The 57671-nt window shown below is 75.9% G+C and carries 55 protein-coding genes (2 of these 55 only partly in view); 18 read left to right on the forward strand and 37 right to left on the reverse strand.

Translation table 11 applies throughout. The features are described from left to right. Positions 1–468, reverse strand: partial view of a LysM peptidoglycan-binding domain-containing protein gene (locus WA616_RS16155; RefSeq protein WP_336031393.1) — the 5' portion only. The gene continues 174 nt to the left of window position 1, outside the view; the window shows 468 of its 642 coding nt (coding positions 1–468); the start codon lies at positions 466–468; the stop codon falls past the left edge of the window. Between the two features lie 292 nt (positions 469–760). Here WA616_RS16155 and lexA point away from each other — a divergent pair, with 292 nt between their 5' ends. Further along, a complete protein-coding gene (gene lexA / locus WA616_RS16160; RefSeq protein ID WP_073420576.1) occupies positions 761–1564 on the forward strand; it encodes a transcriptional repressor LexA in 804 nt (267 codons plus the stop codon). A 70-nt stretch (positions 1565–1634) separates the two neighbouring features. Here lexA and WA616_RS16165 read toward each other — a convergent pair whose 3' ends face one another. The 3 genes from WA616_RS16165 to hflX form a co-directional block, all read right to left on the reverse strand. Then, on the reverse strand, positions 1635–2723 hold the full coding sequence (locus WA616_RS16165; protein WP_336031395.1) for a hypothetical protein: 1089 nt from the start codon (positions 2721–2723) through the stop codon (positions 1635–1637). After that, a complete protein-coding gene (locus WA616_RS16170; protein WP_336031397.1) occupies positions 2695–3444 on the reverse strand; it encodes a phosphatase PAP2 family protein in 750 nt (249 codons plus the stop codon). The genes WA616_RS16165 and WA616_RS16170 overlap by 29 nt, the downstream gene beginning before the upstream one ends. A 123-nt stretch (positions 3445–3567) precedes the next feature. Then, positions 3568–5064 (reverse strand): GTPase HflX, encoded by a 1497-nt coding sequence (gene hflX, locus WA616_RS16175; protein WP_336031399.1) that lies wholly within the window; start codon positions 5062–5064, stop codon positions 3568–3570. Positions 5065–5226: 162 nt separating this feature from the next. On the opposite strand from hflX, the gene WA616_RS16180 reads away from it, so the two are divergent. Then, complete coding sequence (locus tag WA616_RS16180; protein ID WP_073420579.1) at positions 5227–5442, forward strand: hypothetical protein; 216 nt, start codon at positions 5227–5229, stop codon at positions 5440–5442. Positions 5443–5479: 37 nt separating this feature from the next. Here WA616_RS16180 and WA616_RS16185 read toward each other — a convergent pair whose 3' ends face one another. After that, entirely contained in the window at positions 5480–6094 is a 615-nt protein-coding gene (locus WA616_RS16185) for a TetR-like C-terminal domain-containing protein (RefSeq protein WP_336031401.1), read from the reverse strand. Positions 6095–6170: 76 nt separating this feature from the next. On the opposite strand from WA616_RS16185, the gene WA616_RS16190 reads away from it, so the two are divergent. Continuing rightward, positions 6171–6860, forward strand: coding sequence for a hypothetical protein (locus tag WA616_RS16190; protein WP_336031403.1), 690 nt, complete (start codon positions 6171–6173; stop codon positions 6858–6860). Then, the gene (locus WA616_RS16195; RefSeq protein ID WP_175562866.1) at positions 6857–7231 is read left to right on the forward strand and encodes a nuclear transport factor 2 family protein; all 375 of its coding nucleotides are present in this window, start codon (positions 6857–6859) and stop codon (positions 7229–7231) included. Before WA616_RS16190 ends, WA616_RS16195 begins: the two co-directional genes overlap by 4 nt. Positions 7232–7237: 6 nt before the next feature. On the opposite strand, the gene dapF is transcribed toward WA616_RS16195, so the two are convergent. The 3 genes from dapF to WA616_RS16210 are packed head-to-tail and all read right to left on the reverse strand — an operon-like array spanning position 7238 to position 9767. Further along, positions 7238–8134 carry a diaminopimelate epimerase gene (dapF, locus tag WA616_RS16200; RefSeq protein ID WP_336031405.1) on the reverse strand — a complete coding sequence of 299 codons (897 nt, stop codon included), beginning with the start codon at positions 8132–8134 and terminating at the stop codon, positions 7238–7240. Next, positions 8131–9063, reverse strand: a complete 933-nt coding sequence (miaA, locus tag WA616_RS16205; RefSeq protein ID WP_336031407.1) for a tRNA (adenosine(37)-N6)-dimethylallyltransferase MiaA — start codon at positions 9061–9063, stop codon at positions 8131–8133. The genes dapF and miaA overlap by 4 nt, the downstream gene beginning before the upstream one ends. Then, on the reverse strand, positions 9060–9767 hold the full coding sequence (locus tag WA616_RS16210; RefSeq protein ID WP_336031409.1) for a hypothetical protein: 708 nt from the start codon (positions 9765–9767) through the stop codon (positions 9060–9062). Before WA616_RS16210 ends, miaA begins: the two co-directional genes overlap by 4 nt. Before the next feature lie 40 nt (positions 9768–9807). Between WA616_RS16210 and WA616_RS16215 the strand changes: the two genes are divergently transcribed. Then, a complete protein-coding gene (locus tag WA616_RS16215) occupies positions 9808–11316 on the forward strand; it encodes a DUF349 domain-containing protein (protein WP_336031410.1) in 1509 nt (502 codons plus the stop codon). Further along, positions 11313–11816, forward strand: coding sequence for a GNAT family N-acetyltransferase (locus tag WA616_RS16220; RefSeq protein ID WP_336031411.1), 504 nt, complete (start codon positions 11313–11315; stop codon positions 11814–11816). Before WA616_RS16215 ends, WA616_RS16220 begins: the two co-directional genes overlap by 4 nt. A 13-nt stretch (positions 11817–11829) precedes the next feature. Here WA616_RS16220 and miaB read toward each other — a convergent pair whose 3' ends face one another. Then, complete coding sequence (gene miaB / locus WA616_RS16225; RefSeq protein WP_073420584.1) at positions 11830–13305, reverse strand: tRNA (N6-isopentenyl adenosine(37)-C2)-methylthiotransferase MiaB; 1476 nt, start codon at positions 13303–13305, stop codon at positions 11830–11832. Positions 13306–13417: 112 nt separating this feature from the next. Here miaB and WA616_RS16230 point away from each other — a divergent pair, with 112 nt between their 5' ends. The 5 genes from WA616_RS16230 (at position 13418) to WA616_RS16250 (ending at position 17507) form a co-directional block, all read left to right on the forward strand. Then, positions 13418–14173 carry an amino acid ABC transporter ATP-binding protein gene (locus WA616_RS16230; RefSeq protein WP_073420585.1) on the forward strand — a complete coding sequence of 252 codons (756 nt, stop codon included), beginning with the start codon at positions 13418–13420 and terminating at the stop codon, positions 14171–14173. A gap of 20 nt (positions 14174–14193) precedes the next feature. After that, entirely contained in the window at positions 14194–15087 is an 894-nt protein-coding gene (locus WA616_RS16235; RefSeq protein WP_336031414.1) for a glutamate ABC transporter substrate-binding protein, read from the forward strand. A gap of 141 nt (positions 15088–15228) precedes the next feature. Next, entirely contained in the window at positions 15229–15879 is a 651-nt protein-coding gene (locus WA616_RS16240; RefSeq protein ID WP_073420587.1) for an amino acid ABC transporter permease, read from the forward strand. Then, positions 15876–16778 carry an amino acid ABC transporter permease gene (locus tag WA616_RS16245; RefSeq protein WP_073420588.1) on the forward strand — a complete coding sequence of 301 codons (903 nt, stop codon included), beginning with the start codon at positions 15876–15878 and terminating at the stop codon, positions 16776–16778. The genes WA616_RS16240 and WA616_RS16245 overlap by 4 nt, the downstream gene beginning before the upstream one ends. A gap of 165 nt (positions 16779–16943) precedes the next feature. Further along, a complete protein-coding gene (locus tag WA616_RS16250) occupies positions 16944–17507 on the forward strand; it encodes a hypothetical protein (protein ID WP_336031416.1) in 564 nt (187 codons plus the stop codon). 9 nt (positions 17508–17516) lie between these two features. On the opposite strand, the gene WA616_RS16255 is transcribed toward WA616_RS16250, so the two are convergent. From WA616_RS16255 to WA616_RS16310, 12 genes are all read right to left on the reverse strand, one after another. Continuing rightward, a complete protein-coding gene (locus WA616_RS16255; RefSeq protein ID WP_336031417.1) occupies positions 17517–18206 on the reverse strand; it encodes an MBL fold metallo-hydrolase in 690 nt (229 codons plus the stop codon). 114 nt (positions 18207–18320) lie between these two features. Next, positions 18321–18863, reverse strand: a complete 543-nt coding sequence (locus WA616_RS16260) for a regulatory protein RecX (protein ID WP_336031418.1) — start codon at positions 18861–18863, stop codon at positions 18321–18323. A 212-nt stretch (positions 18864–19075) separates the two neighbouring features. After that, positions 19076–20107, reverse strand: a complete 1032-nt coding sequence (gene recA, locus WA616_RS16265) for a recombinase RecA (protein WP_073420591.1) — start codon at positions 20105–20107, stop codon at positions 19076–19078. 187 nt (positions 20108–20294) lie between these two features. Then, positions 20295–20942, reverse strand: coding sequence for a response regulator (locus tag WA616_RS16270; RefSeq protein WP_073420592.1), 648 nt, complete (start codon positions 20940–20942; stop codon positions 20295–20297). Then, positions 20939–22114: a sensor histidine kinase gene (locus WA616_RS16275; RefSeq protein ID WP_336031421.1), complete on the reverse strand. Its 1176-nt coding sequence runs from the start codon at positions 22112–22114 to the stop codon at positions 20939–20941. Before WA616_RS16275 ends, WA616_RS16270 begins: the two co-directional genes overlap by 4 nt. A 29-nt stretch (positions 22115–22143) precedes the next feature. After that, positions 22144–22980, reverse strand: coding sequence for an ABC transporter permease (locus WA616_RS16280; RefSeq protein WP_336031422.1), 837 nt, complete (start codon positions 22978–22980; stop codon positions 22144–22146). After that, complete coding sequence (locus tag WA616_RS16285; RefSeq protein WP_336031424.1) at positions 22977–23900, reverse strand: ATP-binding cassette domain-containing protein; 924 nt, start codon at positions 23898–23900, stop codon at positions 22977–22979. Before WA616_RS16285 ends, WA616_RS16280 begins: the two co-directional genes overlap by 4 nt. A 108-nt stretch (positions 23901–24008) precedes the next feature. Then, positions 24009–24203 (reverse strand): DUF3046 domain-containing protein, encoded by a 195-nt coding sequence (locus tag WA616_RS16290; protein WP_336031425.1) that lies wholly within the window; start codon positions 24201–24203, stop codon positions 24009–24011. 9 nt (positions 24204–24212) lie between these two features. Continuing rightward, on the reverse strand, positions 24213–24854 hold the full coding sequence (locus WA616_RS16295; protein WP_336031426.1) for a hypothetical protein: 642 nt from the start codon (positions 24852–24854) through the stop codon (positions 24213–24215). Further along, on the reverse strand, positions 24851–25312 hold the full coding sequence (locus tag WA616_RS16300) for a MarR family winged helix-turn-helix transcriptional regulator (RefSeq protein ID WP_073420597.1): 462 nt from the start codon (positions 25310–25312) through the stop codon (positions 24851–24853). Before WA616_RS16300 ends, WA616_RS16295 begins: the two co-directional genes overlap by 4 nt. A gap of 201 nt (positions 25313–25513) precedes the next feature. Further along, positions 25514–26770: an MFS transporter gene (locus WA616_RS16305; protein ID WP_073420598.1), complete on the reverse strand. Its 1257-nt coding sequence runs from the start codon at positions 26768–26770 to the stop codon at positions 25514–25516. 7 nt (positions 26771–26777) lie between these two features. Further along, entirely contained in the window at positions 26778–27923 is a 1146-nt protein-coding gene (locus WA616_RS16310) for an acyl-CoA dehydrogenase family protein (RefSeq protein ID WP_336031428.1), read from the reverse strand. Between the two features lie 101 nt (positions 27924–28024). Here WA616_RS16310 and WA616_RS16315 point away from each other — a divergent pair, with 101 nt between their 5' ends. Continuing rightward, entirely contained in the window at positions 28025–32629 is a 4605-nt protein-coding gene (locus WA616_RS16315; protein ID WP_336031431.1) for an ATP-dependent helicase, read from the forward strand. A gap of 69 nt (positions 32630–32698) precedes the next feature. Then, a complete protein-coding gene (locus WA616_RS24520; protein ID WP_442902005.1) occupies positions 32699–33550 on the forward strand; it encodes a cold shock domain-containing protein in 852 nt (283 codons plus the stop codon). A gap of 40 nt (positions 33551–33590) precedes the next feature. Here WA616_RS24520 and WA616_RS16335 read toward each other — a convergent pair whose 3' ends face one another. Beyond that, positions 33591–34181 (reverse strand): antibiotic biosynthesis monooxygenase, encoded by a 591-nt coding sequence (locus WA616_RS16335; RefSeq protein WP_336031433.1) that lies wholly within the window; start codon positions 34179–34181, stop codon positions 33591–33593. A gap of 98 nt (positions 34182–34279) precedes the next feature. On the opposite strand from WA616_RS16335, the gene WA616_RS16340 reads away from it, so the two are divergent. Further along, complete coding sequence (locus WA616_RS16340; RefSeq protein WP_336031435.1) at positions 34280–35134, forward strand: DNA-formamidopyrimidine glycosylase family protein; 855 nt, start codon at positions 34280–34282, stop codon at positions 35132–35134. Between the two features lie 64 nt (positions 35135–35198). Here WA616_RS16340 and WA616_RS16345 read toward each other — a convergent pair whose 3' ends face one another. Further along, a complete protein-coding gene (locus WA616_RS16345) occupies positions 35199–36035 on the reverse strand; it encodes a PspA/IM30 family protein (protein WP_336031437.1) in 837 nt (278 codons plus the stop codon). 205 nt (positions 36036–36240) lie between these two features. On the opposite strand from WA616_RS16345, the gene WA616_RS16350 reads away from it, so the two are divergent. After that, positions 36241–37263, forward strand: a complete 1023-nt coding sequence (locus WA616_RS16350; RefSeq protein WP_336031439.1) for a PfkB family carbohydrate kinase — start codon at positions 36241–36243, stop codon at positions 37261–37263. Here the strand turns inward: WA616_RS16350 and WA616_RS16355 are convergent. The 10 genes from WA616_RS16355 to WA616_RS16400 all read right to left on the reverse strand — a co-directional run bounded on the left by WA616_RS16355 (position 37260) and on the right by WA616_RS16400 (position 50187). After that, a complete protein-coding gene (locus WA616_RS16355) occupies positions 37260–38888 on the reverse strand; it encodes a glycoside hydrolase family 13 protein (RefSeq protein WP_336031441.1) in 1629 nt (542 codons plus the stop codon). The two genes, WA616_RS16350 and WA616_RS16355, sit on opposite strands and share 4 nt — an antisense overlap. 8 nt (positions 38889–38896) lie before the next feature. Beyond that, the gene (locus WA616_RS16360; protein ID WP_073420605.1) at positions 38897–40189 is read right to left on the reverse strand and encodes an ABC transporter ATP-binding protein; all 1293 of its coding nucleotides are present in this window, start codon (positions 40187–40189) and stop codon (positions 38897–38899) included. Positions 40190–40236: 47 nt separating this feature from the next. After that, on the reverse strand, positions 40237–41070 hold the full coding sequence (locus tag WA616_RS16365; RefSeq protein ID WP_336031446.1) for a carbohydrate ABC transporter permease: 834 nt from the start codon (positions 41068–41070) through the stop codon (positions 40237–40239). Then, entirely contained in the window at positions 41070–42008 is a 939-nt protein-coding gene (locus WA616_RS16370; protein ID WP_336031448.1) for a carbohydrate ABC transporter permease, read from the reverse strand. Before WA616_RS16370 ends, WA616_RS16365 begins: the two co-directional genes overlap by 1 nt. Positions 42009–42028: 20 nt before the next feature. Then, on the reverse strand, positions 42029–43387 hold the full coding sequence (locus tag WA616_RS16375; protein WP_442902006.1) for an extracellular solute-binding protein: 1359 nt from the start codon (positions 43385–43387) through the stop codon (positions 42029–42031). 120 nt (positions 43388–43507) lie between these two features. After that, entirely contained in the window at positions 43508–44737 is a 1230-nt protein-coding gene (locus WA616_RS16380) for a DUF4032 domain-containing protein (RefSeq protein WP_336031450.1), read from the reverse strand. Positions 44738–44871: 134 nt separating this feature from the next. Continuing rightward, a complete protein-coding gene (locus tag WA616_RS16385) occupies positions 44872–45303 on the reverse strand; it encodes a helix-turn-helix domain-containing protein (RefSeq protein WP_336031452.1) in 432 nt (143 codons plus the stop codon). Positions 45304–45456: 153 nt separating this feature from the next. Next, positions 45457–46119, reverse strand: a complete 663-nt coding sequence (pgsA, locus tag WA616_RS16390) for a CDP-diacylglycerol--glycerol-3-phosphate 3-phosphatidyltransferase (RefSeq protein WP_336031454.1) — start codon at positions 46117–46119, stop codon at positions 45457–45459. 7 nt (positions 46120–46126) lie between these two features. Next, on the reverse strand, positions 46127–47551 hold the full coding sequence (gene rimO, locus WA616_RS16395) for a 30S ribosomal protein S12 methylthiotransferase RimO (protein ID WP_336031456.1): 1425 nt from the start codon (positions 47549–47551) through the stop codon (positions 46127–46129). A gap of 68 nt (positions 47552–47619) precedes the next feature. Continuing rightward, positions 47620–50187: a DNA translocase FtsK gene (locus WA616_RS16400; protein WP_336031458.1), complete on the reverse strand. Its 2568-nt coding sequence runs from the start codon at positions 50185–50187 to the stop codon at positions 47620–47622. Positions 50188–50262: 75 nt separating this feature from the next. On the opposite strand from WA616_RS16400, the gene WA616_RS16405 reads away from it, so the two are divergent. The 3 genes from WA616_RS16405 (at position 50263) to WA616_RS16415 (ending at position 53492) form a co-directional block, all read left to right on the forward strand. Next, positions 50263–52206: a S9 family peptidase gene (locus WA616_RS16405; protein ID WP_336031459.1), complete on the forward strand. Its 1944-nt coding sequence runs from the start codon at positions 50263–50265 to the stop codon at positions 52204–52206. Positions 52207–52278: 72 nt separating this feature from the next. Continuing rightward, on the forward strand, positions 52279–52812 hold the full coding sequence (locus WA616_RS16410; protein ID WP_073420614.1) for a sigma-70 family RNA polymerase sigma factor: 534 nt from the start codon (positions 52279–52281) through the stop codon (positions 52810–52812). Next, complete coding sequence (locus WA616_RS16415) at positions 52809–53492, forward strand: anti-sigma factor family protein (protein ID WP_336031462.1); 684 nt, start codon at positions 52809–52811, stop codon at positions 53490–53492. The genes WA616_RS16410 and WA616_RS16415 overlap by 4 nt, the downstream gene beginning before the upstream one ends. Positions 53493–53551: 59 nt before the next feature. Here the strand turns inward: WA616_RS16415 and WA616_RS16420 are convergent, their stop codons facing one another. The 4 genes from WA616_RS16420 to WA616_RS16435 all read right to left on the reverse strand — a co-directional run. Next, complete coding sequence (locus WA616_RS16420; RefSeq protein ID WP_336031464.1) at positions 53552–54820, reverse strand: right-handed parallel beta-helix repeat-containing protein; 1269 nt, start codon at positions 54818–54820, stop codon at positions 53552–53554. A 97-nt stretch (positions 54821–54917) separates the two neighbouring features. After that, positions 54918–56630, reverse strand: a complete 1713-nt coding sequence (locus WA616_RS16425; protein ID WP_336031466.1) for a ribonuclease J — start codon at positions 56628–56630, stop codon at positions 54918–54920. After that, complete coding sequence (dapA, locus tag WA616_RS16430; RefSeq protein ID WP_073420618.1) at positions 56627–57523, reverse strand: 4-hydroxy-tetrahydrodipicolinate synthase; 897 nt, start codon at positions 57521–57523, stop codon at positions 56627–56629. The genes WA616_RS16425 and dapA overlap by 4 nt, the downstream gene beginning before the upstream one ends. A 10-nt stretch (positions 57524–57533) precedes the next feature. Beyond that, positions 57534–57671, reverse strand: the 3' end of a protein-coding gene (locus tag WA616_RS16435) for a dihydrofolate reductase (protein WP_336031469.1). It continues 387 nt past the right edge of the window; the window shows 138 of its 525 coding nt (coding positions 388–525); its start codon lies off the right edge, out of view; its stop codon occupies positions 57534–57536.

Genomic DNA, 57671 nt, shown 5'->3' on the forward strand with positions numbered 1-57671 from the left:
CAGCCCCTCGTCGGGCGCGAGGACCTCCCGGCCCAGCACCGCGCCGCCCACCCCGGCGGCGAGCACGAGGACAGCGACGAGCCGCCGCCCGCGGCCGGTCAGCCGGACCGGCACCGGGGCGGGCGCGGCCGGACGGCGGCCGGACCCCCGCGCGGGCTCGGCGCGCAACGGGCGGCCGCCGGGCCGCGCCGGGTCGCGCCGGGTGCGCGGCGCCTCGGCGGCCGGACCGGCGGAGGGACCCGTGGCCCGCGGCGCCGCGGCGGCCGGCCGGTCGGGCACCGGGCGCAGGTGACCGGCCACGCGCGGACCGGAGCCCGGCAGCGCGCCCGCCTCCCCCACGGCGCCGGCGGGCCGGCGCGGCGGCGTCCGGCGGGCCGCGGGCGCCGGTGCCCGCTCGTCGAGGAGCGGCCGCCACGGCACCCGCACCGCCGCGTCGAACTCGAGCACTGCCTGCCGCACGCCGCCCATGACCCGCTCCTCCTCGTCGACCGCCCTCGAACACGCGTTCGATTCGAACGTCTGTGCGATGTCTACCGCATGCCCCCGACGAGGTCGACACGACACCGCGGGTGTTTCGAACACACGTTTGAAGTGGCGGCCCCGAGGCGCTACGGTCCGACCAGCACCCCGTCCGTCCGGTGTCCCCCGCGGGACGTCCGTCCGCTCCCTCCCGGTCCACCCGGGAGCCGGGCGGCCGCCCGGGCGGCACGGCACCCGGGCAGGAGACCAGGTCGCGGCACGCGGCCGGCGAGGAGGAGACGTGGCGGGCACGAGCGGGACCGGCCGGCGCACGGACGGCGAGACGGCGCGAGGCACCACGGCCTCCCGCCGCCCGGCCGCCCGGCGGGGAGCGGACGCCGGGGGCGCCGCCACCGCCACGGGCACCGCCGCGGTGCGCACCTTCCCCGACCGGGCCGAGGCCGGCGACGGGCTCACCCAGCGCCAGCGCCGGGTCCTCGAGGTCATCCGCGACTCGATCGAGCGCCGCGGCTACCCGCCCTCGGTCCGGGAGATCGGCGAGGCGGTCGGCCTGTCGTCGGCGTCGTCGGTCGCCCACCAGCTGTCGGTGCTGCAGAAGAAGGGCTGGCTGCGGCGCGATCCGAACCGCCCCCGCGCGCTGGACGTCCGGCTGCCCGGCGACACCGCCGCCGAGTCGGCGCCGGCCGCCCCGGCCGCCGACGGCACGGCCGCCCCCACCTACGTCCCGCTGGTCGGCCGGATCGCCGCCGGTGGCCCGGTGCTGGCCGAGCAGGCGGTCGAGGACGTCTTCCCGCTGCCGCGCGAGCTCGTCGGCGACGGCACGCTGTTCATGCTCAAGGTCGCCGGTGACTCGATGGTCGACGCGGCCATCTGCGACGGCGACTGGGTCGTCGTGCGCCAGCAGCCGACCGCGGAGAACGGCGAGATCGTGGCCGCGATGCTCGACGGCGAGGCCACGGTGAAGACCTACAAGCGGCGCGACGGGCACGTGTGGCTGCTGCCGCACAACCCGGCGTACGAGCCCATCCCGGGCGACGAGGCGACCATCCTCGGCCGGGTGGTCACCGTCCTGCGCCGGGTCTGACGACAGCTCCCGGGGTCCGGCCCGCGCGCCGGACCCCGGGCGGGTCCGGGACGACCCGCGGGCGGTCGCGTCAGGCGGCGGGCGGCTGGCCGGCCGAGCGCCGCCGGCGCAGCCGCCCGGCGAGCCACACGAGCAGGGTGGCCACCGTGGCGGCGAGCAGCCCCGCGGCCAGCGGGGGCGTGCCGTCGTCGCCGCCGTCGAGCAGGCCCGACGGCCCGGCAGCGGTCGACGCGGGCGTCGCGGGTGCCGCCGTCCCCGCGGGGACGGGCACGAGCGTGACGTCCCCGGGCAGGCCCTCTCCCGCCACCAGCAGCGCGCCGCCGTCGGCGGTGAAGGACACCGCCTCCCCCTGCGGCGCGTCGGGGAGCGCCACCCGCACCGGCTCGCCGGCGAGCGCGGCCGGGACGTCGGAGCCGGCGAGCGGCCAGACGTAGGCGTCGGTGTAGGTGCGCAGCGCGATGCGGCTGCCGTCGCGCGCCACCGCGCCACCGGTCACCAGCAGCTGTCCCGCGCGGCCGACCGGCCCGCCCGGCGTGCCGGTCAGGGTGAAGGTCACCGTCCCGACGTCGGCCAGCGCGACCGTGCCGCCGTCGACCAGCGGCGCCGCGGGGCGGTAGACGTGGCTCGCGCCCAGCACCTCCTTGGTCACGATGTACGGCGTCCCGTCGGGGGCCACGAGCAGCGCCTCGGCGTCGTGCGGCCCGTCGGGGTAGGTGAGCCGGTACAGCGCCGTGCCGCCGTCGGGGCGCAGCGCGATGAGCGCGACGGTCGCCCGGGTGGCGTTGTTGTCGCCGGTGTCGGCGAGCCACACGGTGCCGTCGGCGCCGACGCCGAGGTCCTCGGGGTCGTAGGGGTCCAGCGGCGCGGTGGTCACGTCGACGACCTGGCACCCGCCGTCGAGGACGGCGACGCTCACCTGGTCCCCGCCGTCGGGGATGGCCAGCATCCGCTCGCCGACGTCGACGAGCCCGGACAGCTCGGCCAGCCGCGGATCGGTCACCTGACAGCGCACCGACGGCGCGGCCGTCTCCTCCGCGCGGGCCGGAGCCGCGAGCAGCGCGGGCAGCAGGGCGAGCGCGAGGGCCGGCGCGAGGACAGCGGCCGATGCCCGTCCCGCGCGCGCGGTCGCGCTAGGCGGGAGGACGGCCGGCTCGGGCACTCGCCCAGCGTGACAGGACGGATGCGTCGAGTGCGTGCACCACGCCCAGCAGGAGCAGCCCGACGGCCGCGCCGACGACCGCGTCGGTGACCCAGTGGAAGTCCAGCGACACCATCGCGATCCCGGTGGCGACCGGGCCGACGACGGCGAGCCACCACAGCAGCGTCTGCACGCGCGGGGGCAGGGCGTACTCGGCGGCCTGCCAGCGCGCGACGCCCCACATGAGCACGGCGTTGGCCACGTGCCCGGAGGGGTAGCTGGCGCCGTCGCGGTGGAAGAAGGACCCCGGGTAGGCGGGGGCGGTCCGGCCGGTGCCGAACTTGAAGGCGTAGACCACGACGGTGAGCAGGACCAGCGCGGTGAGCACCCGGACCAGGGGCAGCAGGGTGCGCCCGCGCACGCACAGCCAGGCCACCAGCCCGGCGAAGACGATGAGGATGGTGCCGCGGCCGCCGACCTGGGTGACCACCCAGACCGGCCAGTAGGCCGGCGAGTCCCGCAGGTCCCAACTGCTCACGACCTCCGAGACCTGCAGGTCCAGCCGCTCGAGGACGCCGCGGCTGAGCAGGTCGGCGGTGACCGCGACCGTCACGGCGAACGCGACCAGCAGCAGCCACCACGGCGGCCGGCCCGCGCGCACGGCGGGCGGCGGCACGGACGCGTCGCCGTCGGCCGGCGTCCCGCCCCGCACGGCGCCGCTCATGACACGGCCGCTGGTCACGTCGTCACGGTACCGGCCCGTGACCCGCCCGTGACCTCCCGAACGGGGGACGGCGAGCCGCCCGGGTGACCGGCGGGGGCCGGACACCCGGGCGGACGCCGGGAGGGGACGCGGGAGGAGCGGTCAGGCGACGGGGACGGCGAACCGCTCGAGCGCCGCGGCCAGGCCCCCGTCGACGCGGGCGGTCAGCCGGGTGCCGGCCGCCTCGTGCAGCTCGCTGAGCACCTCGCCGTCGCGGTGCACCCGGGCCACCAGGTCGCCCCGGTCGTAGGGCACCAGCACCTCGACCTCGACGTCGGGGTGCGGCAGCCGCGCCGACACGATCTCGCGGAGCTTCTCGATGCCCTCGCCGGTGCGCGCGGAGACCCACACCGCGCCGGGCAGCGCCTGACGGAGGGTGAGCACGTCGTCCTCGGTCATGGCGTCGACCTTGTTGACGACGATCAACTCCGGCACCGCGGCGGCGTCGATCTCGCGCAGCACCACGTGCACCGCGTCGATCTGGCCGAGCGGGTCGGGGTCGGAGCCGTCGACCACGTGCAGCAGCAGGTCGGCGCCGGCCACCTCCTCCAGCGTCGACCGGAACGCGTCGACGAGCTGGTGGGGCAGGTGCCGCACGAACCCGACGGTGTCGGTGAGCGTGTACTCGCGGCCGTCGGGCGACTGGGCCCGGCGCACCGTCGGGTCGAGGGTGGCGAACAGCGCGTCCTCCACCAGCACGCCCGCCCCGGTCAGCCGGTTGAGCAGGCTCGACTTGCCGGCGTTGGTGTAGCCGGCGATCGCCACGCTCGGGACGGCGTTGCGGCCGCGGGCCGAGCGCTGGGTGGCGCGCGCGGTGGCCATGCCGGCGATCTCGCGGCGCAGCTTGCTCACCCGCGCGCGGATCCGCCGGCGGTCGGTCTCGATCTTCGTCTCACCGGGACCGCGGGTACCGATGCCGCCACCACCGGCGACGCGGCCACCGGCCTGGCGGGACAGCGACTCACCCCAGCCGCGCAGGCGCGGCAGCATGTACTGCATCTGCGCCAGCTCGACCTGGGCCTTGCCCTCCCGGCTGGTGGCGTGCTGGGCGAAGATGTCGAGGATCAGCGCGGTCCGGTCGACCACCTTCACCTTGAGGATCTTCTCCAGCGCGTTGAGCTGGCCGGGGGTCAGCTCGCCGTCGGCGATGACGGTGTCGGCGCCGGTCGCGGCCACGATGTCGCGGATCTCGGCGGCCTTGCCCGAGCCCACGTAGGTGCCGGCGTCGGGCTTGTCGCGCCGCTGGCTCACGGCCTCGAGCACCTCCGAGCCCGCCGTCTCGGCGAGCGCGGCCAGCTCGGCCAGCGAGCGGTCGGCGTCGGCCTGGGTGCCCTCGGTCCAGACGCCCACGAGCACCACGCGCTCGAGGCGCAGCTGCCGGTACTCGACCTCGCTGACGTCGGCGAGCTCGGTGGACAGGCCCGCCACGCGGCGCAGCGCGCCACGCGCCTCGAGGTCGTAGGAGCCGGTGGTCCCGTCGACGTCGTCGGCGGTGTCCCACTGCCCGGCCGGGGCGGGGCGGACGTCGGCCGGCGGGGCGGCGCGGTCGGCCCGGTCCTGTGCGTCGTCGAGCACGGCGCGGTTCTGTGCGGTCGTCATCACGTCCAATGTGACACGGGCGGGAGCGGCGGTCACCTGGGTTGTCTTCTCTGCAGTCGTCATACGCCGGGTACAACACCGGAACGGGTCAGGTGCATCCCGCGGGGAGCCGGGTAGGGCGCGACGAGGACCACGACGACGACGCCGACCCAGGAGGCACCCGTGAGCACCAGCAGCAGCGAGGGCATCGAGGACCCGGGCCGCGACCCCGCCGGCCTCGAGGTGCCCCGCAACCCCTTCGGCGGCGCCGACCAGGACACCGGTCGCGGCGAGCCGCGCGGCACCGGCAACGTGGGCCCCGGCGACAAGCCGGAGGCGCCGACCGACGAGCCGGAGACCCGCGCCGACACCCCGGACGACCCCGCGGCCGACCGCTAGCGGCAGCCGGCCGGGTCCCGCTGCGGGCCCGGCCGGGTCACAGTCCCGACTCGACCATGTCGAGGGTGCGCTCGAGCACGCGCTCCCGGCGGTCGGGCGGCAGCCGGCGCAGCGGGCCCTCGGTCAGCAGCACCGCCAGCCCGTGCACGGCGGCCCAGGCCGCGGCCGCGGCGTCGGTCCGCCGGTCCTCGTCGAGGACGCCCGTGTCGACCAGGTCCGTGATGCATGCCTCCAGGACGCCGAACGGGTCGGCGCCGGGCAGGCGGCCGCGGTCGTGCCGGTTGGCCACCTGGAACAGCCCGGGCTCGTCGAGGACGAACTCGACGTAGGCACGGCCGGAGGCGCGGAACCGGCGCCGCGCCGCCGTCGCGGTGCCCGGCGCCGTGTCGGCGTCGGCGTCGGCGTCGGCGTCGGCGATCCGTGCCGCCAGCCGCTCGGCCAGCCGCCGGCGTCCCACGTCCCCCACGGCCACGAGCAGGTCCTCCCGCCCCTCGGGGAAGTGCCGGTAGGCGGCGGAGGCCGAGACCCCCAGGCCGGCGGCCAGCCGGTTGAGCCCCACCGCCGCCTCGCCGCCCTCCCGCGCGGCGGCGACCGCGGCCTCGACCAGCGCCGCCTTGAGGTCGCCGTGGTGGTAGGTCGCCCGCGCCGTCACGACCGCATCCTGCCACCGATGTTGACGCCGTTCACACCTCGGCCTATGTTCATGCCGTTCACACAGGAGGTGTGCGGTGTACGTGTCGTGGACGGCCCTGGAGCTGGAGGCCCCGGCCGCGGTGTGCCCCTGGCGGCCCGCCGGCGCCGCGTCCAGCCAGGCCGGCATCGCCGGTGCCGGACGGGCCGAGCTGCCCGAGGACCCCGGCACCTGGTGGTCGGTCCTCGGGACGTGGGACGACCCGGTGGAGGCGCTGCGCGCGGCACCGGCGCCCGGCGGCCCGGTGCGCGCCGCCTGGCACGTCGTCCTCCAGCCGGTGTCCTACCGGGGCGACGCGGTGCTCGCCGGCGGCGCCCGCCCCTTCGACCGGCTCCCCCGCCGGGGGAAGGTGGCCGGCGCCGCCGCCGTGATCACCCTGGCCGGGCTGGGGGACGACGCCGCGCGCACCGGGGAGTTCCTCGAGCGCTTCGGGGTCCTGGGCCGGCAGGTGCGCGACGCCCCCGGCTCCCTGGCCGCGCTCGTCCAGGCGCCGGACGACGGCGCCGTCCTCACCTTCTCCGCGTGGCGCACCCTGCGCGACGCCGTCACGTGGGCCTACCACCGGCCGGAGCACGCCGCCGCGGTCGCGCGGCACGAGGCCCACCGGCTGCTGCCGAGCACCGGCTTCCTCCGCTGTGCCGTCCTGGGCAGCTCCGGCACGCTCGGCGGCACCGACCCCCTCGCCGGCCTCACCGGCACCCCCGTCCTCCCGGAGGAGACCCCGTGACCACTGCCGACCACCTCGACCCCGTGGACGCCTACGGGGCGGCCTGGCTCGCCACCGACGCCGCCGAGCGGCTGTCCCTGCTCGAGCGGGCCTGGGCGCCCGACGGCGTCTACTGCGACCCGCTCGCCCACGTCACCGGGCGCCAGGCGCTCTCCGACCACATCGCCGGGACGCAGGAGCAGCTCGCCGGCGGCCGCGTGGAGGTGACCAGCCGCCCCGTGCGCCACCACGACAGCGCGCTGTTCCACTGGCGCATCACCGACGCCGCCGGCACGACGGTGCTCACCGGCCTCGACGTGGTCCAGGTCGACGACGAGGGCCGCATCCGCCGGCTGACCGGCTTCTTCGACGACGCCCCGGCCCCATCCTGACCGGCGTCAGGCCCCGAGCCACTCCGGGGTGAGGTCCCCGGTCGCGACGACGACCGCGGGGCCGCGCAGCACCGTCGTCGCCGGGGAGACGTCGACCGTCAGCCGCCCACCCGGGACGTCGACGACGACCGTGCCGTGCTGCGGCCCCTCGGGTTCCGGCGACCGGGCGGCCAGCGCCGCGTAGGCCGTGGCGCACGCGCCGGTGCCGCAGGAGCGGGTCTCCCCCACCCCGCGCTCGTGCACCCGCAGGCGGACGTGCGCGTCGGCACCCTCGGCGGGGCTCGCCAGCACCTGCACGAACTCGACGTTGACGCCCTCGGGGAACAGGCCGTCGTCGAACCCCGGCTGGGCGGTGAGGTCGAGGGTGCCGAGGTCCGCGTCGGTCAGGCAGACCAGGTGCGGGTTGCCCATCGACACCGCCTGGCCGGGGAACGCCCGCCCGGCGACGGTGGCCTCGCCGCGCCCGAACGGCCGGGCCGGGCCCATGTCGACCCAGTAGCCGCCGCCCGCGTCGGCGCCCACCCGCCGCGGCCCGCCGCGGGTGCCCACGAGCACGCCGTCGGCGCAGGCGGCGCGGTCGAGCAGGCCCTCGGTGACCAGCACGTGCAGGAACAGCCGGATGCCGTTGCCGCACATCTCCGCGTGCGAGCCGTCGGCGTTGCGGTGGTCCATGAACCACTCGCACGCGTCGAGCTGATCGCCGAGGACGGCGGGGGCGTCGGGCACGTGCCGGCTGCGCACCACCCGCAGGACGCCGTCGCCGCCGAGGCCGGACCGGCGCTCGCACAGGCGCCGGACGAGGGCGGCGTCGAGGCGGTCCTCGGGCCAGCGGTCCCCGTCGGGATCGGGCAGGACGACGAAGTCGTTCTCGGTGCCGTGCCCGAGGAGGAACCGGTCGCTCACCGCCCGATCGTACGGCCGGCGAGCAGCGCCTCGACCGCGCCGGCGAGGTCGGGGCGGGCGGCGTCGAACCACGCCGTCGCCGGATCGCGGCGGAACCACGACCGCTGCCGGCGGACGAAGCGGCGGGTGGTGGTCACCGTGCGCTCGCGTGCCTCGCCGGGGGTCAGTTCGCCGTCCAGCTGGGCGAGCACCTGCGCGTAGCCAAGCGCCCGGGAGGCGGTGGGGCCCTCCCGCAGGCCCTCGGCCACCAGCGCCTCCACCTCGGCGACGAACCCGGCCGCCCACATCCGGTCCACCCGGGTGGCGACCCGCCCGTCGAGCTCGGCGACCTCCCGGTCCAGGCCGACGACGACGGCCGGGTAGTGCGGCCGCGGCTCGGGCAACGTGGCGCGGAACGGCCCGCCGGTCAGCTCCACCACCTCCAGCGCACGCACGATCCGCCGGCCGTTGGAGGGCAGGACGGCGGCCGCGGCGGCCGGGTCGACGGCGGCCAGCCGGGCGTGCAGCGCAGCGGGCCCGGACGCCTCCAGCTCGGCCTGCAGGCGGGCCCGCACGGCGGGGTCGGTGCCGGGGATGTCGAGGTCGTCGAGGGCGGCGCGCACGTACAGGCCCGACCCGCCGACCAGCAGCGGCAGCCGGCCCGCCGCCCGCAGCCGGTCGACCTCCGCCCGGGCCAGCCGCGCGTACTCCGCCACCGACGCCGCCTGCCGCACCGGCCAGACGTCGAGCAGGTGGTGCGGCACGCCCCGGCGCTCGGCGGCGTCGGGCTTGGCGGTGCCGATGTCCATGCCGCGGTAGAGCTGCATGGAGTCGGCGTTGACCACCTCGCCGCCGAGCCGCTGCGCCAGCTCCACCGCCAGCGCGGTCTTGCCGGTGGCGGTGGGGCCCACCACCGCGACCACGGGCGGCAGCGCACCCCCCGCGGTCACCGGGCGGTCCAGGACGCCACCAGGTAGCCGACGCCGAACGGCGCCTCGTCGGCGAGCAGCCGCGCCTCGACATCGCGCCCGGCCAGCAGCGCCCCGACCGCGCGCCACACCGGCACGCCGGCCGCCATCAGCCGCGCCCCCTCGGCGGCGTCGAGGCCGGCCAGCGCGGCGGCGTCCCCCGTCGCGAGCGCGGCGGCGACGGCGGCGTCGAAGGGGGCGGCGGCCTCGTCGAGGTGCCCGGGCGCCTTGACGCCGCGCCGCGCCGACCCGTCGCCCAGCGCCAGCACGCCGACCGTCCCGGACAGCCCCGCGACGACGGCGGCGAGGTCCCGCGGGCCGGCGCCCACCCGGGTCCCGGCGTGCCCCGCCTCGTCCAGCAGCCAGGCGCCGACGGTCAGGCCGGGCGGCGTCCGGCGCCCGCCCGGACGCACCCCGCCGGACAGCGGCACCTCGACGTCGACGCCGAAGCCGCGCAGGTCCCCGGCGTCGCCCTGCCCGTAGCGGCCCTCGGCGTCGGGGGCGACGAGGACGACGACCTCGGGACCGGCCGCGAGCAGCGCGTCGATGGCCGTGGCGCAGGCGGCCCGCAGCCCGGCGGTGTCCGCGGCGGCGCGGCCGGCGACCCGCGGGAGGAGCAGCGGGGGGCACGGGCAGAAGGCGACCGACAGGGGCGGCGTGCCGGTCGGGCCGGGCGGGCTGCTCACCGCACGAGTGTCGCGGATGCGGCGTGGGACACTGCGGTGCGTGTCGAGCACGGAGAACCCCGGAGACGGGTCGCAGCAGGTCCCCACGCCCGAGACGGCGGGTCCCGACGCGGTCACCCCCGACGCGGGGACGCCCGCCGCCCCCACCCCGGAGGCGGCCGCGCTGGCCGACCCGACGGCGGATGCGGCGCCCGTCGCGGAGCCGACGACCGAGCCCACCGCGGAGATCCCCGCCGAGGTCCCGGCCGAGGCCGCCCCGGAGCAGGCCGCCCCGGAGCAGGCCGTCCCGGAGCAGGCCGCCCCGGTGCCGCACGCCCCGGAGACCGCGGTGGCCGCCACCTCGGACCCCGCGCAGTGGGGCCGGGTGGACGACGAGGGCACCGTCTACGTGCGCACCGCCGACGGCGAGCGCGCCGTCGGGTCCTGGCAGGCCGGCGAGCCCGCCGCCGGGCTCGCGCACTTCGCCCGCCGCTACGACGACCTGGCCACCGAGGTGTCGCTGCTCGAGGCACGGCTCAAGGCGCACACCGGCAACCCCTCGGAGATCAAGACCAAGGCGCAGGCGCTCGCCGAGACCATCCCCACCGCCACCGCCGTCGGCGACCTCGACGGCCTGGCCGCCCGCGCCCGCGCGATGGTGGAGACCGCCGACTCCGCGGCCGCCGAGTCGCGCGCCGAGAAGGCCGCCGCCCGCGCCGCGCAGGTCGCCCGCAAGGAGGCGCTGGCCGCCGAGGCGGAGCAGATCGCCGCGGAGTCGACGTCGTGGAAGGCCGCCGGCGACCGCCTCAAGGCGATCGTCGAGGAGTGGAAGACGATCCGCGGCATCGACCGCAAGACCGACGAGGCGCTGTGGACCCGGTTCGCCGCGGCCCGCGACGCCTTCGGCCGGCGGCGCGGCGCGCACTTCGCCGCGCTCGACGCGCAGCGCGGTGAGGCGCGGGCGGCCAAGCAGGAGCTGATCGCCGAGGCGCAGCGGCTGTCGGCGTCGACCGACTGGGGCCCGACCAGCGCCGCCATGCGCTCGCTGATGGACCGGTGGAAGGCCGTGCCGCGCACCGGCCGCGACGGCGACGACGACCTGTGGAAGCAGTTCCGCGCCGCGCAGGACGTCTTCTTCAGCGCCCGCTCCGAGTCCGACAAGGCGCGCAACAGCGAGCAGGCCGCCAACCAGCAGGCCAAGGAGGAGCTGCTCGCCGAGGCCGAGAAGCTCGACCCCTCCACCGACCTGCGCGGCGCCCAGGCGGCGCTGCGGCGGATCCAGGAGCGCTACGACGCGATCGGCCACGTGCCGCGCGGCGCGATGCGCTCGCTGGAGGACCGCATGCAGGCCGTCGAGCAGCGGGTGCGCGGCGCGGCCGACGCCGGCCGGGTGCGCACCGCGCCGGAGAACCCGATGGTCACCTCGATGCGCGCGGCGGTGACCAAGGCCGAGGAGCAGCTGGCCAAGGCCGAGGCGTCCGGGGACGCCCGGCGCATCTCGCAGGCGCAGGCCGACCTGGCCACCCGCCGCGAGTGGCTGGCCGAGGCCGAGAAGGCCGCCCGGCGGTGACCGGGCCGGGGCACGCCCCCGGGGTCCGTGTGCGCGAGGCGGGCGACCGCGACCACGCCGCCGTCCGGCGGATGCTGACCGCCTACCACCTCACGACCGAGCGCGAGAAGGGCTGCCCGGTCGACGACGCCGCCCGGCTCCCCTCCGCGTACCGCGCGGAGATCGCCGCCGGGCGGCCCGCGACCGGCCGGCTCTTCCTCCTCCTCGACGACGACGCGGGCGCCGTCGGCACGTACGTGCTCGCGCCGACGCCGGACCGGTCGGCCGCCGAGCTCAAGCGGCTCTGGGTCGAGCCGGCGGAGCGGGGCCGGGGGTTGGGCGAGCTGGCCCTCCGGGACGCCGTCCGGCGGTGCGCGGAGGCCGGGACCGGGACGCTCCGGCTCAGCGTGTGGGAGTGGCGGTCCGCGGCGATCTCGCTCTACCGCCGGATGGGCTTCACCGACCACCCGCCGTGGGACCCGCGCCCCGGCCTCGTCTGCCTGGGACGGCGCACGGGCTGACGCCGGCTGCCGGTCAGCAGCCGGCGGTCGCCGGGAGCGGCGCGGGGACGCCGATCGACGGCATGCCCAGGGAGACGCCGGGCGTCGTCGGCCGGGTGCCGGCCTCGTGCGCGTCGCCGGCGCGGGTGCGGCGGTGCGACAGCAGCGGACCGTCGGCGACCAGGTGGTGCGGCGCGGCCGCCGTCACGACGGTCTCGACGACGTCGCCCGGGCGCACGCCCTCGCCGCCCGCGAAGTGCACCAGCCGCCCGTCACGGGCGCGGCCGCTCATCCGCCCGGTGCGGGCGTCCTTGCTGCCCTCCCCCGCCGCGGCCAGCAGCTCCACCGTGCGCCCGACCTGCGCGCGGTTCTCGGCCCAGCTGATCTCGTCCTGCAGGGCGGTCAGCCGCAGGTAGCGCTCCTGCACGACCTCCTTGGGCAGCTGGCCGTCCATCTCGGCGGCCGGCGTCCCGGGACGCTTGGAGTACTGGAAGGTGAAGGCGCTGGCGAAGCGCGCCTGCCGGACCACCTCGAGGGTCTGCTCGAAGTCGGCCTCGGTCTCGCCGGGGAACCCGACGATGACGTCGGTGGTGATGGCCGCGTCGGGCATCGCGGCGCGGACCCGGTCGATAATCCCGAGGTAGCGCTCCTGCCGGTAGCCGCGGCGCATGCGGCGCAGGACGTCGTCGGACCCGCTCTGCAGCGGCATGTGCAGCTGGTGGCACACCGCGGGCGTCCCGGCCATGGCCTCGATGACGTCGTCGGTGAACTCCCGCGGGTGCGGGCTGGTGAACCGGACCCGCTCCAGGCCCTCGATGCGGCCGGTCGCGCGCAGCAGGTCGGCGAAGGCGCCGCGGTCGCGGAAGCCCACGCCGTAGGCGTTGACGTTCTGGCCGAGCAGGGTCACCTCGAGCACGCCCTGGTCGACGAGCGCCTGCACCTCGGCGAGGATCTCGCCGGGCCGTCGGTCCTCCTCCTTGCCGCGCAGCGACGGGACGATGCAGAACGTGCAGGTGTTGTTGCACCCGACGCTGATCGACACCCAGCCCGAGTAGGCCGAGTCCCGCTTGGCGGGCAGCGTGGACGGGAAGACCTCGAGCGCCTCGGCGATCTCCACCTGGGCCTCGGCGTTGTGCCGGGCGCGCTCGAGCAGCGCCGGCAGCGACCCGACGTTGTGGGTGCCGAAGACGACGTCGACCCAAGGGGCGCGACGCACGATCTCGCCGCGGTCCTTCTGCGCCAGGCACCCGCCGACGGCGATCTGCATCCCCGGGTGCGCGTCCTTGACCGGGCGCAGGTGGCCGAGGTTGCCGTAGAGGCGGTTGTCGGCGTTCTCCCGCACCGCGCAGGTGTTGAGCACGACGACGTCGGCGTCGGCCCCCTCGGGCGCGGCGGCGTACCCCGCGGCCTCGAGCAGGCCGGAGAGGCGCTCGGAGTCGTGCACGTTCATCTGGCACCCGTAGGTGCGCACGCGGTAGGTGCGCTGCGGGCTGTCGACCTCGGTTCCCATGGCGGCATCGAGGGTACGGCGCGGCTCCGGTCACACGGCGTCACCGACTCCGTTACTGGATCGTGACGGCCCCGGGACCACCGCGTCCCCGCGCGGCCCTAGGGTCCTCCTGGTGACCAGCCAGCTAGCCGGAGGACCTCTCGTCCAGCTGACCGGCGTCAACAAGTGGTTCGGTGAGCTGCACGTGCTGCAGGACATCGACCTCTCGATCGACCGCGGCGAGGTCGTCGTCGTCATCGGGCCGTCGGGCTCGGGCAAGTCGACGCTGTGCCGGACGATCAACCGGCTCGAGACGATCCAGCAGGGCGAGATCCGCATCGACGGCGAGAAGCTGCCCGAGGAGGGCAAGGCGCTCGCCCGGCTGCGCAGCGACGTCGGGATGGTGTTCCAGAGCTTCAACCTGTTCGCGCACAAGACGATCCTCGAGAACGTCACGCTCGCCCCGACGAAGGTGCGCCGGCAGTCGAAGGCGCAGGCGGAGCAGCGGGCGCGGGAGCTCCTGGACCGGGTCGGCGTCGGCCACCAGGCCGACAAGTACCCGGCACAGCTGTCCGGCGGCCAGCAGCAGCGGGTGGCGATCGCCCGGGCGCTGGCGATGGACCCCAAGGTGATCCTCTTCGACGAGCCGACGTCGGCGCTCGACCCGGAGATGATCAACGAGGTCCTCGACGTCATGACGACGCTGGCCCGCGAGGGCATGACGATGGTCGTCGTCACCCACGAGATGGGCTTCGCCCGCCGGGCGGCCAACCGCGTCGTCTTCATGGACGGCGGCCGGATCGTCGAGGCCGCCGAGCCGGAGACGTTCTTCTCCAACCCGCGCTCGGAGCGGGCCCGCGACTTCCTCTCCAAGATCCTCAACCACTAGAACCCACGGGAGGACACCCCATGCGCACCACCCGGAAGGTGGCGGCCCTCGCCGCCCTCGGCCTCACCCTCGCCGCCTGCTCCAGCGAGGCGGGCAGCCAGGCCGAGGAGTCGGCGTCCAGCGACCCCACCGCCGCCGAGGACGTCGACTTCCCCGAGGGCTCGACGATGGCCGAGCTCAACGAGGCCGGCGCGATCACCATCGGCACCAAGTACGACCAGCCCGGTTTCGGCCTGCTCAACCCGCAGTCGGGCGCCCCCGAGGGCTTCGACGTCGAGATCGCCAAGATCGTGGCCGCCGAGCTCGGCATCCCCGAGGACGGCATCACCTGGACGGAGACGGTGTCGGCCAACCGCGAGCCGTTCATCCAGAACGGCCAGGTCGACATGGTCGTGGCCACCTACACGATCAACGACGCCCGCAAGCAGGTCGTCGACTTCGCCGGCCCGTACTACGTCGCCGGCCAGGACATCATGGTCGCCGAGGGCAACCCCGAGGGCATCGAGGGCCCGGAGGACCTGGCCGGCAAGACGGTCTGCTCGGTCGAGGGCTCCACCCCCGCCCAGCGGATCCGGGACGAGTACCCCGAGGCCAACCTCGTGACCTACGACGTCTACTCCAAGTGCGCCGACGACCTGCGCAACGGCGGGGTCCAGGCCGTCACCACCGACAACGTCATCCTCACGGGCCTGGTCGCCGGCAGCGACGGCGCGTTCGAGCTCGTGGGCAACCCCTTCACCGAGGAGCCCTACGGCATCGGCATGGAGCTCGGCGACACCGACTTCCGCAACTTCGTCAACGACGTGCTCGAGGAGTCCTTCGAGGACGGCCGCTGGGCCGACGCCTGGGACCGCACCGCCGGTGCGATCACCGGCGAGGAGGCCCCCGAGCCGCCGTCGGTCGACCGCTACTGAGCACCGCGGTGCCGCCGGGCGGGTCTCCCCCGCCCGGCGGCACCGGCTCGCGCCCGGACGACGGGCCTTGATGACCTCCCCTGGACGACCTCCCCTGGACGACCTTCCCCTTGACGACCTTCCCCTTGACGACGAGGCGCGATGCAGTTCCTGAGTGACAACGCCGACCTGCTGTGGAGCGCGTTCCTGACGACGCTCTCGCTGGCCGTGGTCAGCGGCGTGTGCGCCCTGGTGCTCGGCACCGTGCTGGCCGGCATGCGGGTCAGCCCGATCGCGCCGCTGCGCGGCCTGGCCACGTTCTACGTCGAGGTCTTCCGCAACACCCCGCTGACGGTGGTGTTCTTCTTCCTCGCCTTCGGCATCGTGCAGATCGACCTGCAGTTCCCGAGCCGCTTCATCACCGCCGTCGCCGCCCTGTCGCTCTACACCGCGGCGTTCGTCTGCGAGGCGCTGCGCTCGGGCATCAACGCCGTCCCGTCCGGGCAGGCCGAGGCCGCCCGCGCGCTCGGGCTGACGTTCGGGCAGTCGCTGCGCCAGATCGTGCTCCCGCAGGCCTTCCGCACCGTCGTGCCGCCGCTGGGCAACGTGTGGATCGCGCTGGCCAAGAACACCTCGATCGCCGCCGGGTTCGCCGTCACCGACCTGACCGCGGCGCTGCAGCGCCTGGCCAACGCCAACGCCGACCAGCTGCTGGCCGTCTTCGCCGCCGTCGTCGCCGGCTACCTGGTCATCACACTGCCCTCCGCCTGGCTCATCCGGGTGGTCGAGAACCGGGTGGCGATCGTCCGATGAGCACCAACGTCCTGTTCGACCTGCCCGGGCCGCGCGCCCGCCGCCGGCAGCGCATCGGCACCGTCGTCGGCGCGCTGCTCATCGCGGCGCTGATCGGGCTGGCGCTCTACCGCCTGGGCGCCAACGGCCAGCTCGAGGCCGACCGCTGGGCGGTGCTGTTCGACCCGGCGTCGGGGGTGCCGCAGGCGCTCGGCGAGGGGCTGCTCAACACCCTGAGCGTGGCCGCGGTGGGCATGGTGCTCGCGACGGTGTTCGGCGCGCTGCTGGCCGTGGGCCGGCTGTCGGACCACGCGTGGGTGCGCGGTCCCGTGGGCGTGGTCATCGAGCTCTTCCGCGCCGTGCCGCTGCTGATCCTCATCCTGTTCTGCCTGCTGTTCCTGCCGACCGTCGGCGTCCCGATGACCGCCTTCCGGGCGCTGGTGCTGGGGCTGACGCTCTACAACATGGCCGTGCTGGCCGAGATCTTCCGGGCCGGCATCCTGTCGGTCGACCGCGGGCAGCGCGAGGCCGCCTTCGCCCTCGGCATGCGCAAGACCCAGGTGATGACGCTCGTCCTGCTGCCGCAGGCGGTCCGCCGGATGCTGCCGGTGCTGGTGGCGCAGCTGGTCGTCCTGCTCAAGGACAGCTCGCTCGGCTTCATCGTGAGCTACCTGGAGCTGCTGCGGACCGCGCGCAGCCTGGTCGAGTTCTTCAACTTCAGCTTCGGCAACCGCTACACCTTCCAGCTCTACGTGGCGGCCGGGCTCATCTACATCGTCGTCAACGTGCTGCTCTCGCAGCTGGCGAAGTACGTGGAGAAGCGCACCCGGCGCAACCGCAAGACGGCGGGCACCGGGCAGGTCGAGCTGCCGGCCGACGCGCAGATGGGCGGCGGCAGCGGGGTGGCCGCGACGCCCTGACCGGCGCCGGCGGGCCGCGGGGTGCGTGCGCCCCGGGTGGCCGGTGGGCCGGGCGGGGCGGGTGCGGCGGTCACCGGACGGTCACGCGGTGTCCCGCGCGTCCCGCGGTCCGCGACGGCCCCGTGTGTCGTCCGGCTCCGGGGCGCGGCTGCCGAGAGAGACGGCGTGGACACCGCTCTCCGCCCCGTCGTGCCGCCGCTGCCCTCCGTGGTGCGCGTCCCCGAGGGGCAGGCCGACGCCGCGCAGGAGTTCGTGAACCGGCTCCGTGCCGCGGCACCGCGCTTCGCGGAGGCCGCGCTGGCGGAGTCCGCGGTCGTCCGCGAGGTGGTGCCGCCGGCGCGGCACCGGCGGGCGCGCTGCCGCATCGTGCTGCGGGCCGCCGACGGCGGTGAGCGCGACCTGACCTTCGTCGGCACGGTGGACCGCCCCTCGCCGCGGCCCGGCCCGGCGTTCGAGGAGCAGATCGCGCGCTGGCTGGCCGCCGCGCCCGCCGAGGAGGACGCGGGCCTGGTCGACGACGACGAGTCGCCCGACGGCCTGGCGATCGACCTGACGGCCTGGACGCCGCCGGTCGCCGCACCCACCCCTCCCCCGGTCTCCGTCCCCGGGGCGCCCGCCGTCTCCCCGGTCGTGCCGCCGGTGACCACGCTGCCCACGGTCGCCATGCCGGCCGTGACCCCCGGCGCCGGGCTGCCGACCCAGGTGAGGGGGATCCCGGTCGCCGGCTGACCGGACCGCTCAGCCGAAGGGGTCGGTGGCCGCGCGCAGGGCCGCGGCCGCTCCCCCGGCGACCGGCTGCCCGTGGCCGGGACAGACGACGTCGGCCTCCAGGCCGGCCAGGCGCTGCAGCGAGTCCCAGGCACGCGCCCGGTCGGCGTTGAACGGCCCGAGGACCAGCCCGCCCTCGTGCTCGGCGACCGTGTCGCCGGTGATCAGCACACCGGCCGCGGGCAGGTGCACCGCGAGGCTGCCGGGCGTGTGCCCGGGCACGGCCACCGCCACGGCGCCGCCGCCGAGGTCGGCCCCGTCGGCGACCGGTGTGGCCGCACGGCAGGCCGGCGCCCGCGGCAGCCCCGCCGACATGCGGGCGTGCAGAGCGCGCTCGCCGGGGGTGAGCACCGGCTCGGGGCCGGGCCGGTCGCGGCGGATGACCGGGACGTCGGCCGCGCCGGCGACCACCGGCGCGCGGCCCCAGGCGCGCACCGCCGCGGCCGAGCCGACGTGGTCGTCGTGGAAGTGGGTGAGCACGACGCGGCGGACGTCCTCGCGGCGCAGGCCGAGGGCGCCGAGCGCCTCGGCGATGGCGGGCGCGCTGCCGGCCGGGCCGGTGTCGACCAGCGTGACGCCGCCGTCGTGGCGCCACAGGTAGGCGTTGCTGATGCCGAGCGGGAGCAGGTGCAGGCCGGGGACCACCTCGGACACGCCCATGCCGGAACGCTAGGCCCGCCGGGCCCGGAGCCCCGCGTGTCGTCCGCCCGGGGCGGACAAGCCGGCGCGGGTCGTGCGGGGCCGCGCGGGCGGCGCGGGCTCGGGCGGCGCCGGTCAGGCGTCCTCGGCGTCCCAGCCGTCGGCGTCGGGGTCCTCGGTGCCGAAGCCGGTCTCGTCCATCACCTCGCGGACGACACCGGCGGCCAGCCCGCCGTTGTATCCCTTGCGGGCGAGCATGCCGATCAGCCGGCGGGTGGCGGTCTGCCGGTCGACGCGGCGCAGCGCGGGCAGCCGCCGCTCGACCAGGTGGCGGGCGGCGGCCCGCTCGTCGTCGTCGTCGACCTCGGCGAGGGCCTGCTCGGCCTCCTCGCCGTCGACGCCCTTGGCGCGCAGCTCGGCGCGCAGGGCGCGGCGGGCGAGGCCGCGGCCGGCCTGGCGGGAGGTGACCCAGGCCCGGGCGAAGGCGGCGTCGTCGATCAGCCCGACCTCCGTGAACCGGTCGAGGACGGCGGTGGCCGCCTCCTCCGGGATGCCGCGCCGCTCGAGGAGGTCGGCGAGCTGCTGCCGCGTACGGGCGGCACCGGTGAGCGCCCGCAGGCAGATGGCGCGGGCGACGGACTCGGGATCCCCGGCCTCGTCGGCCGGGGCGTCGTCCACCGCACCCTCGGGGAGGCCGGAGTCCTGACCGGGGAAGGCGGCGGCCGGGCCGTCCGGGTCAGGGGACGGCCCGGCGCGCCGCCGCCCGCGGCCGGCACGGTCGCCGGGACCCGGTGCACGGGTCCGGCGTCCGCGCCGGCCGCCGGGGCGGCCGGTCAGCTCGGGGTCGGCCTCCTCGGAGGCCGGGCCGGGCCAGCCGGTCACGGGGCGGCTCAGAAGTCGGCGGTCTCGGCGGCCGGCGCGTCGACCTGCGGGCCGATGCCCAGCTTCTCCTTGACCTTCTTCTCGATCTCGTCGGCGAGGTCGGGGTTGTCGCGGAGGAACGTGCGGACGTTCTCCTTGCCCTGGCCGAGCTGGTCGCCCTCGTACGTGTACCAGGCGCCGGACTTGCGGATGAAGCCCTGCTCGACGCCGGCGTCGATCAGGCCGCCCTCGCGGCTGAAGCCGTGGCCCCACAGCAGGTCGAGCTCGGCCTGCTTGAACGGGGCGGCGACCTTGTTCTTGACGACCTTCACCCGGACCCGGCTGCCGACGGCGTCGGTGCCCTGCTTGAGGGTCTCGATGCGGCGCACGTCGAGGCGGACCGACGAGTAGAACTTCAGCGCGCGGCCACCGGTGGTGACCTCGGGCGAGCCGTAGACGATGCCGACCTTCTCGCGCAGCTGGTTGATGAAGATCGCGGTGGTGCCGGAGTTGTTCAGCGCACCGGTGATCTTCCGCAGCGCCTGGCTCATGAGGCGGGCCTGCAGACCGACGTGGCTGTCACCCATCTCGCCCTCGATCTCGGCGCGGGGGACGAGGGCTGCCACGGAGTCGATGACGATGATGTCGAGCGCGCCGGAGCGGATCAGCATGTCGGCGATCTCGAGCGCCTGCTCACCGGTGTCGGGCTGGCTGACCAGCAGCGCGTCGGTGTCGACGCCGATGGCCCGGGCGTACTCGGGGTCGAGCGCGTGCTCGGCGTCGATGAAGGCCGCGATGCCGCCGGCGGCCTGGGCGTTGGCCACCGCGTGCAGGGCGACGGTGGTCTTGCCGGAGGCCTCCGGGCCGTAGACCTCGATGACGCGGCCGCGCGGCAGACCGCCGATGCCCAGGGCGATGTCGAGGGCGATCGAGCCGGTCGGGATGACCTTGATCGCCTGGGCGGCGCTGTCGCCCAGGCGCATGACCGAGCCCTTGCCGAACTGCTTGTCGATCTGGGCGAGGGCCATGTCGAGGGCCTTGTCGCGGTCGAGCGTTGCCATGCTGCTCACCTTCGGGAAGTCGCGTGTCGTGGAGTCGATGCGGTGTCGGAGGCGACGCTAGGCCGGGGGTCTGACATTTCCGGGGACCGACCGGACCTGTGGAGGGACGACCTCCCTGTGGACGCGCCCGCCACTGTAGGACGAACACGTGTTCGAGTCGAGCGACACGCGGAGGACGCCAGGTCCCTCACACCAGACCGTGCGTGTGCGCGAAGACCGCGGCCTGCGTGCGGTCGCGTAGACCCAGTTTGCCCAGGATGCGGGCCACGTGCGTCTTGACCGTCAGTTCCGACAGCACCAGCACGCCGGCGATCTCGGCGTTCGACTCCCCGCGGGCGACCGCCCTGAGCACCTCGAGCTCGCGCTCGGTGAGCAGGGCGACGCGCGGGTCGGGCGGCGTGACCGCGGGCAGCCGGTGCGCCAGCGTCTCGAGCAGCCGCCGGGTGACCCGCGGGGAGAGCACCGCGTCGCCGCGGGCCACCGCCCGCACCGCCCGGAGGAGCTCCGCGGGCTCGGCGTTCTTGAGGAGGAACGCGCTCGCGCCGGCCCGCAGCGCGGCGAACGCGTACTCGTCCAGGTCGAAGGTGGTCAGCACCAGCACCCGGCTGGACAGCCCCTCGGCGACGATGCGCCGGGTCGCCTCGACGCCGTCGACACCGGGCATGCGGACGTCCATCACGACGACGTCCGGCCGCAGCTCACGCGTCAGCGAGACGGCCCGGGCGCCGTCCCCGGCCTCCCCGACCAGGACGAGGTCGTCCTGGGCCTGCAGCACCATCGAGAAGCCGAGCCGGACCAGCGGTTCGTCGTCGACGAGCAGCACGCGGGTGCTCACGGCGCCGCCGTCCCGGCACCCTCGGCGCCGACCACGGCGAGCGGGAGGACCGCGGCGACGCGCCAGCCACCCTCCGGACGCGGGCCGGCCACGACGGTGCCGTCCCACGCCGCGACGCGCTCCCGCATGCCGACCAGCCCGTGCCCGGGCCGCTCCGGCAGGACGGCGGGCCCGCCCTCGTCGGTCACCTCGACGGCGAGCTCGCCCGCGCGCCAGTCCAGGCGGACGGCGGCCGATCGCGCCCCGCGCGCGTGCCGCAGGGTGTTCGTGAGCGCCTCCTGCACGAGACGGTGGACGGCGAGCTGGGCGCCGGCCACGAGCGGGGCCGGCCGGCCGGTCACCGTGAGCGAGGTGGGGAGCCCGGCGGCCCGGACCTGCTCGACGACCGCGGGGAGTCCGTCGAGACCGGGCGCCGGCGCACGCCCCGGGCCGTCGTCGTCGGTGCGCAGCACGCCGACGAGTCGGTGCATCTCCGCCAGCGCCTCGCGTCCGGTCGTGGCGATCTGCCGCACCGCCCGGGCGGCCTGCTCGCCGTCCTGCGCGTACCCGGCGCCGTCGGCCAGCGCCGTCATCACCGAGAGGTTGTGCGCGACGACGTCGTGGAGCTCGCGGGCGATCCGCGCGCGCTCCTCCATGACCGCCACCCGGGCGCGCGCGTCCCGCTCCCGTTCGGCGCGCTCCGCGCGGTCCTGCAGCGCCACCAGGTAGGCCCGCCTGGTCCGCCGGTCACGCCCGACGACGGCCGCCGTCACGGTCACCGCGACCAGCGGCACCACGGCGGCACCGTCACCAGGGCCGGTCAGGGCTGCTGCACCGAGGGCCAGCGGCACCACCAGGCAGACCCCGAGCGCCGTGGCGACGCGCCGCGGATCGCACCGGTCGGCGACCCAGACCAGCAGCCACCACACCACCACCCCGGCCGGGAGCAGCGCCCGGGCCTCCAGCCCGTGCAGCACCCACCAGCCGACCACGACGGCGGCAGAGGCGAGGAAGGCGGCGAAGGGCGCCCGCGCGCGGGCGACCGCGGGCGCCCAGGCCAGGGCGGTCACGGCGACCTCCGCCGCGGTCGGGCCACCGAAGCGCACCAGCGGGCCGATGGCGAGGACGGCACCGGCCACCACGGGCCCCACCGACCACACCACCGACCCGCCCACCCGCCGCACGGACGACATGCTGCCGCCCGCGCCTCCCGGTCCGGAAGTCACGCGTCGCGTCGCCGCACCGTGACGACCGCCGCTGCGAGCAGGACCGCCAGGTAGCCGCAGAGCACCCCGAACCCCGTCCACGGGGCGAGCTCGCCGGGGCCGGTCGCGACCTGCACGATGCTCGCGCCGGCCTGCCCCGGCAGCCACCGCACCACGTCGGGACCCCAGCTCGAGGGCAGCAGGCCGCCCAGCACCGGGAGCAGGAAGACGACGCCGAACAACGTACCGACCGCCCCTCCGGTCGAGCGCAGCAGCCACCCGAGCGCGGTGCCGAGCACCCCGATCGCCGTCACGTACAGGCCGGCGCCGAGCACCGCCCGGGCCACGCCGTCGTCGGCGAGCGAGACCCCGGTGTCGCCGAGTGCGGCCTGCCCGACGAGGAACGCCGCCAGCGCGGCGAGCGAGGTCGCGACCAGGGTGACCACGGCGAGGACGCCGGAACGGGCCAGGAGCACCGGCCACCGGCGGGGCACCGCCGCGAAGAGGACCCGCACCGTGCCGCTGGTGTACTCGCCGGTGACCAGCAGGACCCCCAGCACCCCCACCGCCAGGGCCGCCAGGTTGTAGCCACCCAGGCTCAGCCCGACGGGGTCGGCGGGGTCCAGGCCGGGCGGCGCGCCCTGGTCCCCGGCTCCCGCGGTCGCGGTGAACAGCAGGGAGAGCAGCACCATCGCGACGGACGCCCCGCCGAGCACCCACCAGGTGGTGCGCAGGGACCGGACGGCGGCCCACTGGCCGGCGACCAGGCCGCCCGGGCCGCCGCCGGCGGGCCCCCGGGGCGCGCGGTCCGCGCCGGGTGCGTCGAGGACGCGGGTGCTGGTCCGGTCGCTCACGTCAGGGCCTCCTGCCGCAGGTCGGTGCGGTACTCCCGGTCGTCGCGGGTCAGGTCCATGAAGGCCTCCTCGAGCGAGGCCGACACGGGGGTCAGCTCGTGCACGGGGATGCCGGCGCGCAGGGCGCGGTCGCCGATCTCGTCCGCGCCCAGCCCCTGGACCTCCAGCAGTCCCCGCTCGGGCGAGGCCAGGCTCACGCCGTCACCGGCGAGGACGCCCACGAGGTCGTCGGGGCGGGGGCTGCGCACCCGCACCGACCGGGTCCCGGCCCGCCGGAGGACCGCGGCCGTCGGCTCGTCGGCCACGAGCCGGCCGCGGCCGAGGACGACGAGGTGGTCGGCGGTCACGGCCATCTCGCTCATCAGGTGCGAGGAGACGAGGACCGTCCGGCCCTCGGCGGCCAGCTGCCGCGTCAGCGTCCGGATCCACAGGACCCCGTCGGGGTCCAGGCCGTTGACCGGCTCGTCCAGCACGACGGTGGCGGGGTCGCCCAGCAGCGCCGTCGCGACGCCGAGGCGCTGGCCCATGCCCAGGGAGAAGCCACCGACGCGGCGGTCGGCGACCGGCGTCAGGCCGGCGAGCTCGAGGACCGTGTCCACGCGCGAGCGCGGCAGCCCGGCGGTGGACGCGAGGACCCGCAGGTGGTCCCGGGCGGTGCGCCCCGGATGCGCGGAGCGGGCCTCCAGGAGGGCACCGACGGCGCGCAGCGGGACGGGGAGGTCGGCGTAGCGGCGGCCGTCCACCCGGACGGTGCCGGCGGTCGGCCGGTCGAGGCCGACGACGACCCGCATCGTCGTCGACTTGCCCGCCCCGTTGGGCCCGAGGAAGCCGGTGACACGGCCCGGGTGGACGGTGAGGGTCAGGTCGTCGACGGCGGTGCGGTCGCCGTAACGCTTGGTCAGTCCACGGATCTCGATCACGCCGTCGACGCTAGGGACGGCGGGGCACCCAGCGCGTCCGCCGCCGGGACGCACCTGCCGGGCGCCGCGTACTCCGCGCGGAGTACGGCCGCCCCTCCGGGAGCGAGCTCAGCGCTCCTTGAGGGGCACGTCGAACTCCTCGCAGATGGCCAGCCACACGCGCCGCACCGGCAGCCCGGCCTCGAGCGCCTCGACGGCGGTGCGCCCGCCGAGGACGGAGAAGACGTGGTCACGCGCCACGCTCTGCGCCCGCATCGACCCGAACCGGTCGTCGAGCCGGGACCAGAACTCCTGCAGGCGCACGCCCCGACGCTAGCGCGCGTCCGCGTCGGGGGTGGCGGCCGCGTGCCCTGCGATGCCCGCCCGGAGCCGCCGCACGAGCGCGGCCGGGTCGTCGGCGGCCAGGCGCAGCTCGTCGACCGGCCGCCCGCCGGTGCGCGCCAGCGGCAGCACCAGCGGCGTCCGCAGCTCGACGTCGACCTGGGTGGAGGCGACGACGGCGACCGACACCGCCCGCCGCCCGCCCTCCTCGGCCACGACGACAGTGCGCGAGCCCTCCACCGAGCGGCGCCGCACCCGGACCGCCGTGATCGCCTCCCACGGCACCCGCACGTCCACGGCAAAGCTGTTGCGCACGCGCAGCCCCTCGTCGTCGACGGTGTGCGGGTGGACGTGCATCCCCCCGAGCATGCCGAGCATCCACAGCAGCCCGTAGACGCCGACGACGAGCAGCGCCACGCGCGCCGCGGGCCACGGCAGCAGCCAGTCGACCAGCGGGATCTCGACGGCCGACAGGACGACGAAGGTCCACAGCACCGGCGCGGCGGCCGAGACGTAGCCGAACGCCTCGGCGCCGGCCGGGACGTCGGGCCGGCGCGCCACCCACCGCCCGAGGCTGCGCCAGGTGCCGAGCTCGAAGGCGACGGCGCGGCGCACGAGCCCCGCGGCGCTCACGGGGTCTCCTCCGCGGCGCTGCCCGGGACCAGCGGCCGCAGCCGCTCCAGGACGTCGTCGAGGGCGGACACCAGCGCGTCGAGCCGGTCGGGCGGGAGCCCGCCGAACAGCTGCCCGGCGAGCTCGGCCTGCCCGCGCCCGAGCTCGTCGAGCAGCTCCCGACCGCGCGCGGTGGGCGTGACGAGGGTGGCCCGGCGGTCGTCGGGGTGGGGCTCGCGGGTGACCAGCCCGGCGGCGGCCAGCCCGTCGACCAGGCCGGTGACGTTGCGGGCGCTGACCCCGAGCGCGTCGGCCAGCGCGCGCTGGGTGCTCGGGCCGGCGGCGCGCAGGTGCCACAGCAGCGTCGTGCGGGCCACCGTGAGGCCGGAGGCGGCCAGCGAGGCCGTCATGTCCCGGCCGAGCAGGACGGTGAGTTCCAGCACGCGGTCGAGCGCGGCCACCCGGGCGTCGTCCGGCATCGTGAGCCTCCTACACCGTGAAGTGGCTTCACGATATCAGGACTACGATGGGGCCGTGTTCCCCACCACCGGCTCCGCCACCTGGGACACCGTCCTGGAGATCGGCATCGCGCTGTGCATGCTCGTGTCGCTGGTGCTGCTCTGGCGCGGGATGCGCGGCCGCTGAGTCCGAGTCGCGCGGGATGCGCGGTCGCTGAGGAGTCAGCGGCGCAGCGCCCAGACCAGGGCCAGCGGCAGCACCAGGGCCGCCGAGACGCCGGCCACCAGGCCGAAGCCGCCGGCCGCCAGCAGCGGCCCGCCGGCCGCCCCCGCGACGGCGGCGCCGAGCCCCATGAGCAGGTCCGTGCCGCCCTGCGCGGCGGGCCGCGTGGCCGCGGGCACCGACTCGGTGACCAGCGTGGAGCCCGCGATCAGCCCGCACGACCAGCCCAGGCCGAGCAGCAGCAGCCCGACGCCGAGCCGGCCCGCGGCCTCCGGCGGGGCCGTGCCCGCGATCGCCGCGGCGGCCAGCAGCAGCATCCCGCCCGCGGCCACGGTCGCCCGGCGGCCGGCCCGGTCGGCGAGCCAGCCGACCAGCGGGGAGAACAGGTACATCCCGGCCACGTGCACGCTGATCACCACGCCGACCAGGCGCAGCGTCGTCGCGTCGTCGTGCCCACCGGCGTGCCCCATGTGCACCGGCGTCATGACCATGACGCCGACCATCACGGAGTGGGCCACGACGACGGCGACCACGCCGAGCCGCCCGTCGGCCGAGGCCCACACCTCCCGCAGTGCCGCCCGGGTGCGCCCGCGGTTGCCGGCCGGCCGCGCGCCGTCGCCGCCCGCCAGCCGCCGCGACAGGAGCAGCGGGTCGGGACGCAGCAGGGCCAGCAGGACCGCCGCGACGACGGCGAACCCCACCGCCGACACCACGAAGCCGCCGCCGAGCTCCGGCAGGCCGACCGCGCGCCCCAGCGCGGCGCCGGGCGCGGCGAGGTTCGGGCCGAGGACCGAGCCGACCGTCGTCGCCCAGACCACCAGCGACAGGTCGCGGCCGCGGCGCTCCGGCGTCGCGAGGTCGGCGGCGGCGTAGCGCGCCTGCAGGCCGCACGCGGTGGAGGCGCCGAAGGCGAACAGCCCGGCGAGCAGCAGCGGCAGCGACGACAGCGCCGCGGCGAGCACGGTGACCAGCGCACCGGCGACGGCGACGGCGTAGCCGGCGGCGAGCCCCGCGCGCCGGCCGGCCCGGTCGGACAGCCGGGCCAGCGGGACGGCGAGCACCGCGGCGCCGAGGACGCCGGCGGTCTGCCCGAGGCCGGCCGCGGCGTCGCTGCCGGCGACCTCCCGGGCGAGCAGTCCGCCGATGGTGATCCCGACGGTGACGCCCAGGCCCGCGAGTGCCACGGCGCCGGACAGGACGCCGACGGTGCGCCGCTGGACCCGCGCGACGTCGGGCGCCGCCTGCTGCGTCGTCACCGGCCCGTCACAGCCCCAGCGACCGGCCGATGATCTCGCGCATGATCTCGTTCGTGCCGCCGTAGATCGACTGCACGCGGGCGTCGCGCCAGGCCCGGGACACCGGGTACTCGTCCATGTAGCCGTAGCCGCCGTGCAGCTGCAGGCAGCGGTCGGCCACCTTGTTCTGCAGCTCGGTCGTCCAGTACTTGGCCATCGCCGCGTCGACGGCGGTCAGCTCCCCGGCGCCGAGCTGGCGGACGCACTCGTCGACGAAGGTGCGCGCGATCGTCGTCTCGGTGGTGAGCTCGGCGAGCACGAAGCGGCTGTGCTGGAAGCTGCCGACCGGCCGGCCGAACGCCGTCCGGCCGGTCACGTACTCGCGGGTCTGCGCGAGCACCGTCTCGCAGGCGGCGACCGCGCCGACGGCGATCGACAGCCGCTCCTGCGGCAGGTTCTCCATGAGGTGGGCGAAGCCGCGGTTCTCGGTGCCGAGCAGGTTGGCGGCGGGGACGCGGACCTCGTCGAAGAACAGCTCGGCGGTGTCCTGCGCCTTGAGGCCCACCTTGTCGAGGTTGCGGCCGCGGGTGAAGCCGGGCATGCCGCGCTCGACGACGAGCAGGCTGGTGCCCTTCGCGCCGGGGGCGTCGGGGTCGGTGCGCGCCACCACGATCACCAGGTCGGCGTTGATCCCGTTGGTGATGAACGTCTTGGCGCCGCTGAGCACCCACTCGTCGCCGTCGCGGCGGGCGGTGGTGCGGATGGCCTGCAGGTCGCTGCCGGTGCCGGGCTCGGTCATCGCGATGGCGGTGATCAGCTCGCCGCGGCAGAAGCCGGGCAGCCACCGCTGCGCCTGCTCCTCGGTGCACAGGTCGCGCAGGTAGGGGGCGACGACGTCGTTGTGCAGGCCGAAGCCGAGGCCGCTGGCGCCGATGCGGGTGACCTCCTCGTCGAGGACGGCGTTGTAGCGGAAGTCGCGCACCCCGCCGCCGCCGTACCGCTCGTCGACGTCGAAGCCGAGCAGGCCCTGCTCCCCGCCGGAGAGCCAGACCTCGCGCGGCACGATCCCGTCGCGCTCCCACTGGCCGTGGAAGGGGGCGACGTTCTTCTCCAGCCACGTGCGGACCGTCTGCCGGAAGTCCTCGTGGTCGGCCTCGTAGAGGGAGGAGCGCATGCCCGGCAGTGTGCCGCACGCCACCCTCCGTCCGGGCGACCCTCCGCCCGGGGCGTACGCGCAGGCCAGCGGACTGTCGTACCCGCGGGGACACTGGGGACGTGCCCGCTCTCGACCGGTTCTCCGCGCCCACCCGGGCCTGGTTCACGGGCGCGTTCGCCGAGCCCACGGCCGCCCAGGAGGGTGCCTGGCAGGCCATCAGCAGCGGCGGGCACGCGCTCGTCGTCGCCCCCACCGGCTCGGGCAAGACGCTGGCGGCCTTCCTCTGGTCGCTCGACCGGCTCACCAGCACCGCACCGGCCGACGAGAGCCGGCGCTGCCGGGTGCTCTACGTGTCCCCGCTCAAGGCGCTGGCGGTCGACGTCGAGCGCAACCTGCGGGCGCCGCTGGCCGGCATCGGGCAGGCCGCCATGCGCCTGGGCCTCCCCCGGCCGGAGATCACCGTCGGCATCCGCTCGGGCGACACCCCGGCCGACGAGCGGCGGGCCTTCACCCGGCGGCCCACCGACATCCTCATCACCACGCCCGAGTCGCTGTTCCTCATGCTCACGAGCTCGGCGCGGGAAGCGCTGCGCGGCGTCGAGACGGTGATCGTCGACGAGGTGCACGCGGTCACCGACAGCAAGCGCGGCGCGCACATGGCCGTCTCCCTCGACCGGCTCGACGAGCTGCTCGACCGCCCGGCGCAGCGGATCGGCCTGTCGGCCACCGTGCGGCCCATCGAGGAGGTGGCCACCTTCCTCGCCGGCGGCCGCCCCGTGGAGGTCGTGCAGCCGCCGTCGGTCAAGCAGTGGGACCTGTCGGTCGTCGTGCCGGTCGAGGACATGAGCCAGCTGGGCCAGCCCACCGGCGAGCTGGAGGGCTCGGCCGCGGGCGACCAGCCGCGGACGTCGATCTGGCCGGCGGTCGAGGAGCGGGTGCTCGACCTGGTCGAGGCCCACCGCAGCACCATCGTCTTCGCCAACTCCCGGCGGCTGGCCGAGCGGCTGACCAGCCGGCTCAACGAGATGGCCTTCGAGCGGGTCACCGGGGAGCCGGTCCCGCCCGGCACCAACGCCGCGGCGCTCATGGCGCAGGCCGGCTCCGGCGGCGGCGTCCCCGAGGGCGTGCGGCCGGTCGCCGCGGCGCACCACGGGTCGGTGTCCCGCGAGCAGCGCGCCGTCGTCGAGGAGGCGCTGAAGTCCGGGCAGCTCCCGGCGGTCGTGGCGACGTCGTCGCTCGAGCTCGGCATCGACATGGGCGCGGTCGACCTCGTCGTCCAGGTCGAGGCGCCGCCGACGGTCGCGGCCGGCCTGCAGCGGGTGGGCCGCGCCGGGCACCAGGTCGGCGCGGTCAGCCGCGGCGTGCTGTTCCCCAAGTACCGCGGCGACCTCGTGCAGTGCGCGCTGGTCGCCGAGCGGATGAAGGCCGGCGCGATCGAGTCGATCCGCTACCTGCGCAACCCGCTCGACGTGCTCGCCCAGCAGATCGTGGCGATCGTGTCGGAAGGCCCGCGCACGGTCGAGGAGGTCGGCGCGCTGCTGCGCCGGTCCGCGCCGTTCTCCGGCCTGCCCGACTCCGCGCTGCACGCCGTGCTCGACATGCTCGCCGGCCGCTACCCCTCCGACGCGTTCGCCGAGCTGCGGCCGCGGCTGACCTGGGACCGGGTCACCGACACCCTCACCGCCCGCAACGGCGCGCAGCGGCTGGCGGTCACCAGCGGCGGCACGATCCCCGACCGCGGGTTGTTCGGCGTCTTCCTCGTCGGCGGCGAGGGCTCGGGCGGGCGCCGCGTGGGCGAGCTCGACGAGGAGATGGTCTACGAGTCGCGGGTGGGCGACGTCTTCCTGCTCGGCTCGTCGTCGTGGCGGATCGAGGAGATCACCCACGACCGGGTGCTCGTCTCCCCCGCTCCCGGCCAGCCCGGGAAGATGCCGTTCTGGCACGGCGACGCCCCCGGCCGGCCGCTCGAGCTCGGCCGGGCGCTGGGTGCGTTCCTCCGCGAGGTCGGCTCGGCCACGCCGGAGCGGGGCCGCGAGCGGGCGCAGGCCGCGGGCCTCGACGACTGGGGCGCGGCGAACCTGCTCGCCTACCTCGCCGAGCAGAAGGCGGCCACCGGCCACCTCCCCGACGACCGGACGCTCCTGGTCGAGCGGTTCCGCGACGAGCTCGGCGACTGGCGGCTGGTCGTGCACTCCCCCTTCGGCGCGCAGGTCAACGCCCCGTGGGCGCTGGTGCTCGCCGCCCGGCTGCGGGAGCGCTACGGCGTCGACGTCGCCTCCATGCACTCCGACGACGGCATCGTGCTGCGGCTGCCCGACACCACCGGCGAGCCGCCCGAGGCCGACCTCGCCGTCCTCGACCCCGACGACGTCGAGCGGGAGGTGACCGCCGAGGTCGGCAGCTCGGCGCTGTTCGCCAGCCGCTTCCGCGAGTGCGCCGCCCGCGCGCTGCTGCTCCCCCGCCGCGACCCGCGCCGGCGCACCCCGCTGTGGCAGCAGCGCCAGCGCGCCGCCCAGCTGCTCAGCGTGGCCAGCGAGTTCTCCAGCTTCCCCATCACGCTCGAGGCCGCCCGCGAGGTGCTGCAGGACGTCTACGACGTGCCCGGCCTGGTCGAGCTGATGCGCGACGTCCGCTCGCGGCGGGTGCGCGTCGTCGACGTGCAGACGCAGGCGGCGAGCCCGTTCGCCCAGTCGCTGCTGTTCGGCTACGTCGGGCAGTTCCTCTACGAGGGCGACGCCCCGCTGGCCGAGCGCCGCGCGCAGGCGCTGGCCCTGGACACCGGCCTGCTCGCCGAGCTGCTCGGCCGCTCCGAGCTGCGCGAGCTGCTCGACGCCGAGGCGCTGGCCGAGGTCGAGCGGGAGCTGCAGCGGCTGCCCGCCGAGCGGCACCCCCGCGACGTCGACGGCGCCTCCGACCTGCTCCGCGGCCTGGGCGACCTCACCCCGGCCGAGGCGGCGCTGCGCGGCGTCCCGGCGGAGTGGCTGGCGGAGCTGGTGGCCTCGCGGCGGGCGATCGTCGTGCGGATCGCCGGCGAGGAGCGGCACGTCGCCATCGAGGACGCCGGCCGGCTGCGCGACGCGCTGGGCACCGCGCTGCCCGTCGGCGTCCCGGAGGCGTTCACCGAGCCGGTCGCCGACCCGCTGGGCGACCTCGTCGGCCGCTACGCCCGCACGCACGGCCCGTTCCAGCCCACCGAGGTGGCCACCCGCCTGGGCCTCGGCGTCGCGGTCGTCACCGCCACGCTGCAGCGGCTGGTCGGCACCGGCCGGCTGGTCACCGGCGAGTTCCGGCCCGGCGGCACCGGGCAGGAGTGGTGCGACGCCGAGGTGCTGCGCTCGGTGCGCCGCCGCAGCCTGGCCAAGCTGCGCCAGGAGGTCGAGCCGGTGCCGATCGGCACGCTGGCCCGCTTCACCCCGTCCTGGCAGTCGGTCGGCAGCCGGATGCGCGGCGTCGACGGCGTGCTCGCGGTGGTCGAGCAGCTGGCGGGGGCGCTGGTGCCGGCCAGCGCGCTGGAGTCGCTGGTGCTGCCGTCCCGGGTGCGCGACTACCGCCCCGCGATGCTCGACGAGCTCACCAGCGCCGGCGAGGTGCTGTGGGCCGGCGCCGGCGGGCTGCCCGGCGGCGACGGCTGGGTGAGCCTCGTGCCCGCCGACCTCGCGCCGCTGCTGCTGCCCGACCCGGTGGAGCTGCCGGAGGAGGGCGGCGTCGGGTTCGCCGTCCTCGAGCAGCTCTCGGCCGGGCAGGCGGTGTTCTTCCGCGGCCTGTCCGACCTGGTCGGCGCCACCGACGACACGGCGCTCGCCGACGTCGTGTGGGACCTGGTGTGGGCCGGGCTGCTCACCAACGACACCCTCGCCCCGCTGCGCACCCGGCTGTCGGGGGGCGGCACGCACAAGCGCGCCCCGGCTCCACCGCGCGCCCGGGTGGACCGCACCCGCTACGGCCGACCGCGCCTGGGCCGCCCGGCGATGCCCACCCGCACCGGCCCGCCCACGGTCGCCGGCCGGTGGTCGCGGCTGCCCGAGCGGGAGCCCAACCCGACCCGGCGCACCACCGCCCGCGCCGAGGCGCTGCTGGAGCGGCACGGCGTGCTCACCCGCGGCGCGGTCATGGCCGAGCAGGTGCCCGGCGGGTTCTCCGCCGTCTACCCGGTGCTGCGCGCGTTCGAGGAGAACAACCGGGCCCGCCGCGGCTACTTCGTCGAGACCCTCGGCGCCGCCCAGTTCGGCACGCCGGGCTCGGTCGACCGGCTGCGCGCCTTCGCCACCCCCGACAGGGCCCCCGAGGGCGCGGTCGTGCTCGCCGCCACCGACCCGGCCAACGTGTACGGCGCGGCGCTGCCCTGGCCCGACCGTGCCGGCCCGTCCGACGGCGAGTCGGCCGACCAGGTCGCGGTCGACGTCGGCGAGGGCACCGGCGGCGGGAAGCGGACCACCGGGCACCGCGCCGGGCGCAAGGCCGGCGCGCTGGTGGTGCTGGTCGACGGCGACCTGGTGCTCTACGTGGAGCGCGGCGGCAAGACGCTGCTGTCGTGGACCGAGGACGAGCAGACGCTCAAGGAGGCGGCCACCGCGCTGTCGGGCGCCGTCGCCGCCGGGGCGCTGGGCCGCATGGTGGTGCAGAAGGCCGACGGCGCCTCGGTGCACCAGGACACCCCGCTGTCGTCGGCGCTGCAGGCCGCCGGCTTCGCGGCCACCCCGCGTGGGCTACGCCTGCGCGGCTGAGCTGGGGCCGGTGCGCGCGGGACGCGTACCGTTGACCGTCGCAGTACGTGAGGGATGAGGGATACAGACATGGCAGCCGGCACGGTCCGCTGGTTCGACGCGGACAAGGGCTTCGGGTTCATCGAGCCGCAGGACGGCGGGGACGACGTGTTCGTCCACTTCTCGTCGATCGAGGACACCGGGGGCTTCCGCACCCTCGACGAGGGGCAGCCGGTCGACTACGACGCGAGCCCCGGCCCGCGCGGCCCCCAGGCCGACCGGGTCCGCCCGACCGGCGGCGCGCCCCGCGCCCGCCGTGACGACCGGCGGGACGACCGCGGCTCCGGCCGTGACGACCGGGGCGGCTCCCGCGACGACCGGGGCGGCTCCCGCGGCGGCCGGGCGCCCCGCGGTATCGTCGTCTCGGGCACCGTGGCGCGCTTCGACGCCGACCGCGGCTTCGGGTTCATCGTCCCCGAGGACGTCTTCGTGCACGTCTCGGCGCTCAGCGGGCGCGGTGGCGAGCTCGAGGAGGGCGACCGCGTCGAGTTCGAGCTGGTCGAGGGCAACCGCGGCCTGCAGGCGGAGTCGGTGCGGCTGGTCGGCGGCGGCCGGCGCGGCGGCTACGACCGGCCCGCGCCGCGCGAGCGCCGGGACGACCGCCGCGACGACCGGGGTGGCCGCGACCAGCGTCCCGCCCGTTCCGCCGGCCGCGGCGGGGACGCCGGCGGCGACGCGCAGGGCACCGTGCAGTGGTTCAACCCCGACAAGGGCTTCGGCTTCATCACGCCGGACGACGGCGGCGACGACGTCTTCGTGCACTTCTCCGAGATCGAGGAGACCGGCGGCTACCGCGAGCTCCAGGAGGGCCAGCGGGTCGCGTTCTCCCGCACCTCCGGCTCCCGGGGCGTCAGCGCCGCCGGCGTCCGCCCGCTCGACTGAACCGCGCGGCCGGGTCCCGTCCGCGGGGGCCCGGCGCCGGTCAGCGGCGGCCGCGCAGCCAGGGGCCGAACCAGCGGGTCAGCCGCGGCATGACCACCTGGCCGAGCAGCACGACGACCACGGTCGCCGACAGCAGCAGGCGCAGCGGCAGCGGCCACGACCCGACGTGCGGGGCCACCAGCAGCTGGAAGCCCAGCGTGATGGCGAAGACGGCGGCGATGGTGAGCACCGTGAGCCGCCAGCGCGGGCCGGGCCGCGGCGGGGTCATCGCGGTGAAGAAGCTGTCCAGGCCGGCCACGCGCGCGTAGTCGGCGCCGTCGGACAGGTGCTCCACGCGCTCCAGCGCCGCCTGCCGCTCGGCCGACCGCTCCCAGCGGGCCAGCGACTCGCCGTCGGCGAACCGGTACACCAGGTGGTAGCGGGTCGACCCGGGGCCGGGACGCAGCAGGCTGGTGCCGAGGTTGCCGGGGAACCGCTCGGCCAGGCCGAGGATCTCCCCGGCCCACTCCTCGAACGGCGCCCGCTGCTCGGGGCGCACGTCGCGGGCCACGGTCACCGTCACCGGCTCGGCCACCCCCGCCACGTGCTCGGGGGCGATGGCCGGGTCGCGCGGGTCGGGACGTCGCTGCACGGCACCCTCAGCGTCGCGCGGCGCCCGGCGCTTCCCCGCCCGGGCGTGACGTCCCTCGCTCCTGAGCACGCCCTTCGCATGCAGGGGACACTGGACGGGTGCCCGAGGGAGACACCGTCTGGCTGGCGGCCCAGCGGATGAACACCGCGCTGGCCGGCCAGACGCTGCGCCGCGGCGAGCTCCGAGTGCCCCAGCTGGCCGCCACCGACCTCGCCGGCCGCACGGTCGCCGAGGTGGTCCCCCGCGGCAAGCACATGCTGACCCGCTTCACCGACGGCTGGACGCTGCGCACCCACTACCGGATGGACGGCAGCTGGCACATCTACAAGAAGGGCGCCCGCTGGCACGGCGGCCCCGCCTTCTCCATCCGCGCGGTCCTGGCCACCGACCGGTGGGACTGCGTCGGCTACCGGCTGCACGACGTCGCGATGGTGCGCACCAGCCAGGAGGACACCGTCGTCGGGCACCTCGGCCCCGACGTCCTCGGCCCCGACTGGGACCTCGACGAGGCGCTGCGCCGGCTGGGGTCGCACCCCGACGAGCAGATCGGCGTCGCGATCCTCGACCAGCGCAACCTCTGCGGCCCGGGCAACCTCTACAAGGTCGAGGGGATGTTCGTCTGCGGCGTGCACCCCTGGATGCGGGTGGCCGACGTCGAGGACCTCGCCGGACTGGTCGAGCGCACCCGCGCCCTGATGCTGGCCAACCGCGACCGCCCGGAGCAGAGCACCACCGGTGACCTGCGCCGCGGCCGCGACCACTGGGTCTACGGCCGCAAGGACAAGCCCTGCTACCGCTGCGGCACCCCGATCCTGCGCGGCGACCAGGGCCCCGACCTGCAGGAGCGGATCACCTACTGGTGCCCGACCTGCCAGGCCACCGACGCCCCCGTCGACCCCATGGCCCGCACCGGGGAGTCCGACCACCCGCGGCCGCTCGCCAGCGCCACCTAGGCACGCCCCGGACACGCCGCGGCCCGGCTCCACCCGAGGGCGGGAGCCGGGCCGCGGCGGTGCGTCAGGCGTTCTCGGGGCGCTGCGCCGTCTGCTCGGTCTTCTCGAACGACGGCGACGCGGCGCCCGGGCCGATCGCGCCGGCCGCGCCGGTGCCGCTCTCGACGGCCGACGTCTGCCCGCCGCCCATGCCGGCCCGGATCTGCTCCAGCCGCGAGGCGCCGGCGACGTCGAGGGTGGCCTTCTGCACCTCGAGCATCCGGCCCTCGACGGAGGTCTGCGCGAGCTCGGCCTGGCCCAGCGCGTTGGCGTAGCGGGCCTCGATCTTGTCGCGGACCTCGGCCAGGCTCGGGGTGTTGCCCGGCGCCGACAGCTCGTTGACCTGGCGCATCGACGCGGCCACGTGCTCCTGCATCTTGGCCTGCTCGAGCTGGCTCATGAGCTTGGTGCGCTCGGCCAGCGTGGTCTGCAGCCGCATCCGGCTCTGCTCGACCGCGCCGCGCGCCTGCTCGGCGGCCTGCAGCGCCTCGTCGTGGCTGCGCTTGAGGTCCTCCATCGCCTGCTCGGCGGCGACGAGCTGGGTGGCGAACGCCTGCGCGGCCTGCTCGTACTCGGCGGCCTTCGGGACGTCACCGCGGCCGCGGGACTGGTCGGCGAGGACGAGCGCCTGGCGGGCGGAGGCCTGCAGCTTCTCGACCTCGCCGAGCTGCCGGTTCAGCCGCATCTCCAGCTGGCGCTGGTTGCCCAGCACCGCGGCCGCCTGGTTGGCCAGCGACTGGTGCCGCTGCTGCTCGGCCTCGATCGCCTGCTGGATCTGGATCTTGGGGTCGGCGCGCTGGTCGATCTGCGCGTTGGCCGACGCCGTCAGGTACCGCCACAGCTTGACGATCGGGTTGGGCATGGCGAGCTCCTCCTGCTCCGGCGCCCGTCCGGCGCCGCCTCGTGGCTCCTGCGCACCGCCGTCGTCGACGGCGGTCCTCCTCGCCCATCGTCCCAGCAACAGCGGTACCCGGCCCAGCAGGGAGTCCCCCGGTCCTGCGGACCTCCCCCGTCCGGGGACTCCCGGGTGTCCCGCGGGGGACGACCCGCGCCGCTAGGGTCGGGCGATGGACAGCGACGGCCCCGTCCTCACCGTGCTCGGCGAGCTCGTCGTCGACCTCCTCCCGGTCGCCGGCGCCGACGCCGGACCCGAGGGCACCGCCCCGCACTACGTCGCCCGCCCCGGCGGCAACGCGCTCAACGTGGCCGTCGCGGCCGGCCGGCTCGGCACCCGGGTGGCGCTGCTCGCCCGCCTCGGCACCGGCCCCATGGCGCCGGCCCTGCGCCGGCACGCCGAGCTCTCCGGCGTCGACGTCTCCGGCTTCGTCGCCGCGGCCGAGCCGGTCAGCCTCGCCGTCGTCGGCCTCTCCCCCGACGGCTCGGCCGACTACGGCTTCCACGTGCAGGGCGCCGCCGACTGGCAGTGGACCGGCGCGGAGCTCGACGCCGCCCTGCCCGGGGGGACGGCGCTGCTGCACGTCGGGTCCATCTCCTCCTGGACGCCGCCCGGGTCCGAGGCGATCGCCGCGCTCGCCGAGCGCCTGGCGGGCACCGCCCTGGTCAGCGTCGACCCCAACCTGCGGCCCATGCTGGCCGGCGGCCCGGTGGGCGCCGCGCTCGGCAACGACCCCGACGGCGTCCGCGCCCGCCTCGACCGGCTGGTCGCCGTCGCCGACGTGGTGAAGGTCAGCGCCGAGGACCTCGCCTGGCTCGAGCCGGACACGACCGACCTCGACGACGCCGCCCGGCGCTGGGCCGGCCGCGGCCCCGCGCTGGTGCTGCTCACCGACGGCGGCGACCCGCTGCGGATCGCCCGGCCCGGCCGCCCGCTGCTGCACCGCGACCCGCCGCGGGTGACCGTGGCCGACACCGTCGGCGCCGGCGACTCCCTCGCCGCGGGCCTGTTCGCCGGGCTGCTGGGCGCCGGGATCACCGGCCGCGCGGCGCTGGAGGCCCTGTCCGACGACGACCTGCTCGCCCTGGTCGACGACGCCGCGCTGGTCGCCGCGCTCAACTGCACCCGCGTCGGCGCCGACCCGCCCACCGCCGCCGAGCTCGCCGCCGCGAAGGAGCAGCGGGCGACCGCCTAGGGCGCGAGCCAGGCGGCGGTGTCCGGAGGCAGCCCCGCGGACGCGTCCCCGCTGGCGAGCAGCACCCGGCCGAGCCCGTCGAGCGGGACGGCGCGGTCCGACAGGTTGACCACGCACCGGAACCCCGGCCCGCGGGAGAAGGCCAGCACGCCGTCGCCGAGGTCGAGCCAGGACAGCGGCTGCTCGCCGAGGAGCTCCCGGCGCAGCCGCAGCGCCGCCCGGTACAGCGACAGCGTCGAGGACGGGTCGGCGTCCTGCGCGGCCACGGTGAGCGCCCGCCACCCCTCCGGCTGCGGCAACCACGGCGCCACGCCGTCCGGGGCGAACCCGAACGGCGGCCGCTCCCCCGACCACGGCAGCGGCACCCGGCAGCCGTCGCGGCCCCGGGCGGTGCGGCCCGACCGCTCCCAGGTCGGGTCCTGCAGCGCGTCGGCGGGCAGGTCCTCGACCTCCGGCAGGCCGAGCTCCTCCCCCTGGTACAGGTAGGCGCCGCCCGGCAGCGCCAGGGTGAGCAGCGCGGCGGCGCGCGCCCGCCGCAGCCCCAGGGCGAGGTCGGCGGGACCGGCCGCGTCGAACCCCATGACGGCCGCGCCGCTGTGCGCCCGCCCGAAGCGGGTGACGTGCCGGGTCTCGTCGTGGCTGGACAGCACCCAGGTGGCCGGCGCGCCGACCGGCGCCAGCGCGGCCAGCGTCCCGTCGACCACCCGCCGCAGCGCGCCCGCGTCCCACGGCGCCTTGAGGTAGTCGAAGTTGAAGGTGGTGTGCAGCTCGTCGGGCCGGACGTAGCGCGCCAGCCGCTCGGGCCCGTTGACCACCGCCTCGGAGACGAACAGCCGGTCGCCGTCGTAGGTGTCGCCGATGCGCCGCCACCGGCGGAACACCTCGTGCACCTCGTCGACGTCCCAGTGCGGGTTGCCCACCCACTCGCTGCTGGCGAACGTCGCGCCCGGCGGGTGGCCGGCGTCGGGCAGCCCGGGCACCTTCGCCATGGCCGGCGCGGCGTCGACGCGGATGCCGTCGACCCCGCGGTCGAGCCAGAAGCGCACGACGTCGTCGAACTCCTCCTGCACCTCCGGTGAGGTCCAGTCCAGGTCCGGCTGCTCGGGGGCGAACAGGTGCAGGTACCACTGGCCGGGCCGGCCGTCGGGCTCGGTCACCCGGGTCCAGGCCGGCCCGCCGAAGGCGCTGATCCAGTCGTTGGGCGGGGCGGCGCCGCCGTCGCGGCCGTCCCGGAACAGGTAGCGGCTCCGCTCGGGCGCGCCCGGGCCGCCGGCCAGCGCGGCGCGGAACCAGGGGTGCTCGGCGGAGGTGTGGTTGGCGACGAGGTCCACGACCACCCGCAGGCCGAGCGCGTGCGCGTCGGCGAGCAGCGCGTCGACGTCGTCGAGCGTGCCGAACCGCGGGTCGACGTCGCGGTAGTCGCTCACGTCGTAGCCGCCGTCGGCCATCGGCGAGGGGTACCAGGGCGTCACCCACAGCGCGTCGACGCCGAGTCCGGCCAGGTACGGCAGCCGCTCGCGCAGGCCGGGCACGTCCCCCAGGCCGTCACCGTTCCCGTCGGCGAAGCTGCGCAGGTAGACCTCGTGGACGACCGCCGTCCGCCACCACGGACGGCGGTCGTCCACGATCGCGGTCAGGCGGTGGCGCGGTGCGCCCCGGAGGGGCCCGAGCTCTGGCCGCTCACCGTCTGGCCGGTGGACTGCGCGTGCTCCACCTGCTCGACCCGGTCCTCGGTGGCCATCTGCGTCAGCCGGGCGCCGGCCTCCGCGTCCCGCGTGAGGTTCTCACCGGTCTGCGGGTCGAAGACGTGGATCTTCCGGCTGTCCAGCCAGAACTCCGCCTCGCGGCCCTCCCGGATCCGGCTGGTCGAGTCGATCGACACGATCGCCTGGGTGCGCAGCTCCTCGGAGTCCAGCTCGCGCGACAGGTCGCGCAGCTGGGCGGTGATCGCCTCCGGCGCCTCGTAGGGGATGTAGGCGTACTGCGAGTCACCCAGCCACTCGGTGACGTCGACCCGCGCGCGGAACGTCGAGCCGAGCGGCCGCTTGGCCTCGTCGACCAGCGAGGCGTCCTCGAAGTACTCCGGCCGGATGCCGACCAGCAGCAGGTCCCGGCCCCGGACGGCGGCGGCGCGCTGCTCGTCGAGCGCGATCGGGCCGAACGGCGTCGACAGCGTCGTGCCCTCCAGGCTCGCCGGCAGGAAGTTCATCGGCGGCGAGCCGATGAACCCGGCGACGAAGAGGTTGACCGGCTGCTCGTAGAGCTCCCGGGGCGAGGCGACCTGCTGGATCTTGCCCTTGCGCAGGACGCAGACCCGGTCGCCCAGCGTCATCGCCTCGGTCTGGTCGTGGGTCACGTAGACCGTGGTGATGCCCAGGCGCCGCTGCAGCCGGGAGATCTCCGTGCGCATCTGCCCGCGCAGCTTGGCGTCGAGGTTGGACAGCGGCTCGTCGAAGAGGAACGCCTCGGCCTGCCGCACGATCGCCCGGCCCATGGCCACCCGCTGGCGCTGGCCACCGGAGAGGTTGGCCGGCTTGCGCTCGAGGTGCTCCTTGAGCTCGAGGACGTCGGAGGCCTCCTGCACGCGGCGGCGGACCTCGTCGTCGGGCGTCTTGGACAGCCGCAGCGGGAAGGCGATGTTCTCGAACACCGTCATGTGCGGGTACAGCGCGTAGTTCTGGAAGACCATCGACAGGTTGCGCTCGCGCGGGGCGAGGTCGTTGACCCGCTTGCCGCCGATGACCATGTCGCCGCTGGTGATGTCCTCCAGGCCGACGATCATCCGCAGCAGGGTGGACTTCCCGCAGCCCGACGGCCCGACGAGGATCATGAACTCGCCGTCGGCGATGTCCAGGCTCACGTCGTTCACGGCCGGGTAGCCGTCGCCGTACTGCTTGACGATGTTGCGCATCTCGATGGAGGCCATCAGATCTCGTCCCCTTCGGACGGAGGAGGGGTGGGGAGCACGGCCGGTCAGCCCTTGACCGCGCCGTTGGTGAGGCCGGCGACGATGCGCCGCTGGAAGAGCAGGACCAGGACGACGACGGGGATGGTGACGATCACCGCGGCCGCGGCGATGGCCCCCGTCGGGTCCTCGAACTGCGAGGCGCCGGTGAACAGACCCAGCGCGGCGGGGACGGGCCGGGAGGCGTCCGTCGACGTGAGCGAGATGCCGTAGGCGAAGTCGTTCCACGCGATGAAGAAGGCGATGATCGCGGTGGTGAAGACGCCCGGCGCGGCCAGCGGGACGATGACCTTGCGGAACGCCTGCCACGTCGTCGCGCCGTCGACCTGCGCGGCCTGCTCCATCTCCCAGGGGATCTCCCGGAAGAACGCCGACATCGTCCAGATGGAGATCGGCAGGGTCAGGGACAGGTACGGGATGATCAGCCCGGGCCAGGTGTCGTAGAGCCCGATCTGCCGCCACAGGTTGAACAGCGGCGTGACGATCGAGATGACCGGGAAGATCGCGACGCCCAGCGCGGTGCCGAGGATGAGCTTCTTCCCCGGGAAGTCCAGCCGCGCGATCGCGTAGGCGGCGAACATCGACAGGATGCAGGAGATCGCCGTGGCGATCAGGCAGATCCCGAAGCTGTTGCGCAGCGCCGGCAGGAACAGGTCACTCGCCGAGCCGGTGAGGATCGTCGAGTAGTTCTCGATCGACGGGTCCGTCGGCAGGAACGACTGGTTGGAGATGTCCGACGGCGCCTTGAACGACAGCGAGACGATCCAGGCGATCGGGAACAGGCAGTAGACGATGATCAGGACGCCGCCGACCACCCACCAGATCTTCGACCTCGACGACATCAGCGCTCACCTCTCGCCTGGGCCAGGTCGACCTTGAAGCCCTTGATGAACAGGAACGCGATCAGCACGACGGCGAGGAAGAGCAGCACGGAGACCGCCGATCCCAGGCCGATCTCCACCCGCGCGATCGTCTGGCGGTAGGCGAGGAAGGACACCGACTCGGTGCCGTTGGCCCCCGCGGTCATGATGTAGATGCTGTCGAACACGCGGAACGCGTCGAGGGTGCGGAACAGCAGGGCCACCATGATCGCGGCCTTCATGTTCGGGATGGTCACCCGCGCCATCCGCTGCCACCGCGTGGCGCCGTCGACCTTCGCCGCCTCCTGCAGCACCTCGGGCACCTGCGCGAGGCCGGCGAGCAGGAGCAGCGAGATGAACGGCGTCGTCTTCCAGATCTCGGCCAGGCAGATGACGAACAGCGAGGTGCCGGTGCCGCCGAACCAGTCGGTGGTCGCGTCGACGCCGGGCAGCCAGGCGAACCAGCTGTTGACGAAGCCGGTGTTGATGTTGAAGGCGAACTGCCAGGCGAAGGCCGACACGACGGTGATGACCGCGTACGGGATGAGGATCGCCGCGCGGACCACCGGCCGGATCGACCGCAGCGCCTTGACCATGACCAGCGCCAGCCCGAAGCCGAGCACCAGCTCGACGGCGACGGTGATCACCGTGATGACGAGGGTGATGAACACCGACTGCCACCACAGCGGGTCGCTGAGGACCACCCAGTAGTTCTCCAGGCCGTTGAACGACCGGTTCTCCGGGTCGGTGAGCCGGTAGCTGAACAGCGAGTAGTAGACCGCCTGCAGGATCGGGTAGGCGGTCACCAGGAGCATGACCAGGAACGCCGGGCCGGCCAGCAGCCAGCCGAGCTTGCGTTCTGCCCGCGAGCGGTCGCTGATGGTCCCGCGGGGGGAGGAGACCGGCTGGGTCTTCTCCACCGGTGGGAGGGTCGTCTGCGTCACAGCAGCTGCTCCCCTCGGAGGACGGCGCTGATGAGTTCCTCGGCCCGCTCGGGAGTGGAGTCCGGGTCCACCGAGGACGGCGGGTGGTACTCACGCTGGAGACCGCCGGAGACCTCGCTGTAGTACGGGGTCTGCGGGCGCGGGGCCGCCTGCTCCAGCGACTCGCGGATCGTGTCGGCCATCGGGAAGGCCTCCTGCACCTCGGGGTCGTCGTAGACGGCCTGCGACGACGCCGGGTTGCCGTTGGTGATCATGTACTCGGCCTGGTTCTCGTCCGAGACGATGCACTCGGTCGCCTCGTACGCCAGGTCGACGTTGTCGCTGAAGGCGCCGACACCGAGGTTGATCCCGCCGTACGGCGGGGCGCTCGGGGTGCCCTCGTCGACGGCCGGGTACAGCGCCCAGCCGTAGTCGTCGGGGACCGAGGCGTCGAGTGTGCCGGCCTCCACGGCGCTCAGCGCCCGGGACCAGACGAACGGCCAGTTGACCATGAAGCCCGCGTCCTCGGACTCGAACTGCGTGGCGCTGGTGTCCTCGCTCGAGGTCGAGAAGGCCGGGCCCACGACGCCAGAGGTGGCGACCGTATGCATGACCTCCGCGGCCCGCCGGCCCGGCTCGTCGGTCAGGCCGAGCTGGATCTGGTCGGGGTCGGTCGAGTTCTCGGCGATGACCGAGCCGCCCGCGGACTCGATGAGGGCGTTGAACCACACCGTGAGCGACTCGGCCCGCCGGCCCTGGGCGCTCACGATCGTCCCGGTGTCCTGGGCGGCCTGGACGATCTGCTCCCAGGTGACCGGCCCGCTCATGTCGAGGCCCGCGGCCTCGGCCACGGACTTGCGGTACCAGAGCAGCTGGGTGTTGGCCCAGAAGGGGACGGTGACGAGCTCGTCGTCCCACGTCGCGCCCTCGATGGAGCTCTGGACGACGCCCTCGGTGACCCGGCCGGCGAGGTCCTCCGGCACCGGGGCGAGGAACCCGGCCTGCGCGAACTCCGGGATGTAGGGCGGGTCCAGGCTGATGATGTCGATCGAGGAGTCGTTGGCCGCGAGGCGCCGCACGAGCTGCTCGCGCTGGGCCGAGGACTCGCGGGGCAGGATCGACACCGCGATCCGGTAGGCGCCGCCGGACTCCTCCGAGCACCGGTCGGCGATGGTCTGCTGACCCCCCGAGTCGGGGTTGATGTACCAGTTGAGGACCGGGGTGGCACCGCTGTCGCCGCCTCCGCCGCACGCGGCGAGCGTCGAGGCGACGACGAGAGCGGCGGCCGCGCCGCCGATCGCGCGCCGCGGTCGCCGTCGGCGATGCGGACTACCGCTGCCTCCGGCCCCCGGGATCCGACCTGTTGCGATGGACAAGACTCATCGCCTCCGTTTCGGCGAGCACCGACGATCACCGCGCTCCCGTACCGTGGCCCAGCCCACAACGGGGCGCAACCCGGGCGTGTCCGCCTCGTGACCAGCGCCCCCGTGTCCCGCTCAGGGACGGGTGGCGATCACCGACGGCGTGGTGAGCTCCTCGGGCGTCGAGGGCAGCACGTTGCGGAGGTAGGAGCGCGCGGCCGCGGTCGTGCCGACGTCGCGGCCGGCCTTCTCCGACAGGAACCAGCGGTGCTCGAGCACCTCGTGGAAGACCTCCGCCGGGGCCAGCCGGCCGGCGAGCTCGGCGGGGATCGACTCGATGACCGGCTGGTAGACCTCGGCGAGCCAGCGGGCGCCGGCCACCGGCTCCGACACCGGCCGGCCCTCCTTCTGCTCGAGGTAGGCGCGGAAGGAGCGCAGGTCGTTGAGCAGCCGCCGGGCCTGGTTCTCCTGCACCTCCAGGCCGGTCAGCCGCATCAGCTCGCGGCGGTGCTGCCCGGGCGCCGACACCCGGGTCTCCACCCGCAGGCGCGCGCCCTCGTCGTCGGTGACCAGCTCGATCTCGCCGACGTCGAAGCCGAGGTCGTTGAGCCGCTGCAGCCGCTCGGCGACGCGGTAGCGCTGCTCGTCGGTGCGGAAGACCTCCTCGTGGGTGACCTCGTCCCACAGCGACGCGTAGCGGCCCTGCAGGCTGTCGGCCACCTCGATCGGGTCGACGCCGTCGGGCAGCAGGCCGCCGAACTGCAGGTCCAGCAGCTCGGCGCCCACCCGCTCGCGCGCGAGGTCGAGGTCGTAGTGCCGCTGGCCGCGGGAGAGCTGGGGGTGCCGCTCGGCGGTCTCGGCGTCGACCAGGTGCGCGGCCAGGGCGCCGGCGTCGAGCCGGAAGAGCGTGTTCGACAGCGAGCAGTCACCCCAGAAGACGCCGGCCAGGTGCAGCCGGACCAGCAGCACCACGAGGGTGTCCATCAGCTGGTCCACCGACTGCCGCGCGCTGGGCCGCGAGAACAGGTACCGGTAGGACATCGAGTACTCGAGGTACCGGGTCACCAGGATCGCGTCCTGCCCGTGCGGCCGGTCGATGCAGACGCCGAGCACCGAGACCGCCGGGAGGCCCTCCTCCTCGAACTCGCCGAGCAGCGCGTACTCGTGCCGGGCGAGGTGCTCGGAGATCTCCTTGAGCGCGAACACGCGGCCCTGCTCGGCGACGAAGCGGACGACGTGCCGCGAGATGCCGCGCTGCGGCACCTCCAGCAGCAGCTCCGGCGGCCACTCCTCGAGCGGCAGGTGCCAGGGCAGGGTGAGCAGACGGGCACCGTCGGTGCCCGGAGGGCGGAACAGGTACCGCACGGCGACCTCCGCTGGTGGCCTGCAGCAACCGGTCGCCCGCGGCGGGGAGACCGTCGTCCCAGCCTGCCACGACCGGCGCGCGACCGCCCGGCGCCCCGCGGGGCACCGGGCGGGTCGTCGGGGACGTCGGGGGACTAGGCGGCCAGCGAGACGGCGGCGCCGGCGCGGTGCGCGGCGCGGCTGGTGGCGCCCACCAGGGCGAGCGCCGGCTCGGCACCGGCGGGGACGAGCGTCTCGGTGGCGGGCGCGTCCTCGGTCGCCACGGCGGCCGCGGCGTCGTCGTCGGCCGGGACCCCGGCGGCGACACCGGCGGGCAGCGGGCGGACGCGGACGGCGGGGCCGCGCAGCTCGGTGCTGACCTCGGCGAGGAGGTCGGCGAGCTCGACGTCGAGGGCGTCGCAGATCGAGGCGAGCAGCTCGGAGGACGCCTCCTTCTGCCCCCGCTCGACCTCCGAGAGGTAGCCCAGGCTCACCCGGGCGGCACCGGAGACGTCGCGCAGCGTCCGCCGCTGGCGCAGCCGGTGCCCGCGCAGGGTCCGCCCGAGCTCCGTGCGCAGCAGCGTCATGGCCGTCTCCTGTCTGGCTGAGGGAAGAGCGGCGGCACCCGGGGGTGCCGTGCGCCCACGGTACGCGGAGCTCCCGACGGTTCCCGGGCCGGCGGGGCCGCGTCCGCTCATGGCGTAACAGCTGCGCCCGCCCGGGCGTTCCCCCGGCGCGACTCAGGCGGCGGTGTCGGTGCGCGAGCCGGTGGGCCCGGCCGCGCGGCGGGCGGCCGCGGCGCGCATCGCCCGGGCGCTCGTCCGGCGCAGCGTCAGCGCCCGGTACACGTAGTCCAGGCCGGTGAGCAGCGTGAGCACCAGCGCCACGGCCATGACCCACCAGCGGGCGGTGGCCAGCAGCCCGGTCAGCGGCAGGATGTACAGGCCGATCGCCAGCGCCTGGACGACGGTCTTGGCCTTGCCACCGCGGCTGGCCGCGATCACACCGTGCCGGATCACCCAGAAGCGCAGCAGCGTCACGCCGACCTCGCGGACGAGGATCGCCAGCGTCACCCACCAGGGCAGCAGGGCGAGCACCGACAGCCCGATGAGCGCGGTGCCGGTGAGCGCCTTGTCGGCGATCGGGTCGGCCAGCTTGCCGAACTCGGTGACCTGCCCGGTGCGCCGCGCGATGAGCCCGTCGTAGCGGTCGGTGATGATCGCCAGCGCGAAGAACACCGTGGCCCAGACGCGGCGGTCGTCGTCCATGCCGCCGTCGGACAGCAGGAGCACGGCGAACACCGGCACCACGGCCAGCCGCAGCACGGTGAGCGCGTTGGGCACGTTGAGCAGGCGGGCCGACGACGGCGGGGTCGCCGCCGGGTCGGGGGCGACGGCGCTCACCGGGCTCTCACCGGGCGGCCGGGACCAGTGCGGCCGCCACGAGGTCGATGCCGTCGGTGTCGACGACCTCGGCGGTGAGCAGCTGCCCGGGGCGGGCGCCGTCGGGCACGCCGGTGACCGTGGTGGTGCCGTCGGCGTCGGGGTCCTGGTGGGCGGCGTGGCCGGCCCACACCCCGGGCCCCTCCTCCGCCGCGAGGTCCTCCGTGAGCAGCACCTCGACGCGGGTGCCGACCCGGTCCTCGGCGCGCTGGGCGGTGAGCTCCTCGACGAGGTCGGTGATCCGCCGCACGCGCGCGTCGATCTCCGCCTGGTCGAGCTTGCCCGGCAGGCCCATGGCCTCGGTGCCCTCCTCGTCGGAGTAGCCGAAGACCCCGACGGCGTCCAGGCGCGCGCCGGTGAGGAACCGCTCGAGCTCGGCGACGTCGTCCTCGGTCTCCCCCGGGAAGCCGAGGATGACGTTGGTGCGGAACCCGGCCTCCGGCGCCAGCGCGCGGGCCCGCTCGACGAGGGCCAGGAAGTCGTCGGTGCCGCCGAAGCGGCGCATCCGGCGCAGCAGCCCCGGCGAGGAGTGCTGGAAGGACAGGTCGAAGTACGGCGCGACGCCCTCGGTGGTGGCGATGACCTCGAGCAGACCCGGCCGCAGCTCCGCGGGCTGCAGGTAGGCCACCCGCACCCGGGCGATGCCCTCGACGGCGGCCAGCTGCGGCAGCAGGCGCTCCAGCGAGCGCAGGTCGCCGAGGTCCTTGCCGTAGGAGGTGGAGTTCTCGCTGACCAGCACCAGCTCGGTGACGCCCTGGCCGGCCAGCCAGCGCGCCTCGGTGAGCACGTCGGCCGGCGGGCGGGACACGAACGACCCGCGGAAGGTGGGGATCGCGCAGAAGGCGCAGCGGCGGTCGCAGCCGGAGGCGAGCTTGAGCGCGGCCGTGGGGCCGGACGCCAGCCGGCGGCGCTGCACCCAGCCGTGACCGGGGATGGCGGGCGCCTCCGGGGCGGCCACCGCGGCGGTGCGCTCGACCGGGCTGATCGGCAGCAGGGTGCGGCGGTCGCGGGGCGTGTGCGGCACCAGCGGGCGGTCGGCGAGGACGTCGTCGAGCCGGTCGCCGATCGCGGCGTAGTCGTCGAAGCCGAGGACGGTGGCCTCGGGCAGCGCGCCGGCCAGCTCGGAGCCGTACCGCTCGGCCATGCAGCCCACGGCGACGACGCGGGCTCCGGAGTCGGTGGCCGCGAGGATCGCGTCGACCGAGTCCTTCTTCGCCGACTCGATGAAGCCGCAGGTGTTCACGAGCACCGCGTCGGCGCCCTCGGCGTCGTCGACCAGGCGGTAGCCGCCGCCGGCCAGCCGGCCGGCCAGCTCCTCGGAGTCCACCTCGTTGCGGGCGCACCCGAGGGTCACCACCGCCACGGTGCGGGCAGGGCCGGTCGGAGCGCTCACCCGACCATCGTAGGTGCTGCCCGCGACCGTTCCCGGCCGCGACGGGGTGACGCTCCCCGCTCGGGGGCTCAGTCCTCGCCGCCGGGGAGGGTGCCGCCACGGAGCGTGAACAGCACCGACTCCAGCTCGTCGGGCTTGATGAGCACGTCGCGGGCCTTGGAGCCCTCGGAGGGGCCGACGACGCCCCGGGTCTCCATGAGGTCCATGAGCCGGCCGGCCTTGGCGAACCCGACGCGGAGCTTGCGCTGCAGCATCGACGTCGAGCCGAACTGGCTGGTGACGACGAGCTCGACGGCCTGGCACAGCAGGTCCAGGTCCCCGCCGATGTCCTCGTCGATCTCCTTCTTCTCGCCCTGCGCGGCGCTGAAGACCTCCTCGCGGTACTCCGGCTCCGCCTGGCGCTTGGTGAACTCGACGACCGCCTCGATCTCGGCGTCGGACACGTAGGCGCCCTGGACACGGATCGGCTTGCCGGCGCCGATCGGCAGGAAGAGGGCGTCGCCCATGCCGATCAGCTTCTCCGCGCCCGGCTGGTCGAGGATGACCCGGCTGTCGGTGAGGCTGGAGGTCGAGAACGCCAGCCGCGAGGGCACGTTGGCCTTGATGAGGCCCGTGACGACGTCGACCGAGGGCCGCTGCGTGGCGAGCACCAGGTGGATGCCGGCCGCACGCGCCTTCTGGGTGATCCGGACGATCGACTCCTCGACGTCGCGCGGGGCGACCATCATCAGGTCGGCGAGCTCGTCGACGATCGCGAGGATGTAGGGGTAGGGCCGGTAGACCCGCTCGCTGCCGGGCGGGGCCACGATCTCGCCGCGCTCGACCTTGCGGTTGAAGTCGTCGATGTGGCGGACGCCGGTGGCGCGCATGTCCTGGTAGCGCTGCTCCATCTCCTCGACCAGCCAGGCCAGCGCGGTGGCGGCCTTCTTGGGGTCGGTGATGATCGGCGTGATCAGGTGCGGGATGCCGTCGTAGGGCGTCAGCTCGACCATCTTCGGGTCGACCAGGATCATCCGCAGCTGGTCGGGCGTGGCCCGCAGCAGCAGCGAGGTCAGCAGCGAGTTGATGCAGGACGACTTGCCGGCGCCGGTGGCACCGGCCACCAGCAGGTGCGGCATCTTCGCGAGGTTCGCGCAGACGAAGCCGCCCTCGATGTCCTTGCCGAGGCCGACCAGCATCGGGTGCGGGTCCTGCTTGGCCGCCTGCGAGCGCATGACGTCGCCGAGGCTGACCGTCTCGCGGTCGGTGTTGGGCACCTCGACGCCGACGGCGGACTTGCCGGGGATCGGCGCGAGGATCCGGATGTTGTCGTTGGCCACCGCGTAGGCGAGGTTCTTCGTCAGCGCGGTGATCTTCTCGACCTTGACCGCGGGGCCCAGCTCGATCTCGTAGCGGGTCACCGTCGGGCCGCGGGTGAAGCTCGTGACGGCGGCGTCGACGTTGAACTGCTCGAGCACCCGCGTGATGGCCTCGATCGCGGCGTCGTTGGCCGACGAGCGGGCGCGCGGCGGCGTGCCGGGGCGCAGCGTGCTGAGCGAGGGCAGCACGTAGTCGCCCTCGACGGGCTGGATCACCAGCTGCTGCGGCTCCTCGGCCGGCGGCAGGTCCTCCGGCGGGGCGGTGCGGTCGACGACGGCCGGCCGGGGCGCGGCGGACGCGGCCGGGGGCTCGGGGGCCGGCTCGTGCCGGACGGCCTCGCGGACGTCGGCGGTCGGCACGTGGTCGATCGGGCCGGTCGGGTGGGTGTCGGCCGCCTCGTCGGCGAGCATCTCGTCGAGCGCGGCCCGGGCGCGGCGGCCGCGGCGCGGCGGCGCGGGCTCCTCGTCCTCCTCGTAGGCGTCCTCGTCCTCGTACTCGTCCCACTCCTCGTCGCCGCGGCCGGTGACCCGGTCGACGAAGCCACGTAGCCGCTCGGGCACCTGGTGCAGCGGGGTGGCGGTGAGCACGAGCACCGCGAAGACGGCGAGCAGGGACAGCAGCACGACGGCGACGACGGCGCCGACGCCCGCGGTCAGCGGCGTGCCGACCGCCCAGCCGACGAGGCCGCCGGTGCCGGGCTCGCCGGCCACCGGGTCGGCGGGCGTGCCGACGACGGAGGCGATGCCGAGCACCGCGACGGTGGCGCACACCCAGCCGATGGCCAGCCGGCCGCGCGCCTCGGGCCGGGGGGCGCGGCGCAGCAGCCGCAGCGCGGCGAGGAAGAGGACGGCGGGCAGCAGCAGGACCAGCGAGCCGACCACCCAGCGGGTGGCGTCGGCCATCCCCGCGCCGACCGGGCCGATCCCGTCGAACCAGGCGGCGGCGCCGAGGACGACGGCCAGGCCGAGGACGGCGAGGCCGGCGCCGTCGCGGCGGTGCTCCGGCGCGAGCGGCTCGGCCTCCTCCGGGCGGGCGATCGAGCGGGCCAGGCTGCCGGCGCCGCGGGCGACCAGCCCCCAGGCGCCGGAGGCGGCGCGCCAGGCGGCCCCGGCGGCGCCGGGGCCCTTCGCGGGGGCGGGCTTGCGGGCCGGGGGCTTGCGGTTGCCGTTGCGCGCGGGCGTGCGCGGCGCCGGACGCTTCCCCGAGGCCGTCGACCCGGACCGGCCCTTCGGGGCCGACCCGGCCGGCCGGCGCGAGGGCGTGGTGCGGGCAGGCATGCGTCGAACGGTAGCCGCCGTCCTGGCCTCTCCCAGGCAGGCGAGGAGTCGTGTCCCCCGCCTACGGTCGCCCCCATGACCCCACCGGTGTCCCCTCCCCCGGCCGTCCCGTACGGCAGCTGGCCCACCCCGGTCACCTCGGCGCTCGTCGTCCGCGCCGCCGCCCGGCTCGGTGAGGTCGCCGTGGACGGGGACGACGTCTGGTGGTCGGAGTCCCGCCCCGGCGAGGGCGGGCGGTCGGCGCTGGTGCGCCGGTCGGCCGGCGGCGCGGTCACCGACGCGCTGCCCGCGCCGTGGAACGCGCGCACCCGGGTGCACGAGTACGGCGGCGCGGCGTGGGCGGTCGCCGGCGGCACCCTCTGGTTCACGCACTTCGCCGACCAGCGGCTGTACCGGCTCGACCCGGGCGCGGACGGCCCGGTCGCCGTCACCCCGGAGCCGGAGCTGCCGGCCGGCGTCCGGTACGCCGACCTGACGCCCACCGGCGACGGCGCGCTGCTCGCCGTCCGGGAGACGCACACCGCGGGCGGCGCGGCCGCCGACGTCGTCAACGAGGTCGTGCGGGTGCTCCCCGACGGCGGCGCGGAGGTGCTGGTGAGCGGGCCCGACTTCGTCTCCGACCCCCGGCCCGGCCCGGACGGGCAGCTGGCGTGGCTGCAGTGGGACCACCCGCACATGCCGTGGGACGCCGCGCAGCTGGTGGTCCGCGACGCTTCCGGCGCGGAGACCGTCGTGGCCGGCGGCCCCGGGGAGTCGGTGGTGCAGCCGACCTGGGACGACGCCGGCACGCTGTGGTTCGCCTGCGACCGGACCGGCGTCTGGGCGCTGTGGCGCCGGGAGCCGGGTGCGGAGGCGGAGGTCGCGCTCGACCTGGGCCGCGACCTCGCCGGCCCGCAGTGGCTGTTCGGCTCGCGCTCGTTCGCCGTCCTGCCGGGCGGCCGGGTGGTGCTCGCCGACGACGAGGCGCTGGTCGTGCGGGAGCCGGACGGGTCGGTCGCGGAGGTGCCGCTGCCGGGCTGGCCGGTGCTGCGGTACCTGACGCCCGACGGCGACGGCGTCGTCTGCTCGGCCGGCGGCCCCACGAGCGAGCCGGTGGCGCTGCGCGCGGGCCTCGACGGGAGCACCGCGGTGCTGCGGCCGGCCCGCGACCTCGGCCTGGACCGGTCGTGGCTGTCGGTGCCCGAGCACGTCGTCTTCCCGACCGAGGACCGCGGCACCGGCATCGGCGAGGCGCACGCGCACGTGTACCCGCCCACGAACCCGGACGTGACCCCTCCGGCCGGCGAGCTGCCGCCGCTGGTGGTGATGGTGCACGGCGGGCCGACGTCGGCCCACGACCGGACGCTGAACCCGGAGATCCAGTACTTCACCTCGCGCGGGTTCTGCGTCGCGCACGTCGACTACCGCGGCTCCACCGGCCACGGCCGCCGCTACCGCGACGCGCTGCAGGGCCGCTGGGGCGTGCTCGACCTCGACGACGTCGCCGCCTGCGCCCGGTACCTCGCCGACGCCGGGCGGGTGGACCCGGCCCGCATGGCGATCCGCGGCGGGTCGGCCGGCGGCTACACGACGCTGGCCGCGCTCACCCTGCGCCCGGGCACGTTCACCGCCGGCGCGAGCCACTTCGGCGTCGCCGACCTCGCGGCGCTCGCGGCCGACACGCACAAGTTCGAGTCCCGCTACCTCGACGGGCTGGTGGCGCCGTGGCCGGCCGGCGCCGCCGTCTACGCCGAGCGCTCCCCCGTCAGCCACGTCGACGCCCTCGACACCCCGCTGGCGGTGTTCCAGGGCGCGGAGGACGCCGTGGTGCCGCCGGAGCAGGCCGAGGTCATGGTCGCGGCGCTGCGCGCGAGGCGCGTGCCGCACGTGTACCTCCTGTTCGAGGGCGAGCAGCACGGCTTCCGCCAGGCGGGGAACATCCGCGCCGCCCTGGACGGCGAGCTGTCCTTCTACGCGCAGGTGTGGGGCTTCGACCTGCCGGCCGGGGAGGACATCGAGCCGGTGACCGTCGTCCGGTGAGCGGGCGCTGAACCGACGGGGCCCGGCGGCCGTACGCCTCCCCGACGCAGTCGGCGCGCCGGGAGGTCGCGGATGGGACGGCACACACGGGCGGCGGCGGAGCCCCTGGACGTGCAGGCGGCCTACGCCGCCCACGGGCCGGAGCTCTACCGGTTCGCGCTGCGCCAGCTCGGCGACGGCGGCGCGGCGCAGGACGTCGTCCAGGAGGTGTTCCTGCGGGCCTGGCGCGCGTCGGACTCCTTCGACCCGCAGCTGGCCAGCCTGCGCACGTGGCTGTTCGCGATCGCGCGCAACGTGGTGGTCGACGAGGCGCGGCGGTTCGCCGTCCGCCCCTGGCAGCGGCAGCTGACCGACGACGCCGGCGCCGACACGCCCCCGGCCGCGGCCGCCGACGAGGGCCTGGTCGACGCGTGGGTGGTGGAGGAGGCGCTGCGCCGGATCAGCCCCGAGCACCGGACGGCGATCGTGCAGACCCACCTGCGCGGCCGGCCGTACGGCGAGGTGGCCGCCGAGCTCGGGGTGCCGGTGGGCACCGTCCGCAGCCGGGTGTTCTACGGGCTCAAGGCGCTGCGCCTGGCCCTCGACGAGATGGGGGTCGAGCCGTGACCGGCGCACACGGGGACGAGCACCGGGAGCTGCGCGAGCAGCTCGGCGCCTACGCGCTCGGGCACCTGACCGGCGCCGAGCGCGACCGGGTGCGCGCCCACCTCGACGGGTGCGCCGACTGCCGGGCGGAGCTCGCCGACATCGCGCCGCTCGCCGCGCGGCTGGCCGCCGTCGACCCCCGGGCGCTCGACGAGACGCCGGCCTCCCCGCCCGACCTCGGCGCCCGCGTGCTCACGCGGATCGCCGAGGAGCGGCGGCGGCAGGTCGTGCCGATGCGCCGCGCGGCCGTGCGCCGCCGCGCGCTCTCCGCCGCGGCGGTGGCCGGCGTGGCCGCGGCCGGCGGCGTCGTCGGGTGGCTGGTGCGGCCGGTGCCCGACCCGCCGCCGCTGGAGCCGGTGGCGGTGCAGGCCGTGGAGCCGGGGGTGCGGGCCACCGCGGACCTGGTGCCGCACATGTGGGGCGTGGAGGTGAAGCTGACCGGCACCGGCTTCGCCGACGGCGAGGTCTTCCGGGTGGCGGTCACCGACGATGACGGCCGCGAGGTGCCGGCCGGCGAGTTCGTCGGGATCGGCGCGGCGGAGCTGCGCTGCAACCTCAACTCCTCGGTGCTGCGCGACGACGCGGTCGCCTTCGAGGTCGTGGACGCGTCGGGCGCGGTGGTGGTGCGCTCGGAGTTCTGACCGCGGACGAGGGGGGCGCCGCCCCGTGGTCGGCGCCCCCCCCTCTGCCCGTGGCGCGGTCAGACCTCGCCGGGCACCGTCGCGCCGTCGACGGTGAACCCGTCCCCGGCGCCGTCCTGGAACACGTCGGGGCCGACCGGGGCGCTGTTGCCGCTGACGGTCGACCGGGTCACGGTCATGACCCCCGGCTCGGAGTTCCACAGCCCGCCGCCCTCGTTCGCGGCGGTGTTGCCGGTGACGGTGCTGCGGTCGACCTCCACGGTGCCCGCGCCGGTCAGGTGCAGGCCGCCGCCGTTGCCGGGCATCGGGCCGGTGGTGTTGCCGGTGAGCCGGCTGCGCTCCACCCGCGTCGTCCCGGCGAGGGCCTCGATGCCGCCGCCGGCGCGCCGGGCGTCGTTGCCGTCGACGACGGTGCGGGTGACGGTGAGCGAGCCGCCGTTGGTGAACAGCCCGCCGCCGGAGCCCGCGGCGCCGGTCGCGGCGTTGTCGTGCACCTCGCTGCGGTCGACGGTGAGCGAGCCGCCGTCGTTGAACAGGCCGCCGCCGCCGTTGTCGGCCGCGGCGCCGCTCGCGGTGTTGCCGCTGACCACGGTGCGGCTGACGGTCATCGTGCCGGTGGCCGAGTTCCAGAGCCCGCCGCCCTCCGCCGCGGCGGTGTTGCCGGTGACGGTGCTGCGGTCGACGGACACGGTGCCGGTGCCGGTGAGGTGCAGGCCCCCGCCGTTGCCGGGCGCCGCGCCGGTGGCGTTGTGCGACAGCGTGGAGCGGGTGACCGTGGTGGTCGACCCGGCGGTGGCCTCGATGCCGCCGCCCGCGCGGGTGGCGGTGTTGCCGGTGACGGTGCTCCGGTCGACGACGAGGGTGCCGGCGTTCAGCACCCCGCCGCCGGACGCGCCGCCCGTGGCGCTGGGCGTGCCCGAGACGGCGCCGCCGGTGACGGTGACCTGGCGCAGGGTCAGCGAGGCGCCGGGCTTGACGTCGAACACGCGGTCCAGGCGGGCGGCGTCGACGGTGGCGCCACGCCCCTCGACCACCAGGTGCCCGGTGACGTCGAGGTCGCCGGTGGCCGCGACGTCGTCGGCGCCGGCGAGCGCCAGCCGGTAGGTGCGCGCGCTGAGCACGATCGTCCCGGATCCGGCGGCGTTCGCGGCCTGCACCGCGGCGCGCAGCGACCCGGGGCCGCCGTCCGCGGTGGTCGTGACGGCGGTGCCGCTCTGGTGGCCGCCCGGGCCGCCGGGCCCGGCCACGGCCGGGGTGGCGGTGAGCAGCAGCAGGGCGAACGCCGACGCGCCGGCGGCGGTGCCGGCGCGCAGGGTCGTGGGTCGCATGGCAGTCCCCTCCGAGATCGCGGCGCCCGCGGACCGGGCGCCGCACACGGAGGGGTACGGCCGCGGCGGCCGGGGCGTTCAGCCCCGGCCGCCGGCGTCAGACCTCGAGGACGGTCGGGATGATCATCGGCCGGCGCCGGTACCGGTCGCTCACCCACTTGCCCACGGTGCGGCGGATGACCTGCGAGAGCCGGTGGGCGTCGCGCTGGCCGTCGGAGAGCTCGCGCGTGAGGTTGTCCTCGACCAGGCGCAGCACCTCGTCGAATGCCTTCGGGTCGTCGGAGAAGCCGCGGGTGGACAGGTGCACCGGCCGCACGATGGTGCCGGTGGAGGGCTCGACGACGACGGTGAGCGCGACGAAGCCCTCGTCGCCGAGGATGCGCCGCTCCTGCAGCGACTCCTCGCCGACGTCGCCGACGTTGAGCCCGTCGACGTAGACGTTGCCCACCGGCACCGACCCGGTGATGGAGGCCTTGCCGTCGACGAGGTCGACCACCACGCCGTCCTCGGCGAGCAGCACCCGGTCGGCCGGCATGCCGGTCTGCTCGGCCAGCGCCGCGTGCGCCCGCAGGTGCCGCCACTCGCCGTGCACCGGCATGAGGTAGCGGGGCTTGGCCACGTTGAGCAGCGTGCGCAGCTCGCCGGCCGGGGCGTGTCCGGAGACGTGCACCATCGCCGTCTCCTTGTGCACGACGGTGGCGCCGAGCCGCGCGAGGCCGTTGATCACCTTGTAGACGGCGGTCTCGTTGCCGGGCACGAGCGACGACGCCAGCACGATCGTGTCGCCGGCCTCGATGGTGACCTGCGAGTGCTCGCCGCGGGCCATGCGGCCCAGCGCCGACAGCGGCTCGCCCTGCGACCCGGTGCTCACCAGCACCACCTGCTCCGGCGGCATGCTCGTGGCCTCGTCGAGGCTGACCATGAGCCCCGGCGCGACGCGCAGCAGGCCGAGGTCGCGGGCGACGCCCATGTTGCGGACCATCGAGCGCCCGACGAACGCGCACTTGCGCCCGTGCGCGTGGGCCGCGTCGAGCACCTGCTGGATGCGGTGCACGTGGCTGGCGAAGCTGGACACGATCAGCCGCTGGGTGGCGCGGCGGAAGACGTCCTCCAGCACCGGGCCGATGTTGCGCTCGGGGACGACGAAGCCCGGCACCTCGGCGTTGGTGGAGTCGGCCAGCAGCAGGTCGATGCCCTCGAGCCCGAGCCGGGCGAACGCCCCGAGGTCGGTGAGCACGCCGTCGAGGGGCAGCTGGTCCATCTTGAAGTCGCCGGTGTGCACCAGGACGCCGGCGGGCGTGTGCACGGCGACGGCGAGCGCGTCGGGGATCGAGTGGTTGACCGAGACGAACTCGCAGTGGAACGGCCCGGCGACGTGGTCGTCGCCGGCGGCCACCTCGACCAGCGTCGGCTCCAGCCGGTGCTCGCGCAGCTTCGCCGCGACCAGCGCCAGGGTGAACCGCGAGCCGACCAGCGGGATGTCGCCGCGCAGCCGCAGCAGGTAGGGGATGGCGCCGATGTGGTCCTCGTGCCCGTGGGTGAGCACGACGGCCTCGACGTCGTCGAGGCGGTGCTCGATGACGCCGAAGTCGGGGAGGATCAGGTCGACGCCGGGCTGCTCGGCCTCGGGGAACAGCACGCCGCAGTCGATGACCAGCAGCTTGCCGTCGAACTCCAGCACCGCCATGTTGCGGCCGATCTCGCCCAGCCCGCCGAGGGCGATGACGCGCAGGCCGCCGGCGGGCAGCGGCGGCGGGGCCTTCAGGTCGAGGTGCGGCTGGGTGGCCTGTCCGGCCGAGCTGACGGTCACAGGGGGACGCCTCCGGAGGCGAGGTCGGCGCGCAGCTGCGCGATCTGCTCGGGCGTGGCGTCGACCATCGGCGGGCGCACGGGGCCCGCGGGCAACCCGAGCTCGCGCAGCGCGGCCTTCACCATGATGACGCCCTGGGTGCGGAAGATGCCGGTGTAGACCGGCAGGAGGGCCTCGTTGACCTCGCGCGCCTTGACGAGGTCACCGGCCTCGACGGCGGCGATGAGCTCGGCCAGGCGCGGGCCGACGAGGTGCCCGACGACGCTGACCACGCCGACGGCGCCGAGGGCCAGCAGCGGCAGGTTGAGCATGTCCTCGCCGGAGTAGTAGGCGAGGTCGGTGCGGGCGAGGGTCCAGGCGACGGCGCCGAGGTCGGCCTTGGCGTCCTTCACCGCGACGATCCGCGGGTGCTCGGCGGCGCGGACCAGCGTCTCGACCTCGATGGGGACCACCGAGCGCGGCGGGATGTCGTAGAGCATCACCGGCAGGTCGGTGGAGTCGGCGACCGAGGTGAAGTGCCGCAGCAGCCCGGCCTGGGGCGGCTTGTTGTAGTACGGCGTCACGACCAGCAGCCCGTGCGCGCCCAGCCGCTCGGCGTCGCGCGCCCGGTCGATGCTGTGCGCGGTGTCGTTGGTGCCCACCCCGGCGACGACGACGGCGCGGTCGCCCACCGCGTCGAGGACGGCCTCGAGGACGGCGCGGCTCTCGGCGTCGCTGACCGTCGGCGCCTCCCCCGTCGTCCCGAGGACGACCAGGCCGTCGTGGGCGCCCCGGTCGACGAGGTGCGCGGCCAGCTCCTGGGCCCCGGCGAGGTCGATCGAGCCGTCCTCGGCGAACGGGGTGACCATCGCCGTGAGGACGCGCCCGAAGGGCCGGGCGGGGTCGGTGGTCATGCGGTCGAATCTACCGACCGCCGGGAACGGCGACCGTCCCGGCAGCGGGCGCCCGCTCGTACTCGCCGACCGCGTACCGCAGGCCCGACGACGAGGTGGCCCAGCCGTCCTCCGGCGTCCGGGCGACCCGCCGCCACTCCCCGCCGAG

This window comes from Geodermatophilus sp. FMUSA9-8 (genome assembly GCF_037034165.1).
Classification (GTDB): domain Bacteria; phylum Actinomycetota; class Actinomycetes; order Mycobacteriales; family Geodermatophilaceae; genus Geodermatophilus; species Geodermatophilus nigrescens.

Coding starts and splice junctions, on each gene's coding strand:
- hflX (WP_336031399.1), bottom strand. CDS start 5,064: ATGACGACCGCACAGAACCGCGCCGTGCTCGACGACGCACAGGACCGG.
- miaB (WP_073420584.1), bottom strand. CDS start 13,305: ATGGGAACCGAGGTCGACAGCCCGCAGCGCACCTACCGCGTGCGCACC.
- WA616_RS16235 (WP_336031414.1), top strand. CDS start 14,194: ATGCGCACCACCCGGAAGGTGGCGGCCCTCGCCGCCCTCGGCCTCACC.
- WA616_RS16240 (WP_073420587.1), top strand. CDS start 15,229: ATGCAGTTCCTGAGTGACAACGCCGACCTGCTGTGGAGCGCGTTCCTG.
- WA616_RS16245 (WP_073420588.1), top strand. CDS start 15,876: ATGAGCACCAACGTCCTGTTCGACCTGCCCGGGCCGCGCGCCCGCCGC.
- WA616_RS16255 (WP_336031417.1), bottom strand. CDS start 18,206: ATGGGCGTGTCCGAGGTGGTCCCCGGCCTGCACCTGCTCCCGCTCGGC.
- recA (WP_073420591.1), bottom strand. CDS start 20,107: ATGGCAACGCTCGACCGCGACAAGGCCCTCGACATGGCCCTCGCCCAG.
- WA616_RS16275 (WP_336031421.1), bottom strand. CDS start 22,114: ATGTCGTCCGTGCGGCGGGTGGGCGGGTCGGTGGTGTGGTCGGTGGGG.
- WA616_RS16300 (WP_073420597.1), bottom strand. CDS start 25,312: ATGCCGGACGACGCCCGGGTGGCCGCGCTCGACCGCGTGCTGGAACTC.
- WA616_RS16310 (WP_336031428.1), bottom strand. CDS start 27,923: ATGCGCTCCTCCCTCTACGAGGCCGACCACGAGGACTTCCGGCAGACG.
- WA616_RS24520 (WP_442902005.1), top strand. CDS start 32,699: ATGGCAGCCGGCACGGTCCGCTGGTTCGACGCGGACAAGGGCTTCGGG.
- WA616_RS16345 (WP_336031437.1), bottom strand. CDS start 36,035: ATGCCCAACCCGATCGTCAAGCTGTGGCGGTACCTGACGGCGTCGGCC.
- WA616_RS16350 (WP_336031439.1), top strand. CDS start 36,241: ATGGACAGCGACGGCCCCGTCCTCACCGTGCTCGGCGAGCTCGTCGTC.
- WA616_RS16360 (WP_073420605.1), bottom strand. CDS start 40,189: ATGGCCTCCATCGAGATGCGCAACATCGTCAAGCAGTACGGCGACGGC.
- WA616_RS16365 (WP_336031446.1), bottom strand. CDS start 41,070: ATGTCGTCGAGGTCGAAGATCTGGTGGGTGGTCGGCGGCGTCCTGATC.
- WA616_RS16385 (WP_336031452.1), bottom strand. CDS start 45,303: ATGACGCTGCTGCGCACGGAGCTCGGGCGGACCCTGCGCGGGCACCGG.
- WA616_RS16400 (WP_336031458.1), bottom strand. CDS start 50,187: ATGCCTGCCCGCACCACGCCCTCGCGCCGGCCGGCCGGGTCGGCCCCG.
- WA616_RS16405 (WP_336031459.1), top strand. CDS start 50,263: ATGACCCCACCGGTGTCCCCTCCCCCGGCCGTCCCGTACGGCAGCTGG.
- WA616_RS16410 (WP_073420614.1), top strand. CDS start 52,279: ATGGGACGGCACACACGGGCGGCGGCGGAGCCCCTGGACGTGCAGGCG.
- WA616_RS16420 (WP_336031464.1), bottom strand. CDS start 54,820: ATGCGACCCACGACCCTGCGCGCCGGCACCGCCGCCGGCGCGTCGGCG.
- dapA (WP_073420618.1), bottom strand. CDS start 57,523: ATGACCACCGACCCCGCCCGGCCCTTCGGGCGCGTCCTCACGGCGATG.